The sequence below is a fragment of the Planobacterium oryzisoli genome (assembly GCF_015354315.1).
GTDB classification, from domain to species: domain Bacteria; phylum Bacteroidota; class Bacteroidia; order Flavobacteriales; family Weeksellaceae; genus Planobacterium_A; species Planobacterium_A oryzisoli.
This window is the reverse complement of the sequence record NZ_JADKYY010000013.1, coordinates 1-57,671: the sequence shown is the minus strand read 5'-3', so window position 1 is coordinate 57,671 and position 57,671 is coordinate 1. Positions and strand designations below refer to the sequence as shown.

Annotated in this window: 52 protein-coding genes and 1 tRNA gene (1 of these 53 running past the window's edge); 21 read left to right on the top strand and 32 right to left on the bottom strand. The window is 44.8% G+C overall.

The window, feature by feature from the left end; translation table 11 throughout:
• From polA to IC612_RS09465, 3 genes are all read left to right on the top strand, one after another.
• Positions 1 to 297: the final stretch of a DNA polymerase I gene (gene polA, locus IC612_RS09475; protein ID WP_194739947.1), read on the top strand. The gene continues 2,511 nt to the left of window position 1, outside the view; only the last 297 of its 2,808 coding nucleotides appear in the window; its start codon lies beyond the left edge, outside the window; its stop codon occupies positions 295 to 297.
• An 81-nt stretch (positions 298 to 378) separates the two neighbouring features.
• On the top strand, positions 379 to 3,237 hold the full coding sequence (locus IC612_RS09470) for a M16 family metallopeptidase (protein WP_194739946.1): 2,859 nt from the start codon (positions 379 to 381) through the stop codon (positions 3,235 to 3,237).
• 64 nt (positions 3,238 to 3,301) lie between these two features.
• Entirely contained in the window at positions 3,302 to 4,138 is an 837-nt protein-coding gene (locus IC612_RS09465) for a TerC family protein (RefSeq protein WP_194739945.1), read from the top strand.
• Between the two features lie 61 nt (positions 4,139 to 4,199).
• On the opposite strand, the gene IC612_RS09460 is transcribed toward IC612_RS09465, so the two are convergent.
• The 13 genes from IC612_RS09460 to IC612_RS09400 form a co-directional block, all read right to left on the bottom strand.
• A complete protein-coding gene (locus IC612_RS09460; RefSeq protein WP_194739944.1) occupies positions 4,200 to 5,030 on the bottom strand; it encodes a flavin reductase family protein in 831 nt (276 codons plus the stop codon).
• 22 nt (positions 5,031 to 5,052) lie between these two features.
• Entirely contained in the window at positions 5,053 to 6,303 is a 1,251-nt protein-coding gene (gene fahA, locus IC612_RS09455; RefSeq protein WP_194739943.1) for a fumarylacetoacetase, read from the bottom strand.
• A gap of 171 nt (positions 6,304 to 6,474) precedes the next feature.
• The gene (locus IC612_RS09450) at positions 6,475 to 6,930 is read right to left on the bottom strand and encodes a hypothetical protein (protein WP_194739942.1); all 456 of its coding nucleotides are present in this window, start codon (positions 6,928 to 6,930) and stop codon (positions 6,475 to 6,477) included.
• A 46-nt stretch (positions 6,931 to 6,976) separates the two neighbouring features.
• Entirely contained in the window at positions 6,977 to 8,107 is a 1,131-nt protein-coding gene (gene hppD / locus IC612_RS09445) for a 4-hydroxyphenylpyruvate dioxygenase (protein WP_194739941.1), read from the bottom strand.
• A 128-nt stretch (positions 8,108 to 8,235) separates the two neighbouring features.
• A complete protein-coding gene (locus IC612_RS09440; protein WP_194739940.1) occupies positions 8,236 to 9,513 on the bottom strand; it encodes an acetyl-CoA hydrolase/transferase family protein in 1,278 nt (425 codons plus the stop codon).
• A gap of 146 nt (positions 9,514 to 9,659) precedes the next feature.
• Positions 9,660 to 10,811, bottom strand: coding sequence for a homogentisate 1,2-dioxygenase (locus IC612_RS09435; RefSeq protein WP_194739939.1), 1,152 nt, complete (start codon positions 10,809 to 10,811; stop codon positions 9,660 to 9,662).
• A gap of 89 nt (positions 10,812 to 10,900) precedes the next feature.
• Positions 10,901 to 11,434: a hypothetical protein gene (locus tag IC612_RS09430; RefSeq protein WP_194739938.1), complete on the bottom strand. Its 534-nt coding sequence runs from the start codon at positions 11,432 to 11,434 to the stop codon at positions 10,901 to 10,903.
• A 7-nt stretch (positions 11,435 to 11,441) separates the two neighbouring features.
• On the bottom strand, positions 11,442 to 11,882 hold the full coding sequence (locus IC612_RS09425) for a lipoprotein (protein ID WP_194739937.1): 441 nt from the start codon (positions 11,880 to 11,882) through the stop codon (positions 11,442 to 11,444).
• 5 nt (positions 11,883 to 11,887) lie between these two features.
• Positions 11,888 to 12,697, bottom strand: a complete 810-nt coding sequence (locus IC612_RS09420; protein ID WP_194739936.1) for a lysophospholipid acyltransferase family protein — start codon at positions 12,695 to 12,697, stop codon at positions 11,888 to 11,890.
• Between the two features lie 27 nt (positions 12,698 to 12,724).
• Entirely contained in the window at positions 12,725 to 13,354 is a 630-nt protein-coding gene (locus IC612_RS09415) for an NUDIX hydrolase (RefSeq protein ID WP_194739959.1), read from the bottom strand.
• Positions 13,355 to 13,465: 111 nt separating this feature from the next.
• Complete coding sequence (locus IC612_RS09410) at positions 13,466 to 15,022, bottom strand: Rne/Rng family ribonuclease (protein ID WP_194739935.1); 1,557 nt, start codon at positions 15,020 to 15,022, stop codon at positions 13,466 to 13,468.
• 240 nt (positions 15,023 to 15,262) lie between these two features.
• Positions 15,263 to 15,553 (bottom strand): HU family DNA-binding protein, encoded by a 291-nt coding sequence (locus tag IC612_RS09405; RefSeq protein WP_194739934.1) that lies wholly within the window; start codon positions 15,551 to 15,553, stop codon positions 15,263 to 15,265.
• Between the two features lie 128 nt (positions 15,554 to 15,681).
• Positions 15,682 to 17,907 (bottom strand): DUF4838 domain-containing protein, encoded by a 2,226-nt coding sequence (locus tag IC612_RS09400; RefSeq protein ID WP_194739933.1) that lies wholly within the window; start codon positions 17,905 to 17,907, stop codon positions 15,682 to 15,684.
• 131 nt (positions 17,908 to 18,038) lie between these two features.
• Here IC612_RS09400 and mutY point away from each other — a divergent pair, with 131 nt between their 5' ends.
• The 5 genes from mutY to IC612_RS09375 all read left to right on the top strand — a co-directional run bounded on the left by mutY (position 18,039) and on the right by IC612_RS09375 (position 24,439).
• Entirely contained in the window at positions 18,039 to 19,076 is a 1,038-nt protein-coding gene (mutY, locus tag IC612_RS09395) for an A/G-specific adenine glycosylase (RefSeq protein ID WP_194739932.1), read from the top strand.
• 149 nt (positions 19,077 to 19,225) lie between these two features.
• Positions 19,226 to 20,155 carry a PfkB family carbohydrate kinase gene (locus IC612_RS09390; protein WP_194739931.1) on the top strand — a complete coding sequence of 310 codons (930 nt, stop codon included), beginning with the start codon at positions 19,226 to 19,228 and terminating at the stop codon, positions 20,153 to 20,155.
• A 1-nt stretch (position 20,156) separates the two neighbouring features.
• The gene (locus tag IC612_RS09385; protein ID WP_194739930.1) at positions 20,157 to 21,983 is read left to right on the top strand and encodes a hypothetical protein; all 1,827 of its coding nucleotides are present in this window, start codon (positions 20,157 to 20,159) and stop codon (positions 21,981 to 21,983) included.
• 62 nt (positions 21,984 to 22,045) lie between these two features.
• A complete protein-coding gene (locus IC612_RS09380; protein ID WP_194739929.1) occupies positions 22,046 to 23,404 on the top strand; it encodes a peptidylprolyl isomerase in 1,359 nt (452 codons plus the stop codon).
• A gap of 51 nt (positions 23,405 to 23,455) precedes the next feature.
• A complete protein-coding gene (locus IC612_RS09375) occupies positions 23,456 to 24,439 on the top strand; it encodes an NAD(P)H-dependent flavin oxidoreductase (RefSeq protein WP_407676054.1) in 984 nt (327 codons plus the stop codon).
• A gap of 66 nt (positions 24,440 to 24,505) precedes the next feature.
• Here IC612_RS09375 and IC612_RS09370 read toward each other — a convergent pair whose 3' ends face one another.
• Both IC612_RS09370 and IC612_RS09365 read right to left on the bottom strand, forming a co-directional pair.
• Positions 24,506 to 24,793, bottom strand: a complete 288-nt coding sequence (locus IC612_RS09370) for a rhodanese-like domain-containing protein (protein WP_194739928.1) — start codon at positions 24,791 to 24,793, stop codon at positions 24,506 to 24,508.
• Between the two features lie 49 nt (positions 24,794 to 24,842).
• On the bottom strand, positions 24,843 to 25,124 hold the full coding sequence (locus IC612_RS09365) for a rhodanese-like domain-containing protein (protein WP_194739927.1): 282 nt from the start codon (positions 25,122 to 25,124) through the stop codon (positions 24,843 to 24,845).
• A gap of 57 nt (positions 25,125 to 25,181) precedes the next feature.
• Here IC612_RS09365 and queG point away from each other — a divergent pair, with 57 nt between their 5' ends.
• A complete protein-coding gene (gene queG / locus IC612_RS09360) occupies positions 25,182 to 26,123 on the top strand; it encodes a tRNA epoxyqueuosine(34) reductase QueG (protein WP_194739926.1) in 942 nt (313 codons plus the stop codon).
• A gap of 30 nt (positions 26,124 to 26,153) precedes the next feature.
• On the opposite strand, the gene IC612_RS09355 is transcribed toward queG, so the two are convergent.
• The 3 genes from IC612_RS09355 to IC612_RS09345 form a co-directional block, all read right to left on the bottom strand.
• Entirely contained in the window at positions 26,154 to 26,654 is a 501-nt protein-coding gene (locus tag IC612_RS09355; RefSeq protein WP_194739925.1) for a YceI family protein, read from the bottom strand.
• A 67-nt stretch (positions 26,655 to 26,721) separates the two neighbouring features.
• Positions 26,722 to 28,053, bottom strand: coding sequence for a hypothetical protein (locus tag IC612_RS09350; RefSeq protein ID WP_194739924.1), 1,332 nt, complete (start codon positions 28,051 to 28,053; stop codon positions 26,722 to 26,724).
• A 60-nt stretch (positions 28,054 to 28,113) separates the two neighbouring features.
• The gene (locus IC612_RS09345) at positions 28,114 to 28,644 is read right to left on the bottom strand and encodes a YceI family protein (RefSeq protein WP_194739923.1); all 531 of its coding nucleotides are present in this window, start codon (positions 28,642 to 28,644) and stop codon (positions 28,114 to 28,116) included.
• Positions 28,645 to 29,121: 477 nt separating this feature from the next.
• Between IC612_RS09345 and IC612_RS09340 the strand changes: the two genes are divergently transcribed.
• From IC612_RS09340 to bglX, 3 genes are read left to right on the top strand one after another with little or no spacing between them, the layout of a single operon-like run.
• Entirely contained in the window at positions 29,122 to 30,186 is a 1,065-nt protein-coding gene (locus IC612_RS09340; RefSeq protein ID WP_194739922.1) for an SGNH/GDSL hydrolase family protein, read from the top strand.
• Positions 30,179 to 31,552 (top strand): sialate O-acetylesterase, encoded by a 1,374-nt coding sequence (locus tag IC612_RS09335; protein WP_194739921.1) that lies wholly within the window; start codon positions 30,179 to 30,181, stop codon positions 31,550 to 31,552. The genes IC612_RS09340 and IC612_RS09335 overlap by 8 nt, the downstream gene beginning before the upstream one ends.
• Before the next feature lie 9 nt (positions 31,553 to 31,561).
• Positions 31,562 to 33,856, top strand: a complete 2,295-nt coding sequence (gene bglX / locus IC612_RS09330) for a beta-glucosidase BglX (RefSeq protein ID WP_194739920.1) — start codon at positions 31,562 to 31,564, stop codon at positions 33,854 to 33,856.
• 88 nt (positions 33,857 to 33,944) lie between these two features.
• On the opposite strand, the gene IC612_RS09325 is transcribed toward bglX, so the two are convergent.
• From IC612_RS09325 to IC612_RS09305, 5 genes are read right to left on the bottom strand one after another with little or no spacing between them, the layout of a single operon-like run.
• The gene (locus tag IC612_RS09325) at positions 33,945 to 35,243 is read right to left on the bottom strand and encodes a glycoside hydrolase 5 family protein (RefSeq protein WP_228512959.1); all 1,299 of its coding nucleotides are present in this window, start codon (positions 35,241 to 35,243) and stop codon (positions 33,945 to 33,947) included.
• A 33-nt stretch (positions 35,244 to 35,276) separates the two neighbouring features.
• Entirely contained in the window at positions 35,277 to 36,470 is a 1,194-nt protein-coding gene (locus IC612_RS09320) for an AGE family epimerase/isomerase (protein ID WP_194739919.1), read from the bottom strand.
• Between the two features lie 15 nt (positions 36,471 to 36,485).
• Entirely contained in the window at positions 36,486 to 37,670 is a 1,185-nt protein-coding gene (locus IC612_RS09315) for a glycoside hydrolase family 130 protein (RefSeq protein ID WP_194739918.1), read from the bottom strand.
• Positions 37,671 to 37,692: 22 nt separating this feature from the next.
• Entirely contained in the window at positions 37,693 to 39,078 is a 1,386-nt protein-coding gene (locus tag IC612_RS09310) for an MFS transporter (RefSeq protein ID WP_194739917.1), read from the bottom strand.
• 1 nt (position 39,079) lies between these two features.
• Positions 39,080 to 40,216 (bottom strand): glycoside hydrolase family 26 protein, encoded by a 1,137-nt coding sequence (locus IC612_RS09305; RefSeq protein WP_194739916.1) that lies wholly within the window; start codon positions 40,214 to 40,216, stop codon positions 39,080 to 39,082.
• Positions 40,217 to 40,395: 179 nt separating this feature from the next.
• Here IC612_RS09305 and IC612_RS09300 point away from each other — a divergent pair, with 179 nt between their 5' ends.
• The 6 genes from IC612_RS09300 (at position 40,396) to IC612_RS09275 (ending at position 49,357) form a co-directional block, all read left to right on the top strand.
• On the top strand, positions 40,396 to 41,274 hold the full coding sequence (locus IC612_RS09300) for an AraC family transcriptional regulator (protein WP_194739915.1): 879 nt from the start codon (positions 40,396 to 40,398) through the stop codon (positions 41,272 to 41,274).
• 209 nt (positions 41,275 to 41,483) lie between these two features.
• Positions 41,484 to 44,438, top strand: coding sequence for a SusC/RagA family TonB-linked outer membrane protein (locus tag IC612_RS09295; protein ID WP_194739914.1), 2,955 nt, complete (start codon positions 41,484 to 41,486; stop codon positions 44,436 to 44,438).
• A gap of 12 nt (positions 44,439 to 44,450) precedes the next feature.
• Complete coding sequence (locus tag IC612_RS09290) at positions 44,451 to 46,040, top strand: RagB/SusD family nutrient uptake outer membrane protein (RefSeq protein ID WP_194739913.1); 1,590 nt, start codon at positions 44,451 to 44,453, stop codon at positions 46,038 to 46,040.
• Between the two features lie 9 nt (positions 46,041 to 46,049).
• Positions 46,050 to 47,102, top strand: coding sequence for an IPT/TIG domain-containing protein (locus IC612_RS09285; protein WP_194739912.1), 1,053 nt, complete (start codon positions 46,050 to 46,052; stop codon positions 47,100 to 47,102).
• 81 nt (positions 47,103 to 47,183) lie between these two features.
• Entirely contained in the window at positions 47,184 to 48,398 is a 1,215-nt protein-coding gene (locus IC612_RS09280; protein ID WP_194739911.1) for a glycoside hydrolase family 27 protein, read from the top strand.
• Entirely contained in the window at positions 48,395 to 49,357 is a 963-nt protein-coding gene (locus IC612_RS09275) for a glycoside hydrolase family 5 protein (RefSeq protein ID WP_194739910.1), read from the top strand. Before IC612_RS09280 ends, IC612_RS09275 begins: the two co-directional genes overlap by 4 nt.
• Before the next feature lie 27 nt (positions 49,358 to 49,384).
• On the opposite strand, the gene IC612_RS09270 is transcribed toward IC612_RS09275, so the two are convergent.
• The 7 genes from IC612_RS09270 to IC612_RS09240 form a co-directional block, all read right to left on the bottom strand.
• On the bottom strand, positions 49,385 to 49,726 hold the full coding sequence (locus IC612_RS09270) for a phosphomannose isomerase type II C-terminal cupin domain (protein ID WP_194739956.1): 342 nt from the start codon (positions 49,724 to 49,726) through the stop codon (positions 49,385 to 49,387).
• 178 nt (positions 49,727 to 49,904) lie between these two features.
• Positions 49,905 to 50,204, bottom strand: a complete 300-nt coding sequence (locus IC612_RS09265; protein WP_194739909.1) for a type II toxin-antitoxin system RelE/ParE family toxin — start codon at positions 50,202 to 50,204, stop codon at positions 49,905 to 49,907.
• Positions 50,204 to 50,452: a type II toxin-antitoxin system ParD family antitoxin gene (locus tag IC612_RS09260; RefSeq protein ID WP_194739908.1), complete on the bottom strand. Its 249-nt coding sequence runs from the start codon at positions 50,450 to 50,452 to the stop codon at positions 50,204 to 50,206. The genes IC612_RS09265 and IC612_RS09260 overlap by 1 nt, the downstream gene beginning before the upstream one ends.
• A 771-nt stretch (positions 50,453 to 51,223) precedes the next feature.
• Positions 51,224 to 51,304, bottom strand: a tRNA-Leu gene (locus IC612_RS09255).
• A gap of 62 nt (positions 51,305 to 51,366) precedes the next feature.
• Positions 51,367 to 52,134 (bottom strand): MBL fold metallo-hydrolase, encoded by a 768-nt coding sequence (locus tag IC612_RS09250; RefSeq protein WP_194739907.1) that lies wholly within the window; start codon positions 52,132 to 52,134, stop codon positions 51,367 to 51,369.
• Between the two features lie 56 nt (positions 52,135 to 52,190).
• Positions 52,191 to 53,318, bottom strand: a complete 1,128-nt coding sequence (gene chrA / locus IC612_RS09245; RefSeq protein WP_194739906.1) for a chromate efflux transporter — start codon at positions 53,316 to 53,318, stop codon at positions 52,191 to 52,193.
• A complete protein-coding gene (locus tag IC612_RS09240; RefSeq protein ID WP_194739905.1) occupies positions 53,302 to 53,721 on the bottom strand; it encodes a DoxX family membrane protein in 420 nt (139 codons plus the stop codon). Before IC612_RS09240 ends, chrA begins: the two co-directional genes overlap by 17 nt.
• Positions 53,722 to 53,904: 183 nt before the next feature.
• Between IC612_RS09240 and IC612_RS09235 the strand changes: the two genes are divergently transcribed.
• A complete protein-coding gene (locus IC612_RS09235) occupies positions 53,905 to 55,338 on the top strand; it encodes a TonB-dependent receptor (RefSeq protein WP_194739904.1) in 1,434 nt (477 codons plus the stop codon).
• On the top strand, positions 55,335 to 55,784 hold the full coding sequence (locus tag IC612_RS09230) for a GAF domain-containing protein (RefSeq protein WP_194739903.1): 450 nt from the start codon (positions 55,335 to 55,337) through the stop codon (positions 55,782 to 55,784). The genes IC612_RS09235 and IC612_RS09230 overlap by 4 nt, the downstream gene beginning before the upstream one ends.
• Here the strand turns inward: IC612_RS09230 and IC612_RS09225 are convergent.
• Both IC612_RS09225 and IC612_RS09220 read right to left on the bottom strand, forming a co-directional pair.
• The gene (locus tag IC612_RS09225) at positions 55,779 to 56,501 is read right to left on the bottom strand and encodes a helical backbone metal receptor (RefSeq protein ID WP_194739902.1); all 723 of its coding nucleotides are present in this window, start codon (positions 56,499 to 56,501) and stop codon (positions 55,779 to 55,781) included. The two genes, IC612_RS09230 and IC612_RS09225, sit on opposite strands and share 6 nt — an antisense overlap.
• A gap of 9 nt (positions 56,502 to 56,510) precedes the next feature.
• Entirely contained in the window at positions 56,511 to 57,086 is a 576-nt protein-coding gene (locus IC612_RS09220; protein WP_194739901.1) for a pyruvate decarboxylase, read from the bottom strand.
• A 172-nt stretch (positions 57,087 to 57,258) separates the two neighbouring features.
• Here IC612_RS09220 and rpsO point away from each other — a divergent pair, with 172 nt between their 5' ends.
• A complete protein-coding gene (gene rpsO, locus IC612_RS09215; RefSeq protein ID WP_194739900.1) occupies positions 57,259 to 57,528 on the top strand; it encodes a 30S ribosomal protein S15 in 270 nt (89 codons plus the stop codon).
• Positions 57,529 to 57,671 lie beyond the last annotated feature (143 nt).

Sequence of the window (57,671 nt, the reverse complement as noted above, 5' to 3'; positions counted from 1 at the left end):
AGAAATTTTGTGGTTCGCGGTCATGCGGAGCGCAACGCAGTGAACGCGCCTATTCAGGGATCAGCAGCAGATTTGATTAAGATGGCGATGATCCGTATTGATCGTCTTTTCAATGAGAAGAATTTAAAGACAGAAATGCTTCTGCAGGTTCATGACGAACTGGTCTTTGAATCTCCACTGGATGAGATAGAGACCGCCTCCCTTCTGATCAAGACGCAGATGGAAGAGGTCTATGAAACCAAGGTGCCTCTGCTCGTGGAAGTAGGGGTGGGTAAAAATTGGCTGGAGGCCCACTAACTGAGGGGCAGGGAGAGATATCTCATGATTGGGATCTTTCTCTGCTTGCCAAATCCCAGTTACAAACTAAAACACAAACCAATGAAATACACTCAGCACACTGCCACCGATCTTGGTGGTACGCAATATACCTATACGCCGCAAGACCCGTACGGGGTGAGGCTGTACCGGCTTGAAAACGGACTTTCTCTTTATTTGGCAAAGAATACCGATGCTCCTAGGATTCAGTCCTTTATAGCGGTGCGTACGGGAAGTAATGCCGACCCTAGCGACAATACCGGTCTTTCGCATTATTTAGAACACATGCTCTTTAAGGGGACTTCTAAAATCGGAACACTGAACTGGGAAAAGGAAAAGCCTTTACTCGATACTCTAGAGATGCTTTTTGAAGAGCATAAGGCGGAGCAGGATCCCGAGAAAAAAAGGCAACTCTATAAAGAAATCGATCGCGTGTCCCATCAGGCAAGTTGCTATGCCGTGGCGGGAGAGTACGACCAGCTTATGAACCTTTTAGGGGCCAGTGGAACCAATGCGCACACTTGGTACGACGAAACGGTCTACAAAAACAATATCCCCTCCACCGAACTAGAACGTTTCCTACGGATTGAGAGCGAACGCTTTTCGGGTTTGGCTCTTCGTCTTTTCCATACGGAATTAGAGTCGGTATATGAGGAGTTCAACCGTGCGCAGGACAATGATGCACGTCAGGTGAATTACGCACTGATGGAAATGCTCTTTCCCACACATCCTAATGGACAACAAACCACACTGGGAAGACCCGAGCATCTGAAGAATCCTTCCATGAAGGCACTCAGGGAGTACTTTGAACAGTACTACGTTCCAAGCAATATGGCCTTGGTACTTGTGGGAGATCTGGATTTTGAAGAGAGCGTAAAATTAGTGGAAAGGTATTTCGGAGTTTTACCTTCCAGGAGTGCACCGCAAAAGCCATTTATTGAGGAGCAGCCGCTTAGTGGAAGATCCGTGCGCCACATTTACAGTCCCTCTACCTCCAGGTTGCATTTGGCCTATAGAACCCCCAGTTATGGAACTCCTGAGGCGATGAAGGCCCAGCTTATCGCCTCTTTGCTAAGCAACCGGGCGGAAGCTGGACTTTTGGACTTGGAAGTCAATCAAAAACAAAAGGCTCTGTACGCCGGTAGTTACCAGATGTCCCTTAATCACTACGGAGTCTTCAGCCTTGTTGTAGTACCTAAGGAGGGGCAGAGCCTCGAAGAGGCGCGTGCACTGGTAATGGAGCAGATAGAAAACCTGAAGAATGGAGCTTTTCCCGACGCGTTGCTTCAAGCGCTCATCAATGATTTAAAGGTACAGCAAATTAAATCCTTGGAAAGCAGCGAAGGGCTTGCCAGTCGTCTCTACCAAAGTTTTATACGGAATCAAAGCTGGACGCTGCAACTCTCTGAAATAGCACAATACGAAGCTATAACAAAAGAACAAATTATGTCCTATGCGCGCACGCTCTTTGCTACGGGGGTAGTAGAGGTACATAAATTGGTGGGGGAGAATCCTCTTCTTCTGCGTGTGGAGAATCCAGGAATTACGCCCATTGTTCTAAACCGCGACGCAAAAAGTGCTTTCTACCTGGAGCTCCAGAGCGTACCTTCCGTTGCTCCCAGCCCGGAGTTTATAGAGTACAGCAAGTACCTCCAACCCCAGCGTATAAAAGGAAGAAAATTTACGCACCTTTTAAATACGCATAATGAACTGGGGGAGATTCATCTAATATTCCCTCTGGGTACCGACCACGACCTTTATTTAACTACGGCACTGGAATTTATGCAGTACCTAGGTACCAATAAATATACGGCTGAAGAGCTGAAGCTCAAATTTTTCACTCTGGGGCTGATGCACGATGTAAAGATTGGAACCGATCAGATTACTTTCTCCCTAACCGGCTTGGAAGAAAATCTTCCCAGGGGGCTGGAGCTGCTTTTCCATTGGATTACCGAATTGAAAAGTGAAGTGCAGGTCTATGAATCGTTTCTTACCACAATTAACTCGAGCCGCCAGGCAGAACTTCAGGACAAGGGCCGGATTGTATCGGCTCTTACGCAATTTATAAAGTTTCAGGAAAATTCAAGACTTCGCCATACCCTTTCCCTTACGCAGCTTCAAACACTCGATCCACAGGAACTGGTGCGTGGCATACATGCGTTACTTGCGTATCCGTACCAAGTGTTTTTTTACGGTAAAAACCCTGAGGCAATCCTTAGTACTCTGGACCCTATGATGGAAGTACCGCATCTGAGGCTTCCAGAAGCTAAGAAATTTGAAGAACTGCCTACTACAGGGAAAGTGTTTTATGTGCCCTACGATATGGTACAGGTGGAAATGGTACAGGCGGCGCGCTCATTGCAAGTAAGCCCGCAACATTTTGGAAAGGTCAGCTTGTTTAACGAATATTTCGGCTCCGGACTTTCCTCCGTGGTATTCCAAGAAATCCGTGAAAAACGGAGTCTTGCGTATTCTGCCTATGCCCATTACCGCTCTGCTACGCATATTTATAGGCACGACTATATAAGCAGCTATATAGGAACCCAGACCGATAAGCTCTCGGAGGCAAGGACCGCGCTGGCGGAATTGTTCAAAGAACTTCCCCACTATCCGGAGCAGTTTGAGGCGGCCCGGCAAGCGGCCCTCAAGCAGCTAGCCTCACACCGTTTGCGGCGCACACAGATATTTTTCAACGCGCTGCGCCTAGAAAAACTCGGTATCAGCTACGATATCCGTCAGGCCATGTACGGGGAACTAAAGGAATTGGATTTTAACTCCTTTTCCCACTTTGCGGACCAACGAATCAGGGAGAAGACTTTCAATACAGGGATTATTGGGGATAAAGCGGCTCTGCAGCAGGCGCAAGCAATACATTCCTCGGAGGTGGAAGAGCTCGATGTGCACTTTCTCTTCAATTATTAAAATTATATAACACTTATTTTTCCAGACGCTGTATTTTTACCGCTGGAAATTAAAAACAAAAACTATGGACTTATTTACCGGCATTGATTGGCCCAATTTCGCAGACCCGCAGATCTGGGTCTCGCTTCTGACCCTGACTTTCCTGGAAATTGTATTGGGAGTCGACAATATTATTTTCATCTCGATTATTTCCGATAAGCTTCCTAAAGCAAGGCAGAAATTTGCACGCAATCTCGGACTGGGATTTGCCATGTTATTTAGAGTCATCCTGCTTCTGATGATCAATTGGATCATCTCCCTGAAAGACCCTGTGCTTACCTTGGGCTTTATGAGTGATGCAACCACTGGCGGGCCACTTCTGCTTAGTTGGAAGGATATTATTCTTCTTGCGGGAGGTATTTTCCTGATTGGAAAAAGTACCTTTGAAATACACAGTAAAATGCAGGTCGATGAAATCCATGGACCCAAAGCCGCCTCTGCAGGATCGGCTCTTATGGTACTGGTTATCAGTCAGATCATCCTTATCGATATGGTGTTCTCACTAGATTCCATTCTTACTGCAGTGGGATTAGTAGATAACGTTTTGCTTATGATCATTGCGGTTGTGATTTCCATAGGTATCATGATGGCCTTTGCAGGGCCTATTGCGCGGGTCATCAATAAACATCCAAGCCTTCAGATGCTGGCCCTTGCCTTCTTAGTGGTAATTGGTGTTATGCTGGTCGCAGAAGGAATCCATCAGCATGTGAGTAAGAATATCATTTATTCTTGCCTTGCTTTCTCTCTGGCCGTAGAACTGCTCAACATCCGGCTTCGGAGTAAAAAGGAGCGGGCATTCAAGCTCAATCCGGATTTAAAAGACAATCTCGAGATTGAACATTCCAGTGATCAACCCTCATAAAAACGCATCCCACAGAAAATAGGTTTCTGCGGGATGTTTTCTTTTTACAGGTTAAGAGTAATTAGTGCTTAGAGGTTTGCAGATAGTGCCAGGCCAACTCCACCTGCCCTTTCTCTAGAGCAGATTTGGCAAGGGTATGGTTCTGGATTTCTGCGCTGAATTTTCCCGCAGGAAGTTTTTCAATGTTTGCAAGCATCGCCAAATCATTTCCTGTAAGGACTAGGCTTTCACGCACTTCAGTAGGGAGAGAATCTATTCCAATTCCTAGTGTAGTTAGTGGCTTTGGTACTTCAAACAGGTTTTGTGCATTTTGCCTGCTATAGTAGTTACCCCCGAGACGCGCAACCAAGTCCAAAGAAAGCGGATCCAGAGTGCCCTCATCGGTTAGGTATTTCTCATCCACGTGAATGCGTACGATCTGCGCTATAACTAGTTGACCCGCACCTCCCTCACTTCCTAGAGATTTTACTTCCAGTACCTTGCATTCCAGGTTTACAGGGCATTCTTGGATAAGTGGAGGAGCGACAATCTCTGAGGGGCGCATCGTAAGACCCGATTTCAAGAACTCATTCGTACCGCGAGTGTATTCCGTGGAGGCCAGGGAGACCTGCTGTACGATTGGGAAATTAACAATGCCTACAACTACCTCAGGTACTTCCAGTACGTTTTGTAGTGTATGCTTGGTAGTGTTGTCCCTAACCCTGCGCGAGGGTGAAAAAATAACCACGGGAGGCAGAGTAGAAAAAAGATTAAAGAAACTGAAGGGCGAAAGGTTGACTTCCCCTTGGTCATTAACACTGGATACCAATGCTATGGGACGCGGTGCTATTGCGGTCTGCAGCAGCGTCTGCAGTTCCATGGGATTTAAAGACTCAGGACTTATGGTTTTCATCTGTCGATAGATCGAAAAAGCGTTAGACTTTACTAGGAAGTATTGTGGCTACCACTTCACCAAATCCCACACGTATCCCTTCCTTCTGGGCGTACCCCCGCATGGTAACGGTATCACCGTCCTCAATAAAGCTGCGTTTCTGACCGTCGTTTAGTACCACTGGGTTTTCTCCTTTCCAGGAAAGTTCCAGCATAGAGCCAAAACTCTCTGGTGAATTCCCGGAGATAGTTCCCGATGCATAGAGATCGCCCACTTCAATATTACACCCGCTCACAGTATGATGGGCCAGTTGCTGGCACATATTCCAGTACATATGACGGAAATTGGTCTTAGCAAGCGTTTTCTCTGTGCCGTGGGAGGGGGTAAGACCCACTTCCATTGAAATGTCGTAATGCTTGTTTCCTGTAAAGGTTAAATAGGGCAAAACTGCAGGGTCCTGTATCGGTCCTTCGGTACGGAAGGGTTCCAGGGCCTCTAGAGTAACCACCCATGGGGAAACGGAGGAGGCAAAGTTTTTTCCTAAAAATGGACCAAGAGGAACGTATTCCCATGCCTGAATATCGCGCGCCGACCAGTCATTGAAAAGTACCAGACCAAAGATTGCTTCCTCTGCTTGCTCTGTAGATATGGATTCGCCCATCTCCGTATTACGGTTCACAATGAAGGCCATTTCAAGTTCGAAATCCAGCTGTCGGGTGGGACCAAATACCGGTGCGGGAGCATCTTTGGGTTTGGTTTGCCCCTTCGGGCGGTGGATATCTGTGCCACTGACCACTATGGAGGAAGCCCGGCCATGGTAGCCCACCGGAAGATGTTTCCAGTTGGGAAGCAGGGCATTGGCTGGATCGCGGAACATTTCACCCACATTGCGTGCATGCTGTTCACTGGAATAGAAATCTGTATAATTGGGAACATGTACCGGCATAAGCATCTTTACTTGATCCAGTTCAAAGAAGCACTGTTCAATACTTTTTTCGTCCTTTGCGAGTAAGGAATCTTCTAATAGCAGTTCCTGTATCTTGAGCCGCACCGCAGAGGTCACGGGCTTGCCCAGTTCTATGAATTCATTTAGCGTGTAGGCCTCAAAGACATTTTCGCTAAGTCCATCCACATCGTCCAGAAAGCCGAAGTCGTATAGAGTGGCCAAATCCACTACAATATCGCCGATGCGTGTAGCGCAGGCAATATATTCTTTATTAAATACGGCGACACCAAAGGGTATGTTATGGATGGAAAAATCTGAGGTTTCACTATAGTTTACAAACGATTTCATAGAGATTAATTTAGATTCTTAAAGATACAAAATATACAGGGACTTAAAAATGGCACTACGCTTTTGCATTGTGCAGGATAAACTGTGGATTTTCACAAATCCAATTGCAATAAAACTGCCTTAAGAAACGAATTCTTAAGGCAGTTTTAGTACGTTACAAAGAGTGTAGAATTATTTGTTGTCTCTACCGGCCTCGAGAAACAAATCGCCGTTTTGTACATTGACCAGGTAGAAATTTCTTTTTTCGCGGGCCATCTTTAGGCTTAAAGCGAGTGGGAGGGGCAAGGGTTTTCCCTCAAGTCGATCCAACCGTACCGACACTAGGCCCCCCGGCATCATCTGGTAATCCCCTGTAAATAAATTTACTGCACTGCTTTGGTCTTTCTTGTCAATGAATACTTCTACCATTTCTGCTTTTCCGTTCACCATCTTTAGTTCCCGCCGTTCGGTATGGTCTTCAAATTCCTTGACCCATACAAAAGGACTGCGAGTAAATACATCGTAGTGCTTTTCACTTACCACAGTACGCGCATTTTCTAATTGGCTGATTCGCTGCGAAATACTTCCCGACTGAGAAAATAAGGGAATAGATGTCAGAAATGCTAAAAGATACAGTGCTTTATACATGGGGATTTTTTTATAGCTTCTCTATAGCAAATAAGATTCCAATCTCTTAGAGGTTTCCCCGACGGGCCTGTTCCCGTTCAAGCGCTTCAAAAAGTGCTTTGAAATTACCTGCTCCGAAGCTTTGTGCGCCATGGCGTTCAATAATCTCAAAAAACAGGGTTGGACGGTCTTCTACAGGTTTGGTGAAAATTTGCAGCAGGTATCCTTCTTCGTCGTGGTCAATTAAAATTCCCAGTTCCTGAAGCTTTGCCAAGTCTTCATCGATACTGCCCACACGCTCGGGAACCATCTCGTAGTAAGCCTGTGGCGGAGCCGAGAGAAACTCAACACCGCGTGCTTTTAGTTCGGTTACGGTATGAATGATGTCCTTTGTAGCTACTGCAATGTGCTGCACGCCTTCTCCTTCGTAAAAATCCAAATATTCCTCCACTTGTGATTTTTTCTTGCCTTCTGCAGGCTCATTGATCGGGAATTTTGCGTAGCCATTTCCATTGCTCATTACCTTAGACATCAGTGCCGAGTATTCGGTGTTGATTTGCTTGTCGTCAAAACTTAGAATATTGACAAATCCCATGACATCCTCGTACCATTTAACCACCGGAAGCATTCGGTCCCAGCCTACGTTTCCAACACAATGGTCCACATAGAGTAGACCAACATCCGCAGGGTTGTATGCACTTTCCCATTTTTCGTAGCCCGGCATGAATTCTCCAGTATAGTTTTTCCTTTCCACAAACATATGCACGGTCTCTCCATAGGTGTAGATTCCCGACATCCGCACTTCTCCATGCGCATCGGTAAGGGTCTGCGGCTCCAGGTAGGGTTTTGCACCGCGTTTGGTAGTTTCTTCAAATGCACTATAAGCATCTTCTACCCATAAGGCCAGAACTTTTACCCCGTCACCGTGTTTCTTTACATGCTCGCAAACCACCGAGTCCGATTTCAGTCCTGTGGTGAGAACCAGGCGGATCTTTCCTTGTTGCAAAACATAGGATGCTCTATCTCTTACGCCCGTTTCTGGGCCGGCATAGGCTACACTTTGAAAACCAAAAGCCGTTTTGTAGAAGTGGGCTGCTTGCTTGGCATTGCCTACATAGAATTCAATATAATCGGTACCATTGATGGGCAGGAAATTCTCCGCCTTTGCAATCTTTTCTGCGAAAGTAAGTGTTGACATGTATAGGAAATCTTTAGATGTTTACCGCCTAATTTACTAATTTTTCAGTAAAGCTAAAATGCTAGTATACAGGCAGCAATCTTATATAATTCCTACTAAAAAACCCGGCTGGAAGGCCGGGTTTACATTTATATTTGTTTGAAGCGCTGATAAGCAGCTTCTTCCAGCATCTCTCGATCGTCTGGATGCGCTATGCTAATTAGTGCTTTAGCACGCTGGCGTAAGTTTTTTCCGTAGAGGTTCACTGCCCCGTACTCGGTCACCACCCAGTGGATATGCCCTCTGGTGGTCACCACCCCCGCACCTTGCTTTAAGAACGGCACGATACGCGGCACCCCTTTTTTAGTTCTTGATGAGATTGCTATGATAGGCTTTCCTCCCTCACTCAGAGCAGCCCCACGCATGAAATCCATCTGTCCCCCAATGCCGCTAAATTGGTACGTACCGATGGAATCCGCACAAACCTGACCAGTCAAGTCCACCTCAATAGCGGAATTGATCGCAGTCATTTTTTTGTTCTTCATTATATTGATCGGAAAATTAACATGCTGTACGTCCATGAAGGAAATAGAAGGATTGTCGTCTACAAAATCGTAGAGTCTTCTGGTTCCAAAACAAAAACTGGTGATGGTTTGGTTGGTATGTGTTCCTTTGTACTTATTATTTACGACATCATTAAGGATTAGATCGATCGCCCCATCGCTTATCATCTCGGTGTGAATGCCAAGGTCCTTATGGTTGCCCAGGCTCTTAAGTACCGCATCAGGAATGGTTCCAATACCCATTTGTAACGTGGATCGGTCATCGATAAGTTCTGCTACATTCCCACCAATCTTCAGTTCTTCTTCCCCAACCTTTGCACCATAGTCCACTGTGAGAAGTTCTTCTTCATGCCATACCACTTTGTCAAAGCGGCTGATATGTATCATTCCGTCTCCGTGGGTGCGAGGCATGAGAGGATTTACAATCGCTATAATCTTTCCTGCAGTATCCACAGCGCTGCGGGCAACGTCCACCGAGGTGCCTAGTGTACAGTATCCGTGTTTGTCTGGTGGAGATACCGTGACCATAGCTACATCAATGGGAAGAAAACCCGATTTGAAAAGGGTAGGAATTTCACTTAAAAATACAGGTACAAAGTCTCCTCGTTCTGAGTTTACTGCGTCGCGAACCGGCGTGGAAGTGAAAAGGGAATTAATATAGAAACTGTCTTTATATTCAGGTTTTGCGATTTCCACACTCCCCTGCTGGGTAATGGATACAAATTCCACGTCACGCAGTCGGTCCGATTGCCTTGCCAACTCGTCCAGAAAATAATTGGGTGTACAGGCACTACCGTGAGAGAATATTCGGTCTCCACTTTTAATTACTGAAACGGCCTCTTGGGCACTGACATAATGGTGCATAAGCGTTGTATTTTCGTATTAATCGTTCTTTAGAATCCTTCCAAAGATACTGCTTTTCCCTAGGGCTTCAAATATGACATATGTCAAATTGAGGGGTCCTACTAGGCTGCCAGAAGTGTGTTAAGTATCTGATTTACAGTATGATTTTATTCTAACCATGAAGTCTTGTAGGAGGGGTCTTCCACTTTTAGCGCTTCTTGCGTAATTTGAAGCGGACGGAAAGGGTCTACCATAACGGCATACTCCTGAGTGAATTTTTGCCCGATGCTTCGTTCCATAGCGCCCGGGTGCGGACCGTGCACTATACCTCCAGGATGTAGTGTGAAATCCATCAGATCAATATGGTTTCGGCTCATGAAATCCCCTTCTGTGTAGAAAAGCACCTCATCGGAATCGATATTGGAGTGATTGTACGGCGCGGGAACAGCCAAAGGATGGTAGTCGTACATCCTTGCCACAAAAGAGCATACAACAAAATTGTGCGCTTCGAAGTTTTGATGTACCGGCGGTGGCATATGAATGCGTCCGGTGATGGGTTCAAAATTCTTTATATTGAATTTATAGGGATAGAAGTATCCGTCCCAGCCTACCAGGTCAAAAGGATGCGTAGCATACTGAAAATCCCAGATAAGATCTTGTTTTTTTACCTTAATCGTAAAATCCCCTTTCTGATCAACTGGCGGCTTAAAGGTGGGAGCAATAATGTCGCGTTCACAGAATGGAGAATGTTCCAATAACTGCCCGAACTCATTGCGGTAGCGCTTTGGTGTGTAGATTGGAGAATGGCTTTCAATGAAAAAGAGCACGTTGTCGGAACCGTCAAAATCCAGCTGGTAAATGGTGCCTCTTGGGATGATCAGGTAATCACCGAAGGAGAATTCCAGATCTCCGAGAAACGTCTTAAGCGTGCCAATCCCTTGGTGCACATAAAGCAGTTCGTCGCAATGTGCATTCTTATAGAAGTAGGAGGTAGATTCGCGTGGCTTGGCCAGTCCCATCTTCAGATCACTGTTAAAAAGAAGGATTTTGCGGCTTTCCAGATAGTCGTCTTCCGGGGTCACATGCATTCCTTTAAACATACGTGGCGTGACGTTGCGTTCTACCCCAACCTTTGGAGCGACATCCCTAGGTTCAGAGATATGACGGATCTGGGTGGGCCGGTGCAAATGGTACAGTAGCGAGGATATTCCATGGAAACCTTCGGTTCCAAAGAGCTGTTCATAGTAAAAATTTCCTTCTGGGGATTTATATACCGTATGGCGCTTTTGTGGAATCTCTCCACGCTGAATATATCTCATGGGGCGGTGCTTTTTGGTAAATTTAATTAAATTTTACCATTTAGCAATCCGCAGTAGTGAGGCCCTGTGAAGGGTAGAGTACTAGGGACTTACTGCATGGAGAGCACCTCGGCAAACGCCTCACTCTGAATGCCCAGATGACGAAGTAGCTCCTCAATTCCTTGCAGATACGGCACTACCGGGGCAAGGGATTCTGAAATAGGCACCATGCCAATAGGGGTGGAATAATTCTCTACGGGTTCGGCCATCCGATCGAAGGGAATGTGTCTGTAAAAATTAGTACCCTGACCCAGGGCCAAAACTACGTCATTTAAATCTTTATCGTATACTACGATTCCCCCGTCGGTCACCTGTTCAAGGACAGCAGAAAACTGCTCGAGGCTTAAGGGTTGCAACAGAAAGAGTATGTTGGGGCGCAGTGACTGAGCAAGAACAGGATCCAAGGTCTGAACAATTAAGAACTCGCCCTCTCCCCGTATGGTGTGCTTTTCTGTCCAATAGCTTTGTCCCGGACGTTCCATTTCAAGCGCTTCTTTTACAAGGAAAGTTATTTCTTGGGGTCCTCCAAGAAGTACCACGCGGGTTCTGTTCTCTCCGTGGGTAAGTAATTCGTTTTGTTGCATGAGTTAATTATGGAGTACGAAGGTTTTTTTCCTCTACCAATGCCTCAAAAGCACCGACGATGTTTTCCCACCTTTTCTGGTCCTGAGGCATGATGAAACTCCCGTCGTTTTTGTAGATATCCTCTCTAGGCGTGCGTACTTTTACCGTGGTGGTAATATGGTCGTACACCTTTTTGTAGTCTTCCCGTATGGTGGAGAGTTTGTTGGACTCGATGGCTTGGTAAAGCGCCGTTTTCTCTTTCTGAGACAAGGTGCTTTTTTTGTTGTATTTCTTTCCGTGCCCCTCATAAAAATAATGCACGGTCTGCCCTTTAATCAGCATATTCTCGTAGATAGGTGCAAGACCACCGCTGCGGCTATAACTGATATCGTATTCTTCAAATATTTTGTGTGAGCTGCAGCCGGTAAGGCCCAGTACAGCAATAAGGAGTAAAAGAAGTCTTTTCATAAGAATTAGATGTTTTTTTCGGGAACTTGTACCTCGGTACGGGCCTTTAATTCCTCGTCGTATTCGTACAGGACATTAAAGTCAGGAGTCTGTTCAATAGCCACCATGATCTTTTGTAGGATATCCTGAGCACTGTCGTCGTCGTAATCAATGGTTAAGGGCGCTTTAAACTCCATGGTAGGTTTCACGCCCGTAACTTTTATCTTAAGTCCTTTTTTGTCAAAAGCGCGGCGAAATCCGTTAATCTTTATGGGTACTACGATAGGACGCTGCTGTTTAACCAGCTTTGCTGTACCTTTTCTTCCCTGGGCGAAGGCTGAAGTGGTGCCTTGGGGAAAGGTAATGACCCAACCGTTATCCAAAGCTTTCATTATATTGTCCACTTCGCTCATATCCACCATACGGTTCACGTTCTGTCCCTTCTCCCTCCAGGTTCTTTTTACTGTAACGGCACCAGCGAGTTTAAAAATACGCGAAAGCAGTCCTTTGTTCATGGTTTCTTCTGCAGCTACGTAGTAAAAGTCCACGCGGGGATTCAAGAGGTAGACGGGGTTTTTGATCGTGTCGTAGTAGCCGTTGTTTACCGCAAAGAAGACATGGTACATGGCTGCCACATCCGCAAAATAGGTTTGGTGGTTGGAAACAAACAGTACATTGGAGTCCGGCAGATCTTTAAGGTGGTGGGTGCCTGATATCTTTAGTTTATTAAAGCCATTAAACCGCCGGTAGGAAACGATGCCCAGCAGAAAGATGATAAACCGCTTCAAGAAGTAGGGCGTGCCGAAGGCATCTGCAAAAATCGTTTTCTTCGCCATTATTCACATTGCATTAATCGTGCGAATTTACAAATTTTTCAGCAAGTCCCTAAACTCACTTAGGATCATTGAAGTGGCGCCCCAAATCAAGTGTCCCTGAAATTCAATGACAGGTACTTCGTGTCCTCTGCTTTGCGCAAGAGTGCGCATTTGTGGTGCTTCCTGAAGTGAGAGAATGGAGCGGACCGGAAATTCAATAAGCTCCTTGGCTTCGGATTCCTGCAGGGTAAATTGGGGATTCTTACCGGTATACGATATGAAGGGATGCACATAAAAGTTACTGGGAGGTATGTAGATAGGTGAGATCGGACGGATCAGTCGGATGTAATTGGGGTGGATTCCCATTTCCTCAGAAGTTTCCCTGCGCGCAGTCTGTCCAAAAGATTGGTCCAAAGGTTCGCGGCTTCCTCCAGGCAGTGAAATCTGCCCGCTGTGTCTGTCGTTCTCATTGTGGGTGCGGACCATGAGGGGAAAGTGCCATTCTCCGTCTTTCAAATAGAGCAGGATATTGACTGCAGCAAACCGCGGATTGCGCTGGAGTATTTCCTCGTACGTAAACAGTGGTCGGTAGGGTGGGGAGTAGATGGCATGGGCCTGTTCTCCCTTAAGAGTGGCGCACTGTATTTTCTTCAAAAGATCTCTTCCAAATACCGTCATAGTAACAAAAGTAAGGGTTTTTACGGGAAATTTCACTGCCTTGCTCTGTTAAGAAAGCATAAAAAAACTCCCTCGAATGAGGAAGTTTCAATGGGGCGCTGTGGCCTATTTTTAGTTCGAGTAACTGGCAAGTTCCTCTTTTTTTGAATTGTAGAGTCGGTATTCCAAGTAACGGAAACTGTCTCTAGGGATAATAGTTACCCACTTTTTGTACTTGATATACCACTTGGTTTGAATGCTCATAAGTCCTTTGCTCAGGTAGGCTTCTACGAAGGGATGGACATGGAGAAATATTTTGCCTTTCTCTTTTTGGATGATTCCTCTAATCACCTCTTCCATACGCTCTACCACTACAATAGGGGCAAGGATCTCTCCGTCGGCATTGGGATTTTCCTCTGTGGTTTCAATTTGTTTTTCTGGACGTACCCGCTGACGGGTCATCTGTATCAATCCAAATTTACTTGGAGGCAGAATCTTATGGCGCGCTTTATCGCGCTTCATTTCGTCGCGGAAATGTTCGTAGAGTGCCTTGCGGTGCTCGGCATTAACCATGTCAATGAAATCCACCACAATGATGCCGCCCATGTCACGCAGGCGTAGCTGCCTTGCGATTTCGGTAGCGGCAAGTTTGTTTACAGTAAGTGCGTGGTCACGTGAGGAAGTTCCACTGCCTAGATTGGGTCCGGAGTTCACGTCCACCACGTGCAATGCTTCGGTGTGTTCGATCACCAAATACGCTCCCTTGGAACTTGGAATGTTCACGTGTTTACCGAAACTCTGTTTTAGCTGCTTCTCCACATTGTAGTATTCCATCAGTGGAATATGGGAATTGTGGTACTGCACTATGTTTTTTCTTTCTGGCGCAATGACTTCTACGTAGCTGGTGATATCCTCTACCATGGACTCATCATCGCAGATGATGCTTGTGAAATCCTGATTGAAATTATCACGTAGTATGGCCGATGCCCGGTCTTCTTCGCTCAGTACCTTGGAGGGTACCTTTTGCTTCTGGATGTTTTTAAAGGTACTTTCCCATTTCTGTACCAGCTGGTTCATATCGTTGTGCAGCTCGGCTACTTTTTTGCCTTCGGCAACGGTGCGGATGATCACACCAAAGCCTTCCGGCTTAATACTTTCAATGAGCGTCTTTAGGCGCTCACGGTCTTCTGCGCTCCGTATTTTCTTGGAGATAGAGACCTTGTTGTCGAATGGGATGAGTACCAAAAACCTTCCGGTTAATGATATTTGGGTGGAAATCCTCGGGCCTTTGGTGGAGATGGGTTCCTTGGTGATCTGGATCAGTACCACATCGTCCTTGGAAAGTACTTTATCCACCGAGCCGTTCTTGTCGATTTCCTTCTGTACTGGGAAGTTCTTCATCGAGGAGGAATTCTGCCTTTTGGAGAAAGTGTCCTTGAGGAATTTCTGATAACTTAGAAAATCAGGTCCCAGGTCCTGATAGTGTAAGAATGCGTCTTTTTCGTAACCGATGTTTACAAAAGCCGCATTGAGGTTGGGTGCCAGTTTTTTTACCCGTCCTAAATAGAGGTCCCCGACGGAGAATTCCGAATTGTCCTCTTCTTCGTGAAGTTCGAACAGTCGGCCGTCTTCGAGCAGCGCGATCTTCGTGTTCTCCTTTTGATGGGAGATGATCAGTTCTTTTTTCATTGCTCTTGGGTTAAATTTTGGACTAGTATGTAGATTAGCTACTTCTTTAAACAAAAATATAGTTAATGAAATAAAGTTCATCAACTATATTATTATATTTTGGAGGAAAAATTATTTTTTCTTCTTATGTCTGTTAGCTCTTCTTCTTTTCTTTCTCTTGTGCGTCGCTACCTTATGTCTTTTTCTTTTCTTTCCGCTTGGCATTGTCGTAATGTGTTAAGGTTAATATTCAGTTAATTTTTATTTTACAGTTACTTTGCTTTTCACCTTCTCAACGAAGCTCTTGGATGGCTTAAATGCCGGAATATTGTGAGCTGGTATTTCAATGGCAGTATTTTTGGAAATGTTACGGCCGGTTTTAGCAGCTCTTGTTTTGATGATAAAAGACCCGAACCCTCTCAAATAAACATTGTCACCGTTATACATTGAAGTCCTGATTTCCTGCATAAATGCCTCAATGACCTTCTGCGTTTCATTCTTTTCTGTTCCCAACTTATTAGAGATGGTATTAACCAATTCTGCCTTTGTCATTTCCTTTTTTTGTTTTTAATTTTGGTGTGCAAATATAATAACTATTTTTCAAACTTGACAAACAAATCCCTGATTTTCTTAACCTTGGTGGATTTGCGATTAGTGCCGACGTGGTGGCCTGCCACTCCTTATTGAACCCAGATCTCGTCGGTGGCAATCAGGGGCTTTCTTTGGCTGGGCTGAGAGAACTTGGGAAGTGTGGAAAGCGGGTGGGCCGTTAGTCGTATATAACGGATCTTAGAATGAATCTCAAAACGCTGTAGGTAGGTGGCTACCGAGGCGTTCTGCCTGGCCTCAAAGCCATCCACTCCTTCCATGGGAACAAAGTTCTTTCCATTGGAGGAGACTTCCAAAAGGATCTTTTCCGGTAGGAAAATAAATCGCCGCTGGTTTTCAAGAAAACTTGTTTCGATAGTTTTTACATGCCTTCGTTCCCCTAAGTCCAAAGTCATGGTTACATGCTGAGAGAAAAGCAGCCAATTGTAACTGAAATTAGAAAAGCCATACATTCCATCGGTAAGTGTACGCTGTCGTTTGGCCGGATAATCCTCCACCCAGGGCGCAGAAAAATGGACAGATGCTCCGTGGGCAAGATTTTGTGGAACCCCACGGGAAAATATATAATCCCACTTTGCCTTGTAGCCCGCAGGGGAATCACCTCCTTCAGAAATTTCTTTCACTGAATACTTCTGCGCCTTGGATACAAATCCTTCAACGAGTGGCTTCCATTGCGGGTCTATTTGGTAGTGTCCGCTCCGGTCCTTTACAAATAGCCCATGGGCATCGAAACCATAAATGCGGGCATGTTGCAGTTTGGTATAGTCCAGAGAAAGCGCGAGTCTTTCCAGGCGTGCACGTACCACTGGATCACTAGTTGCTTCCTGCGCCTTGGATACCAATGCGTGGAGCTGGGTAAGGTTTGTGGGATGCAAATAGTCCCCAAAATGACTAACGGGACTTCCATAGATGTCCAGACGCGCCCCACTTTTTTGTGCAAACGAATGCAAAAGCTGATGGTATTCCATTATATAAGGTGCGGCCTCCCTGTAGTACCCCTCGATAAATTCCCGACGTACATCCTGGGTTTTTAGTGAGGCGTCCCAGAGGGTCTTAGCCAAGACATAGGACTTTAATTCTGCACTATCGTTATAGGTATCTCCCGCCATCTGTGCAAAAATACCCGTGGCTCCCTGGCTTTGGTAGTAGGCGAGATTTTCTCCAATGTGCGCATCGTCCGGGAAAGGCACCAGATAGTTGGTGAACTGCGTGTAATAATCCCATACAAAAATCTGCGAAGCTTTACTCTTCCAATCCAAGAGCAGGGAACGCAATAGCGCTGCCGATCGCTCGGTCGGTACCGCACGGGAGCGGTAGATGTCAATAGTGCTTAAAAAGACCACTACATTTTTTTCCAGCGCAGTGTGGCGCGGAGCAAATTTAGTGGCTTGATACGCCAAAATCGAAAAAGTAGTTTTGGGGAAGTGCCTGGCCAGGCGGTTGGTGAAATCCACAAGTGTACCTGATACCGAGCCTTCTCTTTTGTTTATAGCGCTGCATCCAGCACATTCGCAATGCCCCAGATCGTCGTTTGCTCCAATAGAAAAGTAGCGGGCCTGGGGGTTGTCGGCAATGATTCTACCTAGTGACTTTACTGCATGTTGAAACACTCCAGGATGCGTAAGACAGAGCTGGTTTGGAAGTCGCTTACCACGGTACAGGCCGAACCACTGCGGATGCGTAGCAAAGAGCTTGGGAGAGACCAGTTTATTGTAGGAGTGTCCCCACAATCCCCACTGCTCATCGAGCGTATGGAGTCCGTGCCATTGCAGGTACTCGGGATCTTTGTAGCCAAGCGAATAGACGTCCCGGTAGGCAAAGGAAGGGGAAAAAGAAGTATCAGGCCTGTTTTTTATATAAAGCTCTGGAGTTGTGGGGCACTGCGCCTTTTCTCCAGGAGCCCATTTTCTACAACCCAGCGATTCTTCGATAAAATGGTATACAGCCTTATTAAGGGTCTTTAGAGATGCGGCTTGCAGTAGTATTTTTTCAGGTCCCACAGAAAGGCGGTACATTTCATGAGGCTTAGGGTTAAGTTCCAATCGTATACTTTGCGCTCTGGGGGCTGTTTCTTGAACTATCGGAAATTCATTTCCTGTGACCTGAAGGAGGTAGTCTTGGAGTATAAAGGCCGGATGCGGCAGATCTGATTCCTCAAGGGTGTCCACGGAAAGGTAAAACAGGGCCTTTCCAGGTTCGGAGATCTTTGTATTCTGTGCGGCAAGACTAGGGGATACCAGCATGGTAAGAAGGACGAGGCAAAAAGGTAGTATGTAGTTTCTAACCTCTTGGTTCATTATAATTAAGTTGTAACAAAAGGCAAATATACCAATTGCATCGTTTTGTTCCCTACTGCCGGGATAACTCTTTACCACCTAAGTATTTTTTTTCACTACAGGATATTGATTACTTTTACCGCGTTTTATATATGGAAGGACTAGAAAAGCCCGGTTATGTGGTGTGGGGCGAGAAACTCCTCGAATGGTACCGCGCCAATCAACGTGACCTATTGTGGAGGGAACGCAAGGATCCCTATAGGGTGTGGATCAGTGAGGTGATCCTCCAACAGACTCAGGTCAGGCAAGGTGCACCCTATTTTGAGCGGTTTGTGCAGCGTTTTCCCACGGTGGAGTCTCTTGCCACGGCCAGTGCCGAGGAGGTTCTTCTCTACTGGAAGGGACTGGGTTATTATTCAAGAGCCCTTAATCTGCACCGAGCGGCACAAAAGATTCTTGCCGAGTTCGGGGGTAACTTTCCAACTGAGTACCAGCAGATCCTATCCTTGCCAGGAGTAGGTCCCTATACGGCCTCTGCAATCAGCAGTATTGCTTTTTCACAGCCTGTGGCAGCGGTCGATACGAATCTCTATCGGGTACTCGCGCGGTTCTTCCTCTGCTCGGTAGATATCTCTACCTCGGGTGCGTACCGTATCTTTTCTGAGCTTGCCCTGAAATTAATGCCTAAGGAGTGGCCTGGAGAGTTTAATCAGGCCATGATGGATGTAGGAGCATCGGTGTGCAAACCTTTAGCACCACTCTGCCACGAGTGCCCACTACGGGAGGGCTGTCTTGCCTTTTCCAGAGGTACCATGGAGGAGTATCCAGTAAAGCAGCGCAAGACCAAAGTCTCTACCATTAGCATGCAGTATTACTTTGTTAACGACGGTTTGAGCTATATTATCCAGCAACGTAGTGAGAAGTCGATTTGGAAACGTTTGTATGAATTTCCCACAGAGATTGAACAAAAGTACCAAGACAGGTTGCTGGCTCCAGAAATTCTCCAGCATAGACTCTCCCACCGTGTTCTTAACATTAGGATTGATGCGCTGGTTCTTTCCACCTGGGAGCTGGAGCAGTGGAGCAAGAAGGAAGAGAGCATAGTAGTGCCATACACAGAAAGTGCAGGGTATTCCTATCCCCGTCCTTTGGAACGCTACCTGGAAAAATGGCTCGGCAGCAGGTCCTAGAGGTCCTTTAGGAAGGTGCACTGTATTTTGCGTAAAAAACCTTATTTTTGCCCGGTTGCGCACCTTTTGTCACGTAGAGTGTTACCCCCGATAGGGCGGTAGCTTTAAGGGGCATTGCGCTTTTATATATTTTTTTAAAATACAATTCAATGAAACTTTTAGTGGTGGGGTCTGTGGCCTTTGATGCGATTGAAACCCCTTTTGGAAAAACAGATAAAATTTTAGGTGGTGCCGCCACCTTTATTGGGCTGGCAGCCTCTGTCCTTAAAACCGATGTGAGCTTAGTGTCCGTTGTGGGTGGAGATTTTCCACAAAAGCACCTGGATCTTTTAGAGAGCAAAGGAGTAGATACCTCTGGAATTGAGATGATAAAGGAAGGCAAGACCTTTTTTTGGAGTGGAAAATACCACAACGATTTAAATTCCCGCGACACCCTGGTCACCGAGGTGAATGTAATGGCAGACTTTGATCCTAAAGTGCCCCCGCATGCCAGTGCCTCCGAGGTGCTTTTGTTAGGCAATCTGCATCCTTCCATTCAACTTTCTGTTCTTGAGAAAATGGAAACACGGCCGCAGCTGGTAATTCTGGACACCATGAATTTTTGGATGGATACTGCCTGGGAGGAGCTCTTGAAGATGATTTCCAAAACCGACGTAATTACCATAAACGACGAGGAGGCCAGACAGCTTTCCGGGGAGTACTCCCTAGTGAAATCCGCCCAGAAGATTCATGCCATGGGACCGGATTATGTCATCATAAAAAAAGGAGAGCACGGTGCACTTCTTTTCCATGAAGGAAAAGTGTTTGCCATTCCGGCTTTGCCTCTGGAAGATGTATTCGATCCGACCGGGGCAGGAGATACTTTTGCGGGCGGTTTCGCAGCGCATCTTGCAAAGACGGGGGATTTGAGCTTTAACAATATGAAATCCGCTATTATCGTGGGTTCGGCGCTCGCTTCCTACACCGTTGAGAAATTTGGTACCCAGCGCATTGAAGAAATCACGACCGAAGATCTTAGAAGACGTGTTGCCGATTTCAAACAACTAACTACCTTTGAGATAGATCTCTATTTTGATTAACATGACGTACAATAAATTTATAGTGTTTGGCGCACTGCTTGCCTCGCAGTTGGTGTTTTCCCAGTATATGGTGGTAGGCAGCGACAGCGTTTCACTCAAGGACTTTAAGGCAGAAAATTTAGAAAACCTCCAGACTATAGGTGTGGAGAAGACTCTTAAATCTACCCAGGATTTTCTTTTGCTTCAGCAGATTGCCAAGGCAAATAAGGTAGATACCACACGGGCATTCCGCCAGCGAATGAACCAAACTCTAGCCGAGCTTAGGGAGAAGCATTTCTACCCAGAGAGCCTTAAAAATAAAGTGCTTTCCAATTTTGTGCAGGACAGTAAGACCGAGCGCAGCGTACTGGTCTTTACGGTGGAAAAATCCCAGCTGCCTTTTTACCAGACGGTATACAACCAGGTCGTCTCAGGACAAATTACCATGCAACAGGCTCTAAGAACACACCTTGGTAGTGAGCAGCAGCCCCTGTACCTAAAGCCTGGTGTTGTAGGACACCAGATGTACGAAGACCTAAAGAAGCTCACTCCCGGTACCTTTACAAAACTATACGATCAGGGCGAGTCCATCATGTTCGCGCAGCTGGTGGCCACGCGGCCAAGTCTTGGGTATATGATTTTTGGAAGCCTGGGGATTGATCCCTCTACCTCGTCCCAGAAAAAGCAGGAAATTCTTTCGCAGTTGCGTAAGGGAGTTCCCTTCAATGAAATTACTGCCAAGTACGGAACGACCGAGAACGAGAAAAACAACGGCGGCGTAGTCCTGGGATCGCCAACGCTACCCGACGCCGTATACAAAGCACTGGCCGGAAAGACCAAAGGATACTTCACCACCGAGCCGGTCGAACTTGCTGAAAAGCACTTCTATTTTTACATCTACGATGTGGTGCCTTATGAACTAAATCCAAACACCCGGGCACTTTTCCAGCGCGAGATGATGGCTTCCAATTACCAGCAACTCTTGGAAGAGGAGCTGGTAGCCCTTGAAAAGGCCTCTGGAAAATACCGTGAGTCCCCGGCTTTTGCAGCCGTACGTGCCTCTTTCTCAGGACTGAAAAATACGAAGAATCCTTCTACGGTGCTCGTTAGTTACAATGGTAAGGATATGACTGCCGGGGCACTTTTAAAACAAATTTCCCAGCAAGTGGAAACTCCTGAGAAACTTACTTCGGAGCAGTGGAAGAAACTCTTAGAGATGAACACAAACAGTTTTGTATTCCAGCATTACAACGTGGAGTTTCTAAGCCGCCCTGAAGTGCTTACTCCTCTACAGCAGCAAAGAAAAATGCTCTATTCAGAATATATTTTCACAGACTACCTAAGAAAACAAGTGGAAGATAATCCATCGTGGGTAAGTGAGTACTACGCCAAGAACAAGGATAAATACCTCTGGGAAACGCATGGAAAGGGAAGAGTAGCCATTGTATCCGATCCTAAGCTTGTGGGTGAAATCAAGAGCAGCATCAAGGACCCCAAACAATGGGAAGCCTTAAAGAAACGCTACGAGCAGAAAGTAGACAGCAAAGGCGTAGGACTGGTGCATTTTGAGCAAGGGGAGATGTCCAAAGAAGCAGATATCTTCACCAAACACCAGGTGCCTTTCACCCAAGGAGTGCATTCAGCGCAGTTAGGGGAGCGTACCGTGGTGATTGCTTTGGATCAGATCGTAGCCGAGAAACAGATGAGCTTAGAGGAATCTAAAGACTATATTAAGGATGCCCTTACGCAGCAGAGACTGGAACAAACCCTTAGTCTTCAGCGCTCTAGCACAAAGATAATCGTCGATAAAGCATTTATGGCCGATTTAGAGAAAAATTTTAAGAAATAATTATAATAGTTCTACGCCCCTGGCGTAGCTAAGAAGTTTAATTTTGCAGATTATATATACTTATGAAGTTAGCACAGAATAGAGCATTGGTTTTGCTTTTGGCATTGTTTTTCTTAGCAGGATCGATGGCCACCGCGCAGCAGATCCAAAAGGGTATGCTTGTGGACGGGATCACTGCCGTTATTGGTGATGAAATTATTTTGGAATCCGATATTGAAGAACAGATGAACTACGCGCGTCAGCAGGGAATTGCCGTTCCGGACCGCTGTACGTTTCTGGAAAATATGGTGAACAACAAGCTTCTTATCTATGAAGCCAAGCGCGATACCCTAATAGAAAATCGTTCGGCGGCTTTTAAGGAGAGTGCCGATAGCAAATACAATAATATCCTTTCCCAGTTCCCCGATGAGCGCACTATGCTTGCCACGTATAAGTTTCGTACTTCCTACGAGATGAAGACCGCAATTGAAAAGATCGACTCGGACCAGTACTACGGACAGCAAAAGTATATGCGCATCACCGAGAAGGTGGATGTAACTCCCAATGAAGTGACGGATTTTTTCAATACGTACCGCTACCAGTTACCAATGGTCAAGGACGAGGTGTCTCTGGCGCAGATTGTTATGTACCCCAAACTCACCGAGGCGCATAAGGATGAAATAAAAGCGAGGCTAATGAAGATGAAAGAGCAGATAGTTGCAGGAGAGAGCTTCGAGCAGATGGCGCGCATTTACTCGGAAGACCCCGGCTCGGCCTCCAATGGTGGCCTCTATACCAATGTGGCTCGCGGTAAAATGGTTAAGCCTTTTGAGGCCGCAGCGCTGAATCTTCAGGAGGGGGAGATTTCCGATCCGGTGGAAACTGAGTTCGGATACCACTTGATCCAACTAGTGAAAAAAAGCGGAAAGATGTACGATGCCAGGCATATTCTTCTCAAGGCAGAGCCCAATGCGGAGGAAATTGCAGCGGCGCGCAGTGAACTAGACAGTATACGTACCTTAATCAAAGAAGGCAAGATAACGTTCAAGGAAGCGGCTTTTAAGTTTTCCGACGACAAGAACACCAAATTCAACGGCGGGGTACTTACCTCCCCGGACGGCAGTGACAAAATCGAGAAACTAAATCTTCCCCCGACACTTTCCTACCAGATCGCCGGGTATAATCCGGGCGATATCACCGATGTGTTTCAGGACGAGTTAAATCAGCGCAAGACGGTTAATATTGTACGCGTCATTGAAGAAATTCCTTCGCACCAGCTGGATATTGCCACCGATTACGAGCGTATCAAGAATTTGGCCTTAGATAGAAAAAAGTCCGAGATGGTGGAGAAATGGGTGAAAGAAAAACTCCCGGATACATTTGTCTCTATAAACGAGCGGTATAACTCTTGCGCTTTTAAAGACGAGTGGAATAAGAAATAATATTTAGAACCGTATCCTTCAGATTCTCTGAAGGATTTTTTATTTTTGGGTATGAGTAATTTTATTGACTTTGGAATAGCAGAAAAACAGTATAAGGGCTTGGGGACTTCCATCACGCGTCTCTTTGGCATAAAGTACCCTATCGTGCAGGGCGGCATGATATGGCATTCCGGCTGGAAACTGGCCTCGGCCGTATCGAACGCCGGAGGGCTTGGACTGATAGGAGCAGGAAGCATGTATCCGGATGTTCTAAGAGAACATATACTCAAGTGCCAGAAGGCTACCCAAAAGCCGTTCGGAGTGAATGTGCCAATGCTCTATCCCAATATCGAAGAAATACTCTCTATTATCATTGAGTTGGGCGTAAAGATTGTATTTACCTCGGCTGGAAATCCTACTACCTACACCTCCATGCTCCAATCCCACGGAATCAAGGTAGCACATGTGGTGTCTTCCACTAAATTTGCCCTCAAAAGTCAGCAGGCGGGGGTAGATGCAGTCGTGGCTGAAGGATTTGAAGCGGGAGGACATAATGGCCGGGACGAGACGACAACGATGGTCTTGATTCCTTCGGTACGCCAGGCAATATCTCTACCCCTAATCGCTGCCGGTGGAATTGCCTTAGGTTCGCAAATGAAAGCGGCCATGGTGCTTGGCGCCGACGGAGTTCAGGTAGGTTCGCGTTTTGCGGCAACGAAAGAATCGAGTGGACATCAGGATTGGAAAGAACTTATCACCACACTCGAGGAAGGCGCCACTAAGCTCACCCTTAAAGAACTTGCTCCGGTTCGCCTTGTAAAAAATGCATTTTTTGAGGAAATTGAAAAAATATATTCTACCGGAAGAGATCCGTTAGCACTAAAGGAGCTCCTCGGTAGAGGTCGTTCAAAGAAAGGGATGTTTGAAGGGGATCTGAAAAACGGAGAACTGGAAATCGGCCAGGTCAGTGCACTTTTGCGTACTATTCCCTCGGCGGGAGAAGTACTAGAGAACATGCTATCAGAGTACCGCGCAGCAAGCATTCCCGAACTGTAAAAAAAACGAAGCCCCGAAAAGTACTTTTTCGGGGCTTCGTTTTTTTTAAGAGTTGTGGACTTAGCTTCAGTCTTCAAGTACTTTTAGTACGTCCTGAAATCCCCCGCCGTTGTAACCCTGTTTTAGTCCCTGAGCGTTTAGGTATTCCAGCGCACGACCACTACGGTTTCCACTTCTGCAGAATAGTACCACAGGTTTGTCTTGAGAGAGAATTTCCTGCTTTCTTTCTTCAACTTCTCCCAGAGGGATGTTCACCGCTCCAGGTACCTCGCCGTCCATTTCCAGTTCCATCGGTTCACGAACATCCACCAAATGGTAGTTGCCGCTTTTAAGTACATTTGATAGTTCTTCCATTTCAATAAATTTGCTAGCGAAGTTACAAAGTTATTTTCTAATTCTTCTCTTAAGCTATCATGTGACGCAGCATAATGTAGCTCCCTGCATTGAAGACCTCAGGTATTTGTTTGCTTTGCAAATAGCTGCTTACTCCTTGCGAGCGTCCTCCGCTCTTGCAGAAAATAAGTTTGGGTCCTTCGATGGAGCGGATTTCTTCCAGTCGGGCTTCGATTTGTCCCGTAGGAATATTTACGGCTCCTTCAATACTGCCGTCCAATTGCAGTTCAAACGGTTCGCGTACGTCGATCAGGGTATAGTTTTTTTGTGCTAAAATGTCTTGTATATTCATATGTATGTTATTTTACAAGGCAAAATTACTTTTTCCACTACCTTTGCAGTGTAACTTATGATACATAACCCACACAACCTCTCCCAGTTACTCAAATCTACGGCCAAGCGGTACGGATTTAAAAGCTGCGGTATATCTAAATCCGGAGCTTTGGATAAGGATGCGCGGCAGCTGGAGGAATACCTTAAAAAGGATTTCCACGGACAGATGCACTACATGGCCAACCATTTTGAAAAGCGCACCGATACTACTAAACTGGTGGAGGGCAGCCGCTCGGTAATCTCCCTTCTCTATAACTACTATCCTGCAAGCCCTATAGATACCTTGGACAACCTAAAGATATCTAAGTACGCCTACGGACAGGACTACCACGAAATAATAAAAGGTATCTTAAGGGAAATGGTGGAGGAATTGACTGGAGTAGTGGGGGACTTCTCGTGCAGGATATTTGTAGATTCCGCCCCCGTGCTTGAACGGGCATGGGCCCGAGAATCCGGTCTGGGTTGGGTCGGAAAGAATGCCAATTTGATTACCCGAGACCAGGGATCTTTTTTCTTCCTTGCCGAAATAATTACCGATTTGGAGATTGCCCCGGACGGTCCCATCAAAGATTACTGCGGTACCTGCAGGCGCTGTATTGAGGCGTGCCCGACCCAGGCCATTGTAGAGGATAAGGTGGTGGACGGAAGTAAATGTATTTCTTATGCCACTATAGAGCTTAAGGACGAGCTTCCGGAGAGTTTTCGGGGAAAGATGGAGGAGTGGATGTTTGGATGTGATATTTGCCAGGACGTGTGCCCGTGGAACCGGTTCTCTAAGCCCCATTCTCAGGTGCTTTTTGAGCCCTCTAAGAAGCTCACTATGCTGAAGAAAGAAGATTGGAAAGAACTTACTCAGGAGGTTTTTTCAGAGATATTTCGAAAGTCGCCGGTAAAACGCACCAAGTTTGCGGGCCTGAAGCGCAATATCGAGTTTATTACAAAGAACGATATTTTGTAGTGGGAGCTATAGGGCGTACTGAGTAGTCTTCTAGGACTTTGCCAGAAGGCTGAAGGAAAGGTCCAGAGTATCCTTTACTTGAATGGTGCCACCCATTCGTTTGGGTGGGGTGATTCCAAAATCACTGAATTTTACCGTTTTACTTCCCTGAAGGACGCGGTCGTCTGAAAAGAAGGTAACGTCGTAGAGCTTTGCTCGGTTCATAAGACGTACCTCAATCTGCGCGGCGTAGTAGTTACTGGTATTGATTTTTCTGAGTTTTATAAACTTTACGCTCATCTTTGGATGGGTGTCTGCATGGAGGGTTTTTCTAAAATCCGCTGTCATCATGCGGTTTCGGCAATCGAAATCGTCCACTGCAAGGGAGAAACTCTGCGCGGACTTACTGTCTAAATCCACTACGTGATTAAATCCCGTATTGGTGCACTTAAACGTGTTCACGTTGGTTTTCCCCAGAATCACCAGTGTGTTGGTCTGTGCACTCAAGGAAGTGGCAGCAAAGTAAAACAGAAAATAAAGTAGGTGTTTCATGGCGATATATCAAATGGAAAAAGGGCAATTTTCGTGCCCTTTTTCCCTTGAAAAACTAAAGTTATAATTAGAAACCAATAGTTGCTTCTAGCATCACTCCGTTGAACTTACCACCGTTACGTGGGCTGGTAGCTCCCCATACAGTTCCTTCGTTGTACTGTTGGTTCACATACTCAACTTTTGCAAGTACATTTGGAGTCATGTACCAACCGCCACCAATGTTGAAACGGTCGATCTGTCTCTCAGCAGCGCCCTCGTAGTCTTCTCCGCTGATGGTATTATATTTTCCACCGAAGTAGAACTGCTCTTTTGCTCCGAATCTATAAAGTAATTCTGCAGCGATTTGGTCGTACGATCCATCGGTAGGTCTCTTCGCTCCGTTAAGGAGTTTGTTTCCTGTTACGCGCTCATAGGTTCCGAAGAATTCAAGTCCTTGGTATTTTACGAACGGGTTAATCTGGATAGCAGTCATTTCTTTTAGACCAGGGTTGAATCTACCGGTATCGGCGTTGCTTTGTCCCAATGCATCGTTCGTGGTAAGAAGTACGTAGTAGTAACGGGAACCTGCTCGGTCCGCTCCGTAGAGGTAACCTCCTGTGGAAAGACCATTGGTTTGCATTACGGATCCTGTAAGACGTACACGTAGATCTTGGTCAATCTGCTTGTCGTATCCAATCTTAGCATAGATGGAAGGTTTGTTGTCGTTTGTTCCTTTTACCGGAGTTTGGTTTAGTTTACCATTGGATACCCCAACCATACCGATGAAGTTGTTTTTAAAGTAGTATGCTTCCAAGAACGGCTCCGTAGTGAAGTTATCCATGATAAGGTTTCCTACAAATGGGTTGTTGATCGCTTTAGCATTGTCGGTTCGTCTGAAGTGGGAGTCCCCGTAGTTTATTTCATCCATACCCACTTTAATCCTTGCGTTTTCCATAAGGCCAGATAAAAGACCTTCAGATATGAAATCCAAGTTGTCTATTTGTAAGTATCCTCCTTTCACCCAAGCTTCATTGTGTCTACGGGCTGACAAATACGTTCTTAAGTGTAGTTTAACGCCTTTTGCAAGATATGCATTCACGTCTAAGTTGGCAGTAGGAAGGTTCACGTCGCTACCCAAAGTGAGTAACTGTGCAGGAGTAGTGGTGGTTCCCACGGTACCTAAGTTTGTAGCTTTGGTTTCGTGGTCAAGCGCTTGGAATTGTAGTGCGAAATCCCCACCGATGGAAACTTTTACGCCGTCGTATTCGGGAGCCTGAACTTTAGGGTCTTCAAAAATATTTCTTTGGTACTTCTCAGGGGCCAGGTATTCTCTCATAGAGCCGTTGGTTTCCTGGGCTGTGATCAGTCCGCTAGTTAACATAATAGCTGCAGCGGAAATTTTAAAGAATGAAGTTTTCATTGTATTATAATTTATTGGTTCCTAATTGAGTTATTTTTTATTCTGTGTCAGTGTCTTGTACTAGTTGGCCACTATGTTTACTTTGATAGTCACGGCGTCTCCGGTTTTAACTCCCATAAAGCCTGGAGTCTGCATTCCGAACTCACTCATTTTTACGTTTTCTGTTCCAGTAATGGTGTACGATGCACCGTTTTTGGTCACACTAACTGGGAAGGATACGTTCTTAGTCACACCTGCGATGGATAGTTTTCCACTTACGGTACTCTTACCCACATTTATTGAAGCGGCGCTAAAAGTGATGTTAGGAGCATTATCTGCTTTTAAAGCATCGTGCGCTTTGTTATCCATCATTTTTCCTTTAGTGCTTTTAAGGTTCTTTGCTGGCATGGAGAAGGATACTCCTGTGAGAGTGTTTCCACTCACATTGGCCGAAAATTTCGCTGCACTGGAAGTCATGGTCCAATCGTGCATAGGTGAAGTTCCATCCACGGCAACCTTTACAGACTTACCGGTAATGTTCTGTGCCATAAGGACACCTGAAAATAATCCTAGTGCTAAAGTGAAGATCTTGATTGTGTTGAACTTTTTCATTGTATGTAACTTTTATTGGTTTCTTTTTCTTGTACAAATGTATAACCCTTTTTTGTTAGTTGCTAATAAGTTGGCTTTATTTTTATATGATATATGTCAAATTTTGGCAAATAATTATTTAATAATAATCTAATACGCAATAATGATATAAATATTATAATTTTAAATGTTGTTTTAGTGTTTAGTTAATGTTAAAAGGAGTAATCTGTTGATAATAAGGAAATACCTAGTAGAGGGTATATGATGAATATCATAACAACATTTTGCATTTGTAATTAATAAAAAATATATTTTGCATGATTCAATGAATAATAGGTATAAAATTCTCAATATCTTTGCGATATACGTGAAGAAGTAAGGATAACCTTAGGATAGTGAAAGTCGCATTTCTATTGCAATATTTCACCATACAATGACGGTTTTGTATTAAAAGCGGAATTCAATATTATGTAGCTTTATTGAATAAATTTAAACCCTATGTGCATTAGAGTTTTCCTACTCCTTCTTCTTAGTCTTTTATCTGCTTGTAGTACGTCACAGTCTCTTCAAGAGTCTTTCTCTTTTAGTACCGGTGGTCGAGTGCAAATCCATCCGGACGGCCCTCTAATTGAATTGATAAGCGCAGGATCGTACGTGGAACTTCGCTCTGCGGGTGGAAACGAGTTGGTCTTAGAACTGGAGGAGGGTCATGAAAAGTACGGTTGGTATGTACTAGAGCTCGATGGGGTCTACGCAGAGCGAGATAAAGTGTTCCTGGGCGCGGAGAAAAAACTCAAAGTGCCTAAGGGCGTGAAAACCGCCCGTATTTACAAAGCTACGGAAGCTTCCAATGCGGAAATTACGGTACGAGTTCCCAAGAACTTTAAAATGCACGCAACTCCAAAAAAGAAAAAAATTGAATTTATCGGAGATTCCATTACTTCTGGGATGGGAAACGATACTACCATAGCGTGCGGTTCAGAGAACTGGTACGACCAACATAATGCCTACTATTCTTATGCTGCTATCGCAGCGCGCATGGTCGGTGCGGATTTTTTACTTAGTTCGGTCTCCGGGATGGGTATGTACCGAAACTGGAATACCGAATACAGGGAAGAGGACTCCATGCCGGAAGTATACCAATACCTGCATCTGTCCAGAGCGAAAGAAGGGGAATTTGACAATAGCTTTGCACCCGACGTAGTAGTTATAGCGCTGGGAACAAATGATCTTTCGCGCGGAGACGGAAGTAAGTTTCGAAAGGATTTTGACTACAACCATTTTGTGCGTCGCTATAGAGAATTCTTAGAGTTAGTTTCAAAAAAGTATCCCTTAGCAGAAATTGTGCTTTCCAACAGTCCAATGCTTCACAGTAAGGATAGTGAACTGTTGCAAGAGGCATTGAATGAAGTGCGTGCGAGTGTGGTTTTTTCCTCCCGTGTACACCTTTTTCGCTACGAGAACATTGTTCCAACCGGGTGTGGATACCATCCCTCCATAGTCCAAGACCAACAGATGGCCTTGCAGATTAGTCCTTTATTAAATACATTGCTTTATGAATAAATTTGCTCTCTTGCTGGTGTTTATTTCCTTCTTGGCACCTGCGAAAATTACCTTACCCCATCTGTTCTCTGATCATATGGTACTGCAACAAAATTCCACGGTCCGGATTTGGGGTACAGCAGATCCCAACGAACCTGTAGCACTAACTACGGGGTGGGATAAAAAAACCTACACTACTAAAGGAGACAGTTACGCTAAGTGGTCTCTGGAAATTAAAACCCCCTCGTACGGTGGACCCTATACCCTTACGCTAAAGGGCTACAATACCATTGAAATTAACGACGTAATGGTAGGGGAAGTGTGGATTGGATCCGGTCAAAGTAATATGGAAATGACCCCTGCCTGGGGAATTGAAAATGGTCCAGAGGAGATAGCACAGGCCCATGCGCCCCATATTCGTTTTTTTAAACTCGAAAAATCCACGGCGCCTTCTCCGCAAATCTCCGCGCAAAGTGCATGGCAGAGCGTCACTCCCGAGGTAATGAAAAACAACAGTGCGCTGGGCTATTTCTTTTCCCAGCGGCTAAGCAAAGAACTACAGGGGGTACCGGTAGGATTCATTGTCAGCGCATGGGGAGGGTCCCCGGCAGAAGTATGGATTCCCGAAGAAGAATTTTCAGAAAATAAGCTTGCGCAATCCGAGCTAGAGAAGCTCGAAACTTCGGATGCATGGCCTTCCAAGGCGGGAGCAGCGTACAATGCAATGGTACATCCATTGCTCCCGTACGGATTTCACGGCGTGTTATGGTACCAAGGAGAAAGCAATACGGGATCGCAATCGTATGACAATACTTTAGAAACTTTGATACGTTCCTGGAGAAAACAAGCAGGCCGAGAATTTCCTTTTTATGTGGTGCAAATTGCCCCCTACAACTACGGCGCGCAGTACGATGGGGGAGCGCGCATACGGGATGCCCAGAGAAGAATCCTTAGTGTAGCGCACACGGGAATGGTGGTGACTTCTGATCTCTCTACCACCGACGATATCCATCCAAAACAAAAGAAGCAGCTAGGGGAACGCTTAGCCGATCTTGTGCTTTCCAAACGTTTCGCACGCTTGGATTTAGTTGCTGAGGGTCCACTGCTAAAAGAGGCAGTGGTACGGGGTAGAAAAATGGTGCTTTCCTTCCATAACAGTCAAGGAATGTATGTAAAAGGGGGCACTAGATCTCCACTCTTTGAGCTTGCAGGTGAGGATGGGGTCTTTCATCCGGCCCAAGGTGTAGTGAGGAACGGCACAATAGAGGTGTACTCTAATGCGGTTAAAATTCCTCAAAGGGTACGCTATGCTTGGAAGAATACCGATCAGGCAGATATATTTAATTCTGCCGGCATACCGATGTCCACTTTCACAACCGAATACTAAAATAGAACTATGATACTCAAGAAAAGAATTTTATTGCTACTGACTATGGGAGTAAGTATAACAGGTGCGGCGCAGGAGGCGCTCTATAAGGATCAGAAAAGACCCATTGCCGAAAGGGTGGAATTGTTATTGAAAGAGATGACCCTCGAGGAGAAAGTAGGGCAAATGAACCAGCTGAATGGGTTTTGGGATGTGACGGGGCCAGCGCCTAAGGAAGGTACTGCAGAACTTAAATACCGTCAGCTTGAACGAGGGCTGGTGGGTTCCATGCTGACCGTCCGAGGTGTGGAGCAGGTCCGTGCTGTCCAGAAGATTGCCGTGGAAAAGACCCGGTTAAAAATTCCACTGATCATAGGATTTGATGTGATTCACGGCTACAAGACCATCAGTCCAATACCTTTGGCAGAGGCTGCCAGTTGGGATTTGCAGGCCATAAAGAATTCGGCGCGCGTTGCTGCTCTTGAAGCCTCGGCAGCAGGTATTAACTGGACCTTTGCACCCAATGTAGATGTGACGCGCGAACCCCGGTGGGGCAGGATCATGGAGGGGGCAGGGGAAGACCCCTACCTAAACAGTAAGGTAGCGGTAGCAAGAGTTCAAGGTTTTCAGGGTGAATCGAGTGAAGACCTTAAAAGTCCCCATACGATTGCAGCCACATTGAAGCATTTCGCAGCTTATGGGTTCGCTGAGGCCGGTAAAGAATACAATTTGGTAGAAATATCCAATGCAACACTGCACAATATTGTTTTACCTCCTTTCAAAGCGGCAGTCGAAGCCGGAGCACGAAGTGTGATGAACTCCTTTAATGTCATTAATGGGATACCTGCCACGGCAAGTACTTATTTGCAGCGTGATTTGCTGAAAGAAGAATGGGGATTTAAAGGCATGGTGGTTAGTGATTATGCCTCAATACGTGAGCTTATAGCCCACGGGTACGCAAAAGACGAACAGGATGCCGCTTTAAAGGCAGTGGAAGCGGGCTCGGACATGGATATGGAGTCCTATCTGTATGTGGAGCATCTCGCAGACTTAGTTCGTGAAGGTAAGGTACAGGAGTCTCTAGTGGATGATGCGGTGCGCAGAATCCTCACCTTGAAGTTTGAGTTGGGGTTAATGGATAATCCTTATTTGTATCTGGACGAAGAGCGTGAAAAGAAAATAACAGGAAGCAAAGAGAATAGGGAAGCAGTACTGGATGTTGCTAAAAAATCCATCGTTCTTCTTAAGAATGAAAAAGGTATTTTACCTCTTAAGAAAAAGGGACAGAAAATAGCACTTATTGGATCCCTGGCGGCAGATAAGAATTCTCCACTAGGTAGCTGGCGCATTGCCTCGGACGACAATACCGCAGTCTCCGTACTGGAAGGTATGCAGGCCTATAAGGGCAACTCATTGGTATACTCCAAAGGGGCCGATGTGAGCGTGGGAGCGGTGAGTTTTACCACGGAGGTAAAGATCAATACGACGGACCGCTCGGGGTTTGATGAGGCGATAAACGCGGCGAAAGAATCTGATGTCGTAGTAATGGTACTCGGTGAACATGGTTTTCAGAGCGGAGAAGGAAGAAGCCGAACCGACCTGGGACTTCCGGGACTGCAACAGGAGCTACTGGAAAAGGTATTTGCGGTGAACCCAAATGTAGTTCTGGTACTTAATAACGGACGCCCCCTTACCATTCCATGGGCGGCGGAACATGTTCCAGCCATTGTTGAAGCGTGGCATCTGGGCACCGAATCGGGCAACGCCATCGCGCAGGTGCTCTACGGGGACTACAACCCAAGCGGAAAGTTGCCGGTAAGTTTTCCACGGAATGTAGGACAGGTTCCTATCTATTACAACGAACTTAGTACGGGACGCTATACCAATACCGACGGTCTGGTCTTTTGGTCGCATTATATCGATTCGGAAAAGACACCACAGTATGTTTTTGGACATGGCCTTAGCTATACCTCATTCTCTTATTCGAATCTTTGGACAGAAAAATCACTCTACGGTATGGGAGAAAAAATCACGGTTCGCGTAGAGGTAGCTAATACTGGAGAGAGGAAGGGAGTGGAAACGGTGCAGCTCTACATCCATGACAAACATGCTTCCATCGTACGGCCCCTCAAGGAGCTTAAAGGCTTTAAACAGGTAGCGCTTGCCCCAGGAGAGAGTAAAGTGGTGGAATTCGTACTAAGTGAAAAAGAACTGGGTTTCTACAACAACAATGGGGACTATATCGTGGAACCAGGTGCATTTACTATAATGGTCGGAGGAAGTTCCAATCATAGTCTTGAGAAGCTCATTACTTTGGAGAAATAACAGAGAGCATTGCCCCACATTAAAAAATATCGCCACAACCTTTTAGTAGATTGTGGCGATTTTGTGTGAGGGCCCTAGTGGCGCACCTCTAAGGAAGATTCCCTAAGGATTTATTAGTGTCTTTAATAAGCTCAAGGGTGCTTTTATCTGTAGAGAATACGGAGTTTAATCCCTGCGGTTCCTGTGGGGGATCTGCCGTGTAATCGCTTCCCACTTCCCATTTTCCAGTAGGATGGGAGTTTTGTCCTATTCCCCCGTACCCCCAAAAGTTAAGTGCGGCGAAAGGTTTGGAAGCAGCCACGGAGGCCTTTAGTGCAGAAAATACAGCGTTGTAATAGCGATTCCTGAGTTCTACAGAGGCTGCAGGGTCAATCTGTTCCTTCTCCCTTGGGAACCCGAACTCTTCTAGTACAATTGGTTTTGCGAGATTTTGGGCTACCTCCGTATGTTGCGTAATATAGCTTAAAGTATTGTCTATTGCGTTTTTTATGGTTTTCTCTTCGTTTTCCGCACTGTACCAACCCCAATTTTTCGGCCAGATATGCATGGTAAGATAATCAATTTGGGGATTTTGGTGGGTGCGAACATAGGCCTGTAAATCGTCATTGGAACCAGCCATTCCCTCCGACCCGGTGCTAACCAGGTGGTTGGGGTCCAGCGACTTAATCTCACTAACGACCTCTGCGATCCACTCGGTAAAGTTTTTTTCGTTTTCGGGGTTCCAAATTCGGGGTTCGTTGGCAATTTGCCAGGCCATTATTGTGGGGTCGTTTATGTATTTCTTGCCGCTGAGGGTGTTGGTTCTTTTAACCACATGTCTTATTTGTGTGAGAAGGGCTTTTTTGCACGGAGTGCACGAGTGAAAGTTTGCAGTGTAGGCCATAAGCTCCGGCCATGTATTAGGTGCAATGTTGGGGTTGGGTAGGGGACCATACCCGTTCCATTCCAGATATTGAGCCAGTCCACCGCTCCATTCCCAATTGTTGGTTAAGTACAAAACGGCATCCATATTTCGTTTTTGCATCTCCACAAGTAAATAATCAAGGCCGATCAAAAACTCTTCATTGAATTGGCCTTGTGTAGGTTGTAGGGTAGTACGTACCGTGTAATCTTGCGCTCCTCCCTCTGCAGCAGCCATAATGCGTAGATTGGTAACACCGTGGGCTTGGAGCTCGTCAAGTTCCTTCTTTAAGCGTTCCCTGTCGCCGTCTTTCATGCCTAGCAAGGCCCCGTACCAGTAGTTGGCTCCAATATAGTGGTAGGGCCTACCTTCTTTAACAAATGACTGTTTCTCTACCGTAATGAAGTTTTTAGACCGGCATCCGGAAAGCACCAGAAGCATCAGTAAGCCAGCGGCAAAGAGTACCTTGTGAAGATTTTTATTCATAAAAATGGTTTTTTCGACTTGGAAAGTAAGTATTTAAAGCGGTTTTAGTCGCTGAATTAGTTCAATGTACGCACGGGTGTTGTGGTAGGGGCATTTCCAAGGTCCTACTTTATCTTTTTCAATAGGACGCATTTCCTTGTCGATACCCCAGATCCATTCACCGTACTGACTATCTACAATGTATTTCTCTACGAAATTGAAATTATCCTCTGCGAGTTGAAAATAGTGTTTTGTGCCAGTAAGTTGCCAGGCGTGTATCATCCCTATCCAGAATTCGGCTTGACACCACCAATGCTTTTCATAAATCCAATCGTTGTTTGTCAAGCTTTTTTCATACCATAGGCCCCCGTCTTTGTCTACTGCGTTTTTTACCCCTCGTACCAAGTTTAGGCTAAGCTTTTTAAGCCGTGAGAGCATTTTGATGTCTTGTGTTTTCTCCGCACATGAGGTTAGAAGCCAGGAGGCTTCAATGTCATGTCCGAAGGAAATATGGTCTAGGGTTTCGTTCCACTGCCGGTCAAAGAACAGTCGGCAGCGGTGGGCCACCGGATCTACAAAATACGTTATAGAGAGTTGTAGGAGATTGCTGATCCTTTCTTTAAGATGTGGATCGGGCCATACTTGGTACAGATTTGCGTAGGCTTCCACTATGTGGAGGTGGGTGTTGAACGTTTTTTCGGTGTTTTGGTCCTTTTCGCTCAGCCTAAGATCATTTAGGGGGTTCCATGAAGAATCCAAAGCCTCGATGTACCCGTTGAACTGCTTGTCATAGGTATGTTCTTCAATAGATTGGTATAGAGTAAGAGCGTATTCTAGGGCTTTGGGATGTGCGGAAATTTTGTAAAATTCACTCAGTCCATAAATCATGAAAGCCAAAGCATAGGTTTGGTTTTTAGTTTCCTTGGGCCTTCCTTTATAATCTACGCTCCAGTATAGTCCCTTGGAGTCGTGGTTAAGGAAGTGGTTTTCTATATAATCAAACGCACGGTGTGCGGCAGAGAAATATTTTGCGTGCGGAATGAGCTGATGAGCTGCGGAGAAACTCCAGAGAATACGCGCATTTAGTACTGCTCCTTTATCTGCCTGTGGGTTTTTATGGTTTCGGTAGTCAATTTGCCCAATAAATCCTCCGTATACCTGGTCAGTGGTTTCATGAAGCCAGAATTCAAGAGTTTGGACCAGTTGGGAATAGGCGCGTTGGTTGAGGTTTTCTAAGCGGTGTTCCATGAAATTTGGTTTTACTTATTCCTGTGCATTAGACTCGATAAGTCGGATTATCTCCTCTACCGTGCCCGTGGAGGTCAGTGAATCACTTGCTGTGTTTTCTACATAATCAATCAGTTGCTCCACGGAGGTTTCCGCTACATGCAGCCTGCTGTCGGAAGAAGCGTAGTAGATGAGGATGCGTCCGTTAGGATCCACTATCCAACCATTGGAAAACAGTACGTTGGAAACGTCGCCAACCCGTTCTTTACCTTCGGGCGCCATTAGATGGCCCGCAGGAATATGAGTTACTTTTTTAATGTCGTGTAGATCCGTCATAAAAGCATAGAGTGTATAGCGAAGCCCTGCGGCGGTGTTTCGTACACCATGTGCTAGATGTAGCCATCCCTTGGAAGTCTTTATAGGGGCGGGGCCTAAGCCGTTTTTCAGTTCATAGACGGTATGGTAGGTTTTACCAAATATAATGGATTCTTCCTCTACTACAGGGTTAAGCATATCTTTAATGTATCCAAGGCCAATGCCTCCCCCCGAACCTACGTCTATGAATCCGTCCTGTGGGCGGGTATAGACCGCGTATTTTCCATCAATGAATTCGGGATGGAGCACGACGTTTCTCTGTTGGCCAGAGGTTGAAATTAGATCCGGCAACCGTTCAAAATGGCGAAGGTCTTTTGTACGCACAATTCCAGCGTTGGCAACCGCGGCACTGGTATCCCCCGGTGCGGCATGAGGATCCTTTCTCTCGGTGCAGAATATACCGTAAATCCAACCGTCTTGATGGGCTATCAGACGCATGTCGTAGAGGTTGGTGTCGGGATTTCCTTCAATGGATGGAATAACGCAAGGAGCGTCCCAAAATGTAAAATTATCTATTCCATTGGGGCTTTCTGCAATGGCAAAAAAGGATTTTCGGTTATTAGCCTCCACCCTAACGCACAGCACATATTTACCATTGAATAGTAACGCGCCCGCATTGAAGGTAGCATTGATACCCACTCGTTCCATCAGATAGGGATTCTGGGACACATTGAAGTGGTAGCGCCAATTCAGGGGTATATGATTGCGAGTAATCACAGGATTTTTAAATCGAGAAAAGATGCCGTTCGAGCATTTTTCTGAAGGATGGTTTGAGCGTGTAATTAATGCATTGTATTCGCTCCAAAGATTTTCTTTCCGCTGTAGAAAGAGTGCGTTTGTGTCCATTATAGTTAAATTGAGTCGATTACTATTGAGTTCTAGTGTTTTTGAGTTCTTCCTCCATTTTTTGTAGCTGTTGTTCGTCTAAAGGATAGAACCAGATGAACAGCAGTGAAATCAGAGTAGCTACTGCAGGGAAAATACTTAGCATGAGCTTTATACCCTCCAGAGTTGTTGCATTTTGAATGGTATTCGCCTGAAAGCCGTACAGGGCGAGGAGCCAGCCGGTTGCGGCGCCTCCAAGGGTCCAACCTAATTTCTGTGACATGGAGGAGGCGGAAAATACTAATCCCGTAGCCCTACGCCCCCGTTTCCATTCGGAGTAATCTGCCGTATCGGCATACATGGACCAAATCAATGGGAAGATGGCTCCTGCGCAGGCGCTTATCAGCGACTGAAGCATTAGGATGGGCATCAGTGCAGAATTGTTGGTGAAATAAAATACAATACTGAATACAAATGCCAGAAGCATGGCGTAGAAAAAAGTCTTTTTCTTGCCGATTTTATTTGCAATGGGGGTGGCTAAAATAACCCCTACGATATTGGCCGCTTGCCCTACCACAAGGTACAGGGAAGTAGGGGTGAGTCCAAGGCTTTGTCCTAGGAAATTAGTGTCTAGGCTCACCTGTGAGGAGATATAGTACTTAAAGTAAAATACCGCCGCTCCGTCCCGAACGGAATTAAATATTAAAGTAGCTACTCCGGCGCCAAGTAGAATCCACCAGGGACGATTGTTCCATAAGTCCTTGAAGTCGCTTTTCAGATCGTTATTTTCTGCTATAGGCTGTACCCGTTCCCTTGTCAGGGTAAAACAGAGCAGAAAGAATAAGGTGGTGAGGGCTCCGAAAACCACCATTGCATAAAACCACCCTTCCTTGGAATTTAAATCTCCTCCAAAAAATACTACGAGTGGCTCCAGTATCCATAAGGCCAGCAGGCTTCCGGCGAAAGCAAACACCATGCGGTAGGACGAGAGGACAGTACGCTCTTTTCTGCTGGAGGAGAGAACGCCCAGAAGCGATGCATAAGGGACATTGATTAAAGAATAGACCATCATCATAAGGGAGTAGGTGATGTAGGCATAAATGATTTTCCCCTTCTCATCAAAGTCTGGTGTATAGAACGTTAGCAGTCCCACCAGCGCAAAGGGTATACTAACCCACAATAAATACGGGCGGAACTTACCCCATCGCGAATTTGTGCGGTCTGCAAGAATGCCCACTATTGGATCAAAGAACGAGTCCCATACCCTGGTAATTAAAAACATGGTACCCACAACGGCAGGGGCAAGTCCGTATACGTCCGTATAATAGAACATAAGATACATACTAAAAATCTTCCAAAACATGGATGAGGCCGCGTCGCCAAGTCCGTATCCTATCTTTTCCTGTAGTTTTATTGGTGTGTTCTCCATCCTATTGGTAAATATTGATTCTTGAGAGGTCGCTTTGAAAAAGGGTAGCGTCCAGTGCGTGGAATGTTTGAAAATCTTTTGCAGATGGATGTCCCTCGTATGGGGCATAATAGTGCATCTTCTGTTCTGTTTCTTGCCAGCCGTGGTTGCGCCAAAGAAGTACGTGGCTCACAGGAAAGTCTTTAAGGATTTGGTGCAGCGTACCGGTCCACCATTGAGGGTCGGGAATGGTTTCGTAGCCAGTTTCGGCAAATGCTATGGGCTTGTTTTTCTCTTTCCCTATTTCTGTTAGGATTTGAAGTTGATTTCTAAGTGTGGTCTTAAACGACTGCCCTTGATCCGGCGCACCGTATTGGTATTTATCAAAACTCAGCATGTCCACGAGCGCATCTGAGGGATAGTATTCGAGAAACTCCTGTTTGGTGGCATAGTCTGCAGTATTATATACCCATACCAAATGCTTGATCTGATGGTTTTTTGTCAAGTAATCAAACGTGTACCTCCATAGCGCTTTGTAGTTGTCGGATGAGGTGTTGTTCTGGCACCACCAGAACCACGTTCCTGTGAGTTCATGGTAGGGACGGAACAGCACAGGGATTTTGTTTCCTTGCGTATCTTCTAAGGCATTGAGAAAATCAGCTGCCCTGTCCAGCCACTGGTTGTAGAGGGTGTTTTTGCTTCCTCCTGGAAGCATACTCTCTACAGTTCCCGCCGTAACATCCCAAGAATTTCCTCCTGATAAAGGATTGTCCATATGCCAGCTAATAGTAGAGAGACCTTTTCTTTGGTGTATTTCTTTGATCCACTGAATCATTTTTGAAAAGGGGACCCCGTCTATGTTATTTTTCTTTCCATGTTCAATACCACCAATATCCCAACCGTAGAGGGCTGGATAGTCCCCAGCGACGTCCTGAATATCGCTTCTTCCCTCCTGATAGCGCCATGAAACGCCATACGCTAAAGCGTCTTGATGACCTATCATATAGCCTTTTTTCGCTAGATCCATAAGATTTGATACGAGTATCTCTTTGGAGGTACTTTCAGGCTTTGGGGCTAGTGGATCTGTGCTCAGCGGTCGGTTCTGGCAACCTACGAGCAGTAGGGAGCTGCAGAAAAAAAGAAACTTTATGCTATTCATCGGATATTATATTTTATTTAATGAAAATGCTTATTTAATGAAAATGCAAGAAAAACAAAATGATATTAATCTGCTGTAATGCAAACTTATTTTTTAAATTTGTTAACACAAATGTAGTTTTTGTTATTGTTAATTAATTAATACTATTTTGTCATTGTTCTATCAAAAATCTGCGAGTTATGAAAACTGAATCTCATTTTTTCCGTGAAATCCCTCCTTTGTCAAGTTTGGACAGTTTCCTGGTTTTTGACCGCGTAAAGGATGAATTTGATTTTCCGGTGCATTTTCATCCTGAGTACGAAATCAATTTCATTGAGAACGGAAAAGGAGTCAAACGTATAATGGGCGATAGCATTGAGGAGATTGATGATATTGAGCTCGTGTTTGTGGGTCCTAATCTTTACCATGCGTGGGAAACACATAAATGTAAGGAAAAGCGGATTCATGAGATCACCATTCAGTTTGACGGTCAACTCTTTGATTCGAGTCTTTTGTCCCGAAGGATTATGCGCCCAATTCGGGATCTGTTCAATCGCTCCACCCATGGTGTTGTTTTTTCACGCAAGACCACTCAGGACTTAGCTCCCCGCATTTGCGGGCTCTCCAAGCTGGATGGTATGGACTATTTTTTGGAAATTCTTTCTATTCTGCACGATATGGCTACTTCCCGTAACCAACGGATACTCTCCACGTATACAGTAGAGAAGGACAAATTTGAAGAGGACGACAAGATGAAGCTTGTGTATGAGTACATTCAGAAGAACTATTCCAATAAAATCACCTTGGAAGAAGTCTCCCAACTCGCCTCGATGAGTCCCGTTTCTTTTAACAGATTTATAAAGAGACGAACTAATAAAACATTTGTCAACTATCTCAATGATATCAGAATAGGTTATGCAGCTAGAAATTTAGTCGAGAAAGATCTAAGTGTTGCAGAGGTGGCATATAAATCGGGTTTTAACAACATTGCGAATTTCAACCGCGTATTTAAATCGGTCAAAGGCACTACCCCGAGCAGTTACCGTGAAGAGTTCAATGGCATCAAACGAATTCTGTAATATTATTTTATCATATTATTTATAAACATTGGTCCGATTTTATCCAATTTCGGACCGTTTTATTTCTGATAAGAAAATAGTAGGAGTAATTGATAAAATAATATTAATAAACAATTAACAATCAGTATAAATTTGTTTTGCTAATGAATATCCTCAATTAATGAATATTTCAAAATTTAAGGGTGTTCAAAATTATTAATCAAAATACTATGAAGAGTTTTCTTTATTTCAATCCAAAGAGCACCAGCCTTAAAACCGCGGTTGTGTTTTTGCTCGGCTCCTTTGCATTCATGGACGGGCAAACCACAGGTGACTCCATTCGAACCCAAGGGATCGAAGAAGTAGTAATGATCGGATACGGTACGCAGAAGAAAAAAGATGTGAATTCTGCGATTTCTTCTATCAAGTCCGGTGACATTGCAGATCTTAAACAAATGAACGTTGATCAGATGCTGCAAGGAAAGATGAGTGGTGTGATGGTTACCAATGGTAGCGGACAGCCCGGTGCGGCAGCCTCTATCAGGGTGCGGGGAACCACCTCTCTTAATGGGGTAAATGAGCCACTCTACATCATCGACGGAGTTCCTATTTCGGGCGATGCCAGTGGAAGAGCTACCAGTGGACGACCTATTGCGGGAAATGATTTTTCTTCTACCGGTGGTTCAGGAAACAACGCGGTCTCTCCAATATCGTTCCTAAATCCTAATGACATTGAGAGTGTTGATGTTCTTAAAGATGCCTCAGCAGTAGCTATTTACGGAGCCAGGGGAGCGAACGGTGTGATTATAATTACTACAAAGACGGGTAAAAGAGGTGAGGGTAGAATTAGCTACGATGGTTCCACCAACATCACGCAAATACCTACTTTCCTAGAGCTTATGAACCTACAGCAGTACGCTGCGCACCAGAATGCCTTGGGTGCATTATTTAATACCGAACCACGTGCGGAATTTGCGCATCCTGAGTTGCTCGGCAAAGGAACCGACTGGCAGCGCGAGATATTTCAGCTCGGATACGGTCAGAACCACCAATTAGGCTTTTCCGGAGGTAAAGAGGGGGTGAACTACTATATTTCTGGTAATTACATGGACCAGTCTGGTAACATAATCGGCACGGGGATGAAACGCTACACATTCCGTGTTAATGTAGATGCTAAAGTCAAGTCTTGGTTAAAAGTAGGGACCAACATCTCTACAGGGATTACCAATGAGCGCTTTACCATCAACCAGAGCTTCGGTGGACTTATCACCAATACGCTTCTCCAGGCGCCAGACCTTCCTATTAGAAACTTAGATGGAACCTACGCGGCTCCTCCTGCAGGACAGAACGTGAATTATTTCAATCCGGTGGCTGAAGCATTGGAACGGGACAATTCCCTGGTACGTAAGAATTTCCTTGGCGGTCTTTTTGCGGAGGTAAACCTTGCAAGGGGTTTGAAATACCGTGCCGAGATCTCTGCAAACACAGAATTTTCTGAGCATACGGACTTTACACCGTCCTACGACCGAGGGTCCCAAGTAAATCTCACTGCCGATCTAATAGAGAGAAGACAAAACTGGTATTCGACGAATATTCAGAATTTACTTACATACGATTTGAGCCTTGGGCAACACAAATTTACCCTCCTTGCAGGTCAGGAGGCAAACGATTCGCATTGGGAGGGTATTGTAGCCGAAGCACATGGATTTAAAACCAATGATATTTACAACCTCTCCATGTCTGATCCCGAAAGCCGCACCGTTACTGGCTACAAGGGTAGTGGAGCACTGTATTCACTTTTTAGCCGATTAATCTATGATTTCGACAGTCGTTATAGTCTTACAGCCTCCATTCGCAGGGACCAGTCCTCGAAGTTCGACCCTGCGGTAAAAGGTAAACAGGTCGGTTACTTCCCTTCCGTTGCAGTGTCTTGGAAATTGAGTTCTGAACCTTTCTTTGAACCACTTGCCGAAGTGGTCACGTTACTTAAATTACGTGCAGGGTACGGAGAAACTGGAAACCAACAGATTCCGGGCGGACGCTTCGCATCGAATCTTACGCAGTATTTCCTTCCAGCCAATATCCCTAACCCAGAGCTTACCTGGGAACATATGAAGCAGACCGACATTGGATTGGATTTGGCACTATACCGCCGTCTGAATTTCACGGTAGATTTCTACAAGAAGCTTTCCGATAATTTCCTTTTCCAATATCCTCTTCCGGATTATCTAACCGGCGGCCCATCTTGGATTGGCGGATTGGATTCTCCTTACTACAACATGGGTCAGGTGGAAAACAAAGGGGTGGAATTTACTTTGAATTACCACAACGACAAGTCTAATACGTTTGCATGGGATACTACGCTCACTTTCTCCCATAACCAAAATAAACTCCTTGATATCCTCAATGGAATCACCCTAACCGAACAGGCCAACATGAATGGATACCAGCCGTATGTAGTTTCTAATACACTCGTAGGCCAGCCAATTGGTACCTATTGGGGTTTTAAAACAGCAGGCATTTTCCGGACCTTAGAAGAATTAACTGCCGCGCCAGTGCAGTTTGGTCAAAGTATTGGTACTGCGCCGGGACAGACCTACCTTGGGGATGTACGTTATGTGGATATCAATGGGGATGGGAAAATTGATGACGGAGACCGTACTATCATAGGGGATCCAAATCCAAAATTCAACATCGGTTTGACTAATAACTTCTCGTATAAGAATTTTGATTTGTCCGTATTCCTATACGGTGTGTTTGGCAACGATTTGATGAATCTAACGCACAGAAACGGTATACAGAATGCGATGCTTTATCAAAACCAATTTGTAGAAGCAATGGACTACTGGACACCTGATAATACCGATGCAGCTCTGCCAAGACCTATTAACAGCTCTAGTAACCGAAACATAGAGATCTCCGACCGCTTTATAGAAAAAGGAGATTATTTACGAATTCAAAATGTGACGCTCGGTTACACGTTTAGTCCTGAGGCTCTGGAAGCAATCCGGATGAAAAAAATCCGACTTTATGGAACCGTGCAGAACCTGCACACTTTCACCGACTATAAAGGATACGATCCAGAAATTGGTTTGTTCAACCAGAATCCATTACTAAACGGAATTGATAACGGTAGATATCCTACCCCGCGCACCTTCGCTTTAGGCGTTAATTTAGAATTTTAAAGTATTAGAATTATGAAAGTTTCAACCACTATAAATTGGAAGTCTATTGTATGCAGCGGAATTTTATTCCTAGGTATTTCCTGTACCAATGATTTCACCGACCGTCCTTCCGAAGATTCACTTACGGCAGAGGGTTATTACAAAACCAATGAGCAGGTAATGAGCGCAACGGATGCATTATATTACCGGACATGGTTCCAGTTCAACAACAAATTTTTCTACGCAATCTCCGAAGTGGGCTCGGGTAATATGTATACCAACTCCTCGGATGTCAACGCCATGCGTAATTTCTCCATCACTGGTTCAGACCCAGAACTTAATAATGGATGGCAGTCCCTATGGGCGAATGTAGCTCAGGCAAATTATCTGATTAACAATCTTCAGACAAGGGTAGGAAAAGAGGTTTCTCCCGCGGTCATTAACCAAGCGCTGGGTGAGGCCTATTTTATTAGAGCCACCGCCTATTTTTATTTGGTACGACTTTGGGGTCCCGTGCCCATTATAGAAAACAACCTGGACCATGTTGCAAACCCACAGCTCAATACCAACCGGGTAGAGGATATTTACGAACTCATAACTCGTGATTATATGAAGGCATCAGAACTTCTTCCTTCCAAGGTAAGGGGGTCGGCCTATGCCTCTAATGCAAAAGTTTCAAAAGGTTCTGCCAAGGCGTTATTGGCGAAAGTATACCTTTACCGTAAGGACTATCCAAAAGCCCAGCAGCTGGCAGAGGAAGTCATAAACAGTGGAGAGTTCAAATTGCTGGGGGGTAGTGCTCTGCCGGGCAAAAGTTTTGCCGATCTATTCACTTATTCCCACGATAATAACGAGGAATCCATATTTGCCTTGCAATGGAAAGGGGACGGGAATTACGGCTCTGCCAATAATGCCAACACACAGTTCGGTATAAGCAACGGTACTATTTCTACTAGTAATGCTACGTACGGTGGGGTATTTGCGCCTTCACAAGATATCCTTAATCTTTATTCTTCCAATGACTTGCGTCGAAAAGAAACTATTATGCTGCCTGGAGATGAATATCCTAACATCAAAGCAAAAATTGGTTCCTCCTTTGGTCCATTGGTAGTACCTGCTGCAGACCAGATAGGTGGCCAGGGAGCTGGGGCAGCTATTAAAAAATACACAATCGGAATTGTCAATGGAGATGTTACAGGGCCTGCAGATTCCTGGGCTATGATGGATAACAATACCTATATCATGCGCTACGCAGAACTTCTACTAATTCATGCCGAGGCCATCTTGGCTGGCGGTGGTAGCACCGCGGATGCGGCAGCTTTAAGATCCTTCAACGCTGTGCGAAACCGTGCCGGGCTGCAAAGTGTGAGTTCCTTTACATTCAACGAGCTATTCTTGGAGAGAAGAAAAGAACTAGCGTTTGAAGGGGACTACTGGTTTGATTTAGGTAGGCTTCCGCGTGCTCAGGCCATAGCTATTATGTCGGCGCAAAACAGAGGAAGCATATGGGGAGAGGAGTACTTTACTCCTGAAGAAAATGATTTCCTTCTGCCGTATCCTACTAATGAAGTAGCAAAGAATCCCAAACTGACCCAAGAACCAGTTGCGTATACGTTTAAATAAAATACAGTTATGAAAAAGATAATAGGAAAATACGGTATAGGTCTGCTTTCGGCAATGCTGCTATGTATAGGCCTTATAAGTTGCCGTGACGAAAATAACGAGCAGCAGATTTCACTCTCTGCACCAGAGATACAGTCCATTAGCGCCTCTCTGAATGAAGACGGACAACCCAGTGACCTCTCGCCTGCTGCATTTGGTTATGCGGGAAACACCTACGTTATTCAAGGTAGTGGCTTTTCAACCCTACAGAAAATTAGTTTCAACGGTAAAGAAGCAGTCTTTAATCCTAATCTGGTGACAGACAATACCATTTTTGTTACCATTCATCAGGACACACCGTATGCGGACACTTCAAATAAAGTGCAGATTGTAACTAAGTATGGCCAGACTGAGTACGACTTTGTAGTAGCACCTCCTGCGCCAGTATTTGACAGCTATAACTCGATCAATCCACAGACGGGAGATCTCATTACGCTTTATGGGAATTATTTTCTGGACCCTGTAGTGAAGATTGGAGAACAAGAGGTGGAAGTGGTTTCTTCTACACTGACGGAAATCAAAGCCCGCGTTCCAGCCGACGCAATGCATAAGTTGGTAAGTGTAACCACTATGTCTGGAACTGTTACTGCTCCTCAGGCCATAGGTTCAGCTCTTTACGACGATGCGCTTCAGGGCGATGCAGGACACTGGACATGGAGTGGCAATGCCATTGTGACGGACCATCAGGACGATGCCGCGCAAGGAGTTCAAAGTATGAAAATAGCAATGGGCGGCTGGGATGGAGCAGATTTTAAGTTTACACCGCGTGACGTAACACCGTACAAAGCATTCCGAATCCGCATTAAAAGTATGACAGATAATCCGGATGCCAAGCTGGTACTAGTCTTTGGAGGATGGGCCTATCAGATTACCAAATCGGTAGGAAGTGATTGGACGAGTATTGAAATTCCATTTTCTGAAATAGGTAACCCTACTACATTTGATCAGATTACCTTCCAAGAAGCCGGAAACTTTGGAGGAAACACCCTTCTGATTGATGATATGGGATTTGTACTGAAATAGCATTTGTTTAGTTTCTCACAAAACGTTGTTTTGTCAAACCCTGCCGTACTAGCGGGGTTTGTTTTTAAAATACCATTGGTTATGAAATTCAAAATTACTTTAGCATTTGTATTTATAATGCAGTTACTCTCAGCTCAGAAAATTGAAAATTTAGCCTCCCTCCCTCCGATGGGATGGAATTCTTGGAATACTTTTGAAGTGCATATCAACGAGCAACTTGTCAAAGAAATGGCAGATAAAATGGTAAGTTCTGGCATGCGTGATGCCGGATATACCTATCTGGTACTTGACGATGGGTGGATGAAAAAGGACGGCAGAGACTCCAATGGAGATCTTATCCCCGATCCAGAGAAGTTTCCAAGTGGCCTTCAAAACCTGGTGGATTATGTCCATTCCAAGGGTCTGAAGTTCGGATTGTACAACTCGGCAGGAACACAAACCTGTGCCGGTTATCCAGGGACGCGCGGATACGAATACCAGGATGCGCGCTTTTATGCGCGCCATGGTGTGGACTTTCTTAAGTACGACTGGTGCGGTACGGAGGGTATCCAGGCTAAGGAGGCCTATACTACCATGAGTAAGGCCCTTGCACAGACCGGTAGAAATATCGTTTTTTCCGTTTGCGAATGGGGTGATAATCAGCCCTGGGAGTGGGCGGAGCCGCTTGGTCATATGTGGAGAATATCGGGAGATATCTATCCTTGTTTTGATTGCGAACATAAGCATCCTACGGGATGGAGCTCCTGGGGTGTACTGAGAATACTCAATATGCGAGAAAATATTCGTAAATACAGTGGACCAGACGGTTGGAATGATTTCGATATGCTCGAAGTGGGGAATGGAATGAGTGCGGCGCAGGACCGCACCCATTTTACCATGTGGTCAATGATGTCTTCTCCACTTTTTGCAGGTAACGATTTACGCAGCATGAGTGCTCAGACACTAAGTATACTTACCGATAGAGATATCATTGCGCTTAACCAAGATCCACTCGGTGTACAAGGATTTAAATGGAAGACTATGGGCGAGGTAGAGATATGGGTTAAACCTCTTGCAGAGCGTAATTTTGCTGTTGCGTTTCTTAACCGCTCCACTCAGAAACAAAAAATAGAATTTAATTGGTCGCGGGAGATTATTAAAGATCCGGACTTTCCCTATCAGCTGGACCTAGTGCAAAACACCTTCCGTTTACGGAACTTGTGGAAAAAACGTAATGAAGGAAGTACTAGGGCTAAGAGCGTTTTGGAACTGGAACCCCACGATGTAGTTGTTTATCGCCTAATACCTGAGAAATGAGCAAGAAGATACTCTTAATAGGGATACTGTGTATAGGTAGCCTAGTACTGCAGGCACAAGGAACGGGACCCTTTGGCAGGCTCCGCGTAGAGGGAGTGCAGTTGGTAGGAGAGAGTGGAAATACGGTACAACTCCGAGGTATGAGCTTTGGGTGGCATAATTTCTGGCCTCGGTTTTACCAAAAGCAGACGGTCCGCTGGCTGAAAAAGGACTTCTCGTCCAATGTGGTTCGGGCAGCTATCGGTGTAGACAAAAATCTGCCTAATTCGTATCTGCAGAACCCGCAGAAAGCAAAGAAACTTCTGGATAATGTCGTCCGTGGCGCGGTAAGGAACCGAATGTATGTAGTCATTGACTGGCATACACACGATATTTATCTGCCAGAGGCACGGGAGTTTTTTGCCTACGTCTCAAAAAAGTACGGCAAATACGATAATATCATTTATGAAGTTTTCAATGAACCTGATTACGAAACCTGGCCAGAGGTAAAATCGTATGCGGAAGAAATTATAAGTGTTATCAGGAAAAACGACCCGTACAATGTAATCCTTGTAGGTACTCCTTCCTGGGATCAGGACGTACATCTTGCGGCCAACGATCCTATTCTTACGGACTCGAATCTAATGTACACCCTACATTTTTATGCAGCGACCCATAAAGAATGGCTACGGGAGCGAGCCGATAAGGCACTTGAAAAGGGGTTGCCTATTTTTGTTTCCGAAAGTGCAGCAATGGAAGCCACTGGGGACGGTCCTCTCGATACCGTGTCTTGGCTTGCGTATATCGATTGGATGGAAAAAAGAGGTATAAGCTGGCTCACGTGGTCCGTATCGGATAAGGACGAGACCTGTTCCATTCTCTATCCATCTGCCTCTTCTACAGGTAGATGGGGTATGGAGGATTTAAAACTATCCGGACGACTCGTCCGATTGAAGCTACGCGCCCTAGCGGGTAAATAAGAGGGCGCGTAGCTACACTATAGATTTTTAGGAACGCTGGTAATCGTCCTCCAAGCGCACAATGTCGTCTTCTCCAAAATAGGTTCCTGTCTGCACTTCTATAAAGACGACTCTTTGGGTGCCCGTATTTTCGATGCGGTGTTTTGCACCTAGGGGAATAAGGACCGTCTCTCCATAGGATACCTGCCTTTTCTCACCCTCAAGGGTTACCATAGCACTGCCTTCAATGAGGGTCCAAGCTTCCTGCCTTTTGAAGTGGTACTGATAGGAGAGTCTTTGTCCGGGTTCCACGGTAATGCGCTTCAATTTGAAGTGAGGCTCATCGAAGAGTACTTCGTAACTTCCCCAAGGTCTTTGCGAAATTTCTATTGCTTTCATACTAATTTTTGAACGAAATTACATAACGTAGGCACTTTAGCCTACTAATTAATTGCCAATTACTGGTAGTATTTCTAAGAGCTAAGCTCCACTAAGCGCCGGTACCGTCGTTTTTTTACTAAACAATACTGATATTTCTATACAGATCGACTACTGCAGCCGGAACTTTTCAATCATTTAGTTGCGCGTCAATATCAATTTGTTGGTGTAGTATACGGATAATTTCTAATTCATCTCTTTTGACGTTTACGCGATAGAAAATGAAATGAGATTTTACTCTCGAACGGAAATATCCTTTTCTAAGCTGGCTGCAATCTTGTCCGTTTTTAGGATTTTCAGAGAGATACTCAATTTCGTCCATAAGCAAATCATAATAATAATCAGCTTGCTGCAAAGACCAAGTTTCAAAAGTGTATAGCCAGATTTTTTCTAAATCTCCTTCTGCCTCTTTGCTGATTTTGTATTTCATTATTCAGCGGCATATTTATTGTGAAGAGTCTTTAAAAATTTTGAGCGATCAAAATCTTTTACAAATCCTGATTTTTCACCTTTTTTCAGTTCGTTAATCAGTTGAGTTTTTTTAGATTCCTCATGTTCAAACATTCTCAAAGCAGCTCTCACAACTTCGCTAGCGGAAGAAAATTTTCCTGTTTTAATTTGCTGGGAAATGAATTGATCAAAATGATCTCCCAATAATATCGACGTATTTTTTGCCATCACAAAATAATTTTATCCAAATATACCAATTATTGGTATTAAAAAAATTTATTTTTGGTAGCGAATCTCAAATCCGGTTGCAGATAACGAGAGAGTATTTCTGTATGCGGGCTAAAGATGACAAATTTTCATACTGATAATCACCCTGAACAAAAATTTTGACTCCGTCGAATCTTCGATGTCTCCGCTGACTACATTACTAAAAAATTGGAAGCGGTGAAAATTTTTGTGGCTTTGGATGTCAAATACTCTACTGCTAACCGTCAACCCCGCATATAGAAATACATTGTTGAACTAAACCTCCGGTAGCTTTTCCCATTCGCCGTTTTAGTAACTTTGTTTTTATTGGGAAAGGGCTTTGCGAAGGCGGGGCTAAGAAAGCCAAAACTTTCTATAAACACGAACCTGAGCAAAAACCATTTTCGTTTTTCAAACTTACAAATAATAAAAAAATTCTCGTAGTACTGGAGTTGATTGCGGAGCGAGGTTGAGCAAATAAACGGTCTATGTGCCGAGTTTTTTGCTGTGTTTATGCTGGTATTTCCGCTGTAGGAGAAATTTGAGTTTACACATATCCTCACTTACTTTTTTATCCAAAATTTTAGCGTAGCGCTTTGTGGTTTTAATACTTTTATGTCCCAGCAATTTTGAAACACTTTCTATGGATAAATTAAAATATAGAAATAATTGCTCAGCGGGAACAATTTGGGAACATTCAACAAAATAAAAAACCTAACCGATTGATACTCAGCTAGGTTTTAAAATTACATGTACCCAGGACCGGGATCGAACCGGTACGCCAAAGGCATTGGTGTTTGAGACCAACGCGTCTACCAATTCCGCCACCTGGGCAATTATGGTGTGCAAATATAAATAAATTTCCCACTTTATAAAATACGATACGAATAAATTCCTTAAAAATGAATTTCCTGACCGTCGTAGGCAAGTTGAATATGGCTGGGAAGGAGCGCATTTTCCTCTTCGTGCACGCCAAACTGATGGGATATATGGGTCAGCAGTGCGCGGGCAGGTGCAATTCGTTCAATGACCGGCAGCAGATCTTCTAGTACAAAATGGGCGGGATGTGCTTGGCTCTTCCGGATGCAGTTTATAATTAAATAGTCCAGACCCTCCAGCTTTGATAGTGTGGCTTCTGGAATGGAACTAGCGTCCGTTATATAGGCTAAATTCTTTATCCTAAATCCAAAAATAGGAAGTGTGTAATGTAAAACAGGCAGAGGTAGAAGCGTAAATGGACCAATCTCAAGGGCATTCTGCTCTATGGGAAAAAGTTCAAAAGAAGGCGCCCCGGGATAGCGCTCTTGAGCGAAAGCATACGGGAATCGCACCTTAAGTTCTGCATGAACACGGGAATGGGCATAAATAGGCATGTCCCTTCGGGATTTGAAAATAAGTGGGCGAACATCGTCGAGTCCTATTACGTGGTCGTTGTGTTCATGGGTCAAGACAATGGCCTCCAAATGCTCCGCACCTAATGCAAGCATTTGCTCTCTAAAATCGGGTCCACAGTCAATAAGCAAATTTTTATCGTCCTCACTGGAAAGCATCGCAGCAGATCGAAGTCGCAAGTCCTTAGGATCTGTGGAACTACATACGTGACACGAACATCCTATCACGGGAACTCCCTGAGAAGTGCCTGTTCCCAAAAATGTAAATTTCATGCCTTACTTTAAGTTTTAACCAAATATACAATATTTAAATGGCCATGAAAATCTAGTTATCCCGTATAGCTCAATAGGAAACCAACAAGACTACCTCCTATAATTACCCATGCGGAATTTAGGGTCTTAAAGCGCCAAAGCACAGCAAACGCGCTAAGAGCTATTGCAACTGTACGCCAGTCGGAAAGCGTTTGCAGGGACATACTAACGCATACGGCGGCAATTAAGGCCACCGATGCTACATTCACTGCATCCAAAAAAGTGGAGAAAATCTTGGAGCTACGAAGTAGTCTCATCAGTGGGCCAAGTAGCGCAACAAAAACAAATGCAGGTAGAAATATAGCTACAGTAGATACTAAGGCTCCATTCCAGCCCTCCATTAAATACCCCACAAAAGTTACGGTGGTAAAAACCGGGCCCGGTGTAAACTGTCCTACAGCGATGCTGTCCAGTAGTTGCTTCGAAGTCAGAAGTCCTCTTTGTACCAGCTCTTGCTCAAGAAAGGCAAAGAGAACATATCCACTGCCGTAGAGAACCGAACCTATTTTAAGGAAAATCCAAAACAACTGCAAAATCGAAGGGTCAAGCCACGCCAGAGAGGGTTTGGTGGAAAGCAGTATAGGGAGAAATGCACGGGTTCCACTTCGGTGACCAAGTAAATGCATTCCCATCATGAATAGACCACTGCCGAAGAGTAAATAGAGCTCTTTGACGCCTAAAACTGCGAGAATAAATACAACAATTCCTACGATAAGCAGGGTCCGGTTTTTTATTGATTTTTCTGCCAAAGGGTAGACGGCAGCTACTATAACTGCTATAACCGCCGGTTGAATACCGTAAATAAAGGGCTCAATTTGCGGTAGTGTGCCGTATTTCTTATAGAGATACGCTAAAGTCAAAACCATTAGTACGGCGGGAGATATAAAACAGAATCCAGCAACGAGAAGACCTTTCCAACCTGCGCGCACATGACCCAGATGGATTGCCAGTTCGGTAGAATTAGGACCGGGTATTAAATTGGTGGCACCCATTAGGTCTAAGAATTTTTCATGATCCATCCACCGTCTTTTTTCCACCACCTCCCGCTGCATCATTGCAGTATGAGCTGCGGGACCACCAAATGCCGTACAGCCCAGTTTTAAAAAGAGTAGGGCCACTTCCTTTAAATCAGTGCTGTTTTTCATTCGCTTCTGTATTTTCTTTTTTGAAAACGCCTTCGTACCGCAGCATCAAAACTAATAGTACCGTAGCGAAAAAGTCTGTGCGGTACCCATGGGCAAAAGCCCAAAATCCCTCGCTAGATAGAAGTGGAATCTTGGTGGTAATAAATGCAGTGGCCATGATTACCAGAAGCACCAGGGTTGCGATACGTTGTAGAGGGATAAGAATTAGAATTATAGCACAGAGTATTTCGAGGCCTCCCACTAGCGATGCCCATAGCTCCGGGTACTCAAATCCAATCTTAGAGAACCGGCCTGCCCCTGTTTTTTCGGGCGTAAGGAATTTTTGCAGTCCTTCGGAGAAGAACACCAATGCAATGGCATAATTTAGAACTTTAAGGAGGGTACAAGTTGTTTTTTTGTACATTATAGTAAATGTAAAAACGAAAATACATTTTTTTGTCAGCAACCCTAGTGAACTTAAGCTAAATTTAATATGCCGCCCAGGTGTGCTTTTTAGGAGTAGAGTTTATAAACTAGTTTCCAAAGCAGTTGAGAATCTAGGTTGGAACTTATTCCTTTTTATGAGTATTTTTACCAAAAATTGACGATGTCTGATATCAAGCCCTTATTGACACCTAAGCAGAAAGCCTTGGCTATCAATTTAGACCAGAATATCTACGGTACTTTTGCTGAAATTGGCGCCGGCCAAGAAACGGTACGTCATTTTTTTCGTGCAGGCGGTGCTTCCAATACCATTGCAAAAGCTATGTCGGCCTACGACAAAGACTACAGCAACGCTATTTATGGCACCGAAGAGAAAAACCGTTTTGTTACCCAGGTACGCCTTAAAAAAATGCTGCGGCACGAGATCAAACTAATCGATGAACGACTGGACAATTCCCACTCCCCAAACCGAAGGTTTTTTTCCTATGCCAATACCGTAACCACTATAAACTACCATAAAACATTCAAGGGACACGGTTGGGTCGGACTTATGTTTCAGCATAGGCCCGGTCAGGCCTACAGTGAAATAATAATTCACGTGAAATTTAAGGAAAACGAGACCAGCCTGCAGCAGGAAACTTTGGGTCTTCTTGGCGTTAATCTCATTTACGGAGCGTTCAATTATTACGACAATCCCCGGAACCTGATAAAGTCTTTGTATGATGATATTGCGGTGGATAAGATCGAAATCGATATGATCCACTTTGAAGGACCGGCTTTCCCGTATGTGGATAACCGACTGATGTCCCTGCAGCTGGTGAAGAAGGGAATGACCGATGCCGTTGTATTTAATTCGGAAGGAAAGAACATGCTTCCTGCCGATATACTTTACAAGAAAGATGTCTTCGCAGTGAGAGGAAGTTTTCGTCCTGTGACCCTTGTTAATATAGACATGTTTGAGAAAGGACTCGAGATGTTCCTAAAAGATACCGAAGGTTCCCCGGAAGATACCGTAATTATTTTTGAAATTACCACGTTTAATTTACGGGCAACAGGAAAAATCGACGAGAGGGATTTTTTAGACCGCGTGGACGTATTGGCTAAGTTAGGATACACGGTAATGATCTCCAACTTCTCAGAGTATTACCGAATGGCAGAATATTTCAATAGCTACAATACCAGATATCTGGGAATTGCTATGGGTGTGAATAACCTGCTTATGGTGTTTGATGAACAGTACTACAACCATCTCTCCGGGGGTATATTGGAAGCGTTCGGTAAATTCTTTAGAAAAGACATGCGGGTCTATCTCTATCCCTACAAGGATCCGGATTCCAATCAGCTGCTCACTTCTAAAAATCTTAAAGTGGAGGAGAATTTAAAAGAACTTTATAAATATTTTATTGCCAACCGCCGTATAGTGGACATAGAGAACTACAATCCCGATTTCTCGGAGATTTACTCCAGAGAAATCCTTTCTAAAATTACACACCAGGAGCCAGGCTGGGAAACACAGCTTCCCGAGGGTGTGGCCGAGATGATTAAAGAGCGTGGGCTCTTTGGATACAAAGAAATAATTTCAATTGACGAATTATGAACGAACTAAAAAAGAGGCTTCTCTCCATCATCGAGAGCCCAAGTACGGATACTAACGATAAGCTGCAAAAAATCTGCACATTACTGGATCAGGAAATACCCTATTTTAACTGGACCGGTTTCTATTTCAAACACCCGGAGAGACAGGAGCTCATCTTAGGTCCCTACGTAGGCGCCGAGACCGACCATACCGTAATTCCTTACGGTCGTGGTATTTGCGGCCAAGTTGCTGTCTCGTCACAGACTTTTGTAGTGCCTGATGTGCATGCCCAGGACAATTACCTTTCTTGCTCTATTGATACTAAGGCAGAGATAGTAGTTCCTATAATAAAGGACGGGGAAAATATAGGTCAAATCGATATCGATTCCCATTCACTGGATCCCTTTACAGAAGAGGACCGAGAAATGCTGGAATGGTTGTGCGACAAGCTGTCTGTAATACTATAGAAGCTGTTGGGTAAAACGCCTGTAGTATTCTCTGCAATGCCTCGGAAAGGTTCCGTGCCAGGAAAAGGCCTGTCCGTCACAAAGCACTAAATTACTTTTTTGGTAGCGATTCTGCATCTGTATTCTGTGGTTTTCGGAAAAAGGGTAGGGTTCGCTAGATAACAGAATATTGGGTATTTCGTCCAGGTCATTGTTTTCTAGTGTAGGGTACCGCTTCTTAGTACCTAGGGCATTTGGGATGTTCAAGCTATTTAAGACATCGGAGATGAAAGTGTCGCCACCTGCAGCCATCAGCGGATTTTGCCAGATGAGGTACGTAGCCATCTGTTTTTGTTCCCAGGGCCTATCAAAAATGGACTCAATTTCTTTAGCGAAGCTTTGTGCATTGGTGCTACGACCTATTCTATGGCCAAGTTCCAATAAAAATTTACTATTGTCCTCTAGCGAGGAGACCTCAGAGGTCCACACGTTGAAGTCTTTTGCAAGGGCCTCTATTTCTTCTTTCGTGTTCTCCTCTTTATTGGCGAGTATAAGATCGGGTGTGAGCCGGGCGATCACCTCTAATTTAAGTGATTTGGTTCCTCCCACTACGGGGCAACTGCTTAGGAGATTTTTAGGAGAAATGCAGAATTTGGTTCGGCCCACTAACTGCCCTACAGGAAGTCCAAGGTCCAGTAAGGAAAAAGTCACCGAGGGGACCAGTGAGATGATACGCATAAAACAAGATTAATTGCGGCGTTCCAGGTACTTTAGTTTTTTAAGCAGTCCGTCCATCGCACCACTTACTCCCATTCGGATGGAGTTCTCTGTATTACTTAACAGTTTCCTGTTTTTTTTGTACGTGTCATGCTCTGACTCCGCAAGTAAATTGCCATTAGCATCGTACATCTTAAGAGTCACTACCACTTGATTTGAAAATACATATTTTCCCAGTCCCACCTTGAAATACTTGATTTTAGGCACTATCGCTATATTAGATTGATTGTGCTTGCATACACTACGTACCATATCCAGATCTACATTCTGATAGGACTGAGGATCATCAATGCGCATAATACGAATATTGTCGTAAGTGGCTGTTTTTTGCGTCATACCGTCAAAAAAAGCTTGGTACGTTGGAAATTTTATTTCCTCAATATTAGGCTCTATCTGAGGGTTGAAGTATACGATTTGGTAGTTTTGCTTTTTTTGAGCAGAAAGTTTTTCGTTTACTGGGTCGGTGGAAGCGTAAAGAGTGGTGCAGCTTTGCAAAAATAGAAGCAGTATGCAGAGCGGAGTTGTGGAGAGCAGAGCGTTTTTCATCGTATGTATCTGGTACAAAAATAGAACCAAAGGAGGGGTAAAGTGTATTATTATTTAAGATTTTTTTAACAATTTTTCTACTATAATACTTGTTTTTATCTAGAGTTGTGTGTTTTATAAATAAGTAGTACTTTTGCAGCTCGTTACATAATAATCATTAAATAATATTGGCATGTACTTAACATCAGAGAAAAAAGCTGAAATCTTCGAAAAACACGGAGGAAAAGCAGAAAACACAGGTTCTGCAGAAGGGCAGGTAGCACTTTTTACCTACCGTATTAACCACCTTACTTCCCACCTTAAAAAGAACCACAAAGATTATGCTACGGAGCGTTCCCTTGTGAAAATGGTAGGTAAGAGAAAAAGATTGTTGGATTATCTTAAGAAAAAAGATATTACCCGCTACAGAGCGATTATCGCTGAATTGGGTCTTAGAAAATAAGCAAACCAATTTCCAAAATAAAAGAGGCTGTCCCCATAACTAAAAATGAGGACAGTCTTTTGTTTTTAGCCAATTGGGGTTAAAAAAGTAGATTTTGGGTTTTTAGCCCAAGCAGAAGGACGGTTTATGCCGTCCTTTTCTTG

Coding starts and splice junctions, on each gene's coding strand:
- IC612_RS09230 (WP_194739903.1), top strand. CDS start 55,335: ATGAACGAACTAAAAAAGAGGCTTCTCTCCATCATCGAGAGCCCAAGT.
- IC612_RS09365 (WP_194739927.1), bottom strand. CDS start 25,124: ATGAATATACAAGACATTTTAGCACAAAAAAACTATACCCTGATCGAC.
- IC612_RS09470 (WP_194739946.1), top strand. CDS start 379: ATGAAATACACTCAGCACACTGCCACCGATCTTGGTGGTACGCAATAT.
- bglX (WP_194739920.1), top strand. CDS start 31,562: ATGATACTCAAGAAAAGAATTTTATTGCTACTGACTATGGGAGTAAGT.
- IC612_RS09225 (WP_194739902.1), bottom strand. CDS start 56,501: ATGCGTATCATCTCACTGGTCCCCTCGGTGACTTTTTCCTTACTGGAC.
- IC612_RS09390 (WP_194739931.1), top strand. CDS start 19,226: ATGAAACTTTTAGTGGTGGGGTCTGTGGCCTTTGATGCGATTGAAACC.
- IC612_RS09425 (WP_194739937.1), bottom strand. CDS start 11,882: ATGAAAAGACTTCTTTTACTCCTTATTGCTGTACTGGGCCTTACCGGC.
- IC612_RS09375 (WP_407676054.1), top strand. CDS start 23,456: ATGAGTAATTTTATTGACTTTGGAATAGCAGAAAAACAGTATAAGGGC.
- IC612_RS09460 (WP_194739944.1), bottom strand. CDS start 5,030: ATGAAAACCATAAGTCCTGAGTCTTTAAATCCCATGGAACTGCAGACG.
- queG (WP_194739926.1), top strand. CDS start 25,182: ATGATACATAACCCACACAACCTCTCCCAGTTACTCAAATCTACGGCC.
- mutY (WP_194739932.1), top strand. CDS start 18,039: ATGGAAGGACTAGAAAAGCCCGGTTATGTGGTGTGGGGCGAGAAACTC.
- IC612_RS09310 (WP_194739917.1), bottom strand. CDS start 39,078: ATGGAGAACACACCAATAAAACTACAGGAAAAGATAGGATACGGACTT.
- IC612_RS09405 (WP_194739934.1), bottom strand. CDS start 15,553: ATGACAAAGGCAGAATTGGTTAATACCATCTCTAATAAGTTGGGAACA.
- IC612_RS09435 (WP_194739939.1), bottom strand. CDS start 10,811: ATGAGATATATTCAGCGTGGAGAGATTCCACAAAAGCGCCATACGGTA.
- IC612_RS09260 (WP_194739908.1), bottom strand. CDS start 50,452: ATGGCAAAAAATACGTCGATATTATTGGGAGATCATTTTGATCAATTC.
- rpsO (WP_194739900.1), top strand. CDS start 57,259: ATGTACTTAACATCAGAGAAAAAAGCTGAAATCTTCGAAAAACACGGA.
- IC612_RS09290 (WP_194739913.1), top strand. CDS start 44,451: ATGAAAGTTTCAACCACTATAAATTGGAAGTCTATTGTATGCAGCGGA.
- IC612_RS09265 (WP_194739909.1), bottom strand. CDS start 50,204: ATGAAATACAAAATCAGCAAAGAGGCAGAAGGAGATTTAGAAAAAATC.
- chrA (WP_194739906.1), bottom strand. CDS start 53,318: ATGAAAAACAGCACTGATTTAAAGGAAGTGGCCCTACTCTTTTTAAAA.
- IC612_RS09370 (WP_194739928.1), bottom strand. CDS start 24,793: ATGGAAGAACTATCAAATGTACTTAAAAGCGGCAACTACCATTTGGTG.
- IC612_RS09400 (WP_194739933.1), bottom strand. CDS start 17,907: ATGAACCAAGAGGTTAGAAACTACATACTACCTTTTTGCCTCGTCCTT.
- IC612_RS09385 (WP_194739930.1), top strand. CDS start 20,157: ATGACGTACAATAAATTTATAGTGTTTGGCGCACTGCTTGCCTCGCAG.
- hppD (WP_194739941.1), bottom strand. CDS start 8,107: ATGTCAACACTTACTTTCGCAGAAAAGATTGCAAAGGCGGAGAATTTC.
- IC612_RS09320 (WP_194739919.1), bottom strand. CDS start 36,470: ATGGAACACCGCTTAGAAAACCTCAACCAACGCGCCTATTCCCAACTG.
- fahA (WP_194739943.1), bottom strand. CDS start 6,303: ATGAAATCGTTTGTAAACTATAGTGAAACCTCAGATTTTTCCATCCAT.
- IC612_RS09235 (WP_194739904.1), top strand. CDS start 53,905: ATGTCTGATATCAAGCCCTTATTGACACCTAAGCAGAAAGCCTTGGCT.
- IC612_RS09280 (WP_194739911.1), top strand. CDS start 47,184: ATGAAATTCAAAATTACTTTAGCATTTGTATTTATAATGCAGTTACTC.
- IC612_RS09300 (WP_194739915.1), top strand. CDS start 40,396: ATGAAAACTGAATCTCATTTTTTCCGTGAAATCCCTCCTTTGTCAAGT.
- IC612_RS09410 (WP_194739935.1), bottom strand. CDS start 15,022: ATGAAAAAAGAACTGATCATCTCCCATCAAAAGGAGAACACGAAGATC.
- IC612_RS09415 (WP_194739959.1), bottom strand. CDS start 13,354: ATGACGGTATTTGGAAGAGATCTTTTGAAGAAAATACAGTGCGCCACT.
- IC612_RS09325 (WP_228512959.1), bottom strand. CDS start 35,243: ATGAATAAAAATCTTCACAAGGTACTCTTTGCCGCTGGCTTACTGATG.
- IC612_RS09335 (WP_194739921.1), top strand. CDS start 30,179: ATGAATAAATTTGCTCTCTTGCTGGTGTTTATTTCCTTCTTGGCACCT.
- IC612_RS09450 (WP_194739942.1), bottom strand. CDS start 6,930: ATGTATAAAGCACTGTATCTTTTAGCATTTCTGACATCTATTCCCTTA.
- IC612_RS09380 (WP_194739929.1), top strand. CDS start 22,046: ATGAAGTTAGCACAGAATAGAGCATTGGTTTTGCTTTTGGCATTGTTT.
- IC612_RS09220 (WP_194739901.1), bottom strand. CDS start 57,086: ATGAAAAACGCTCTGCTCTCCACAACTCCGCTCTGCATACTGCTTCTA.
- IC612_RS09285 (WP_194739912.1), top strand. CDS start 46,050: ATGAAAAAGATAATAGGAAAATACGGTATAGGTCTGCTTTCGGCAATG.
- IC612_RS09250 (WP_194739907.1), bottom strand. CDS start 52,134: ATGAAATTTACATTTTTGGGAACAGGCACTTCTCAGGGAGTTCCCGTG.
- IC612_RS09275 (WP_194739910.1), top strand. CDS start 48,395: ATGAGCAAGAAGATACTCTTAATAGGGATACTGTGTATAGGTAGCCTA.
- IC612_RS09295 (WP_194739914.1), top strand. CDS start 41,484: ATGAAGAGTTTTCTTTATTTCAATCCAAAGAGCACCAGCCTTAAAACC.
- IC612_RS09315 (WP_194739918.1), bottom strand. CDS start 37,670: ATGGACACAAACGCACTCTTTCTACAGCGGAAAGAAAATCTTTGGAGC.
- IC612_RS09430 (WP_194739938.1), bottom strand. CDS start 11,434: ATGCAACAAAACGAATTACTTACCCACGGAGAGAACAGAACCCGCGTG.
- IC612_RS09420 (WP_194739936.1), bottom strand. CDS start 12,697: ATGGCGAAGAAAACGATTTTTGCAGATGCCTTCGGCACGCCCTACTTC.
- IC612_RS09240 (WP_194739905.1), bottom strand. CDS start 53,721: ATGTACAAAAAAACAACTTGTACCCTCCTTAAAGTTCTAAATTATGCC.
- IC612_RS09350 (WP_194739924.1), bottom strand. CDS start 28,053: ATGAAAACTTCATTCTTTAAAATTTCCGCTGCAGCTATTATGTTAACT.
- IC612_RS09340 (WP_194739922.1), top strand. CDS start 29,122: ATGTGCATTAGAGTTTTCCTACTCCTTCTTCTTAGTCTTTTATCTGCT.
- IC612_RS09465 (WP_194739945.1), top strand. CDS start 3,302: ATGGACTTATTTACCGGCATTGATTGGCCCAATTTCGCAGACCCGCAG.
- IC612_RS09355 (WP_194739925.1), bottom strand. CDS start 26,654: ATGAAACACCTACTTTATTTTCTGTTTTACTTTGCTGCCACTTCCTTG.
- IC612_RS09305 (WP_194739916.1), bottom strand. CDS start 40,216: ATGAATAGCATAAAGTTTCTTTTTTTCTGCAGCTCCCTACTGCTCGTA.
- IC612_RS09345 (WP_194739923.1), bottom strand. CDS start 28,644: ATGAAAAAGTTCAACACAATCAAGATCTTCACTTTAGCACTAGGATTA.
- IC612_RS09440 (WP_194739940.1), bottom strand. CDS start 9,513: ATGCACCATTATGTCAGTGCCCAAGAGGCCGTTTCAGTAATTAAAAGT.